Below are 56,378 nucleotides of genomic sequence, written 5' to 3' on the forward strand. Positions count from 1 at the left end.
GGGCGGAACATCCGCGCGGCAGTTACGGGGCTCGCTCACCGTGGCGCGCCGATTTTGCGCCTGATTAAACTAGGTGCAGAACGAAAGGTTTTGAAAAATGTTTGAGTCCGTACAGGGCCTGTTGGATGAGCATGATTCTATCCAGGCGCAGTTGGGGGATCCGGCTGTTTATGCTGACCAGAAGCTGGCGCGGAAGCTGGGGCGGCGGTCTGCTCAGCTGAACGGCATTGTGGAGGCCTACCACAAGTGGCATGCGCTGCACGATGACCTTTCGGCGGCCAAGGAGATGGCTGCCGAGGACACTGATTTTGCTGCCGAGGTGCCTGAACTGGAGGCGGCTGTCGAGGTTGCGGCGGCGCGGTTGACGCGCCTGCTCATTCCGCGGGATCCGGACGATGCCCGCAACGTGATCCTCGAGGTCAAGGGCGGCGAAGGCGGCGACGAGGCGGCACTGTTCGCCGGCGACCTGCTGCGCATGTACACCCGGTACGCGGAATCCCGCGGCTGGAAGACCGAACTCATTTCCGCCACTGAATCGGACCTCGGCGGGTACAAGGACGTCCAGATGGCCGTCAAGGGCAGTTCCAACGATCCTGCCGAGGGCGTGTACGCGCGGCTGAAGTTCGAGGGCGGCGTGCACCGTGTGCAGCGCGTCCCCGTGACGGAATCCCAGGGACGCATCCACACCTCGGCTGCCGGCGTGCTGGTGCTTCCCGAGGTGGACGAGCCCGAGGAACTCGAGATCAACCAGAACGATCTCAAGATCGACGTCTACCGGTCTTCGGGACCCGGCGGACAGTCGGTTAACACCACAGATTCCGCGGTCCGTATTACCCACCTTCCCACCGGGATCGTGGTGGCCATGCAGAACGAGAAGTCCCAGCTGCAGAACCGTGAAGCCGGCATGCGCGTCCTGCGTGCCCGCATCCTGGCGCACCAGCAGGAGCAGATCGACGCCGAGAACTCCGCACAGCGGAAGTCCCAGATCCGCACGATGGACCGCTCGGAGCGGATCCGTACGTACAACTACCCGGAAAACCGGATCGCGGACCACCGCACAGGCTACAAGGCCTATAACCTTGACCAGGTCATGAACGGTGACCTCGAGCCGGTCATCCAGTCCGCCATCGAGATGGACGAGCAGGCGCGGCTGGACGCCATCGGCGACTAGGAGCCCCGGGATTCCATGACGTCCGAGCACACTCCGGAGCCGCCTGGCCACTCCCTGCCCGCCCAGTCCCTGGCTGCCGCGGTCCGGGAGGCAACGGAGCTCCTCACCGAGGCCGGCGTTCCTAGCCCCCGGGTAGACGCCGAACTCCTGGCCGACCATTTGCTGGGCGTGGGCCTGGGGCGGCTGCGGGCCATGATGCTCGGCGATGCCCCGGCCCCTGCCGGCTACGCCGAACTCGTTGCCGAGCGCGCCACCCGGATTCCGCTCCAGCACATCACCGGCGTGGCGCACTTCCGCTACCTCCAGCTCGCAGTGGGACCCGGCGTGTTCATTCCGCGGCCGGAGACCGAGTCCGTGGTGCAGCTGGTCATCGACCGGCTGCGCGCACTGGAACGTGCCGGCGTGGTCCGCCCCAAGGTGGTGGACCTGGGCACCGGCTCGGGGGCCATCGCCGGATCAATCGCGCACGAGGTGCCCGAGGCCGAGGTTTTTGCGGTGGAATTCAGCGAGTTCGCGCACGCCTGGGCGGCCAAGAATCTCCGGCCGCTAGGGGTCACCCTGCTGCTGGGGGACCTGCGGGACGCCCTGCCGGAACTCAACGGTACGTTCGACGTCGTCGTCTCCAACCCGCCGTACATCCCCGCCGAAGCCGTCCCCAACGAACCGGAAGTGGCGCTTCACGACCCGCCGGAAGCGCTCTACGGCGGTGGAGCGGACGGCATGGAACTGCCGACGGCGGCCGCCGCCTCGGCGGCGCGGCTCCTGGTTCCCGGCGGCTACTTCGTGATGGAACACGCCGAAATCCAGGCAGGCTGGATATCGACGATGCTGAACCGGACCGGGAACTGGACCGACGTCACCACGCATTTCGACCTTAACGGCAAGGAACGCGCCACCAGCGCCGTCCTTGCCTCGCCGCCCGCGGAGTAATGAAAGAATGAGGCAGTGACCACTACGTACAACTGCACGGCCGACGACGAGCGGACAGAAGGGATAGCCCACGCACGCCGGGCGATCCTGGAGAAGAAGTGCGTCGTCCTTCCCACGGACACCGTCTACGGAATCGCGGCCGATGCCTTTTCCCCGCAGGCCGTCACCATGCTGCTGGTCTCCAAGGGCCGTGGCCGGAACATGCCGCCGCCCGTCCTGATTCCCCGCCTGAATGCGCTCGACGGGCTGGCCACTGATGTGTACCCGGATGCCCGCCAGTTGGCCGAGGCCTTCTGGCCCGGCGGACTGACCCTGATCTTCCACGCGCAGCCCTCACTGGACTGGGACCTGGGCGAGACCAAGGGCACCGTCGCCCTTCGCATTCCGGACGATGAGGTGGCGATCGACCTGCTGACCGTTACCGGACCCCTCGCGGTGTCCTCAGCAAACCGGACCGGCCAGGCTCCGGCGCAGACAGCCTTTGAAGCACGGTCCCAGCTCGCGGAATCCGTGGAGGTCTACCTTGAAGGCGGTTTCCGCCCGATCGAGGGAACCGACGCCCGGCCGTCCACCATTGTGGATGCCACCTCGTTGCCGCTGCGCGTGGTCCGGGAGGGGGCCATCAGCCTGGAGCGGCTGCGCGAGGTGGTTCCCGGAGTTCTCGACATCAACGGCAATGCCGCGGACGAGGCTGAGGTCACCGCTGGCCCGGAGGATGCTGCCTCCGAGGACGCTTCGCCCGAGAGTGCTGCGGACGCTCCTCTGCAGTCCGACGCCGGCGAAAAGCCCGCAAGCGCCGAATGACACTGCAGAGGCAACCTATACCGGTCCTCGGAGTGGACGCCACGCCCTTGGACGTCGACGGACTCACCGCAGTCCTCAACGGGTTCGTGGCTGACGGCACCACCAGGACCGTCGTCGGGCACAATCTCCACAGCGTGACGCTTTTCCACTCCGAACCGGAGTTCAGGAAGTTCTACGAGAACAGCGACGTTGTCCTTCTCGACGGCGCGCCCGTCCTCTGGCTGTGGGGGAGGAGCCGGGAAAAGACGGCCCGGGACACGAGGCCCGTCATGGACTACCGGCTTGGTTCAACAGACTGGATTCCCGCGCTGGGCCGGCTGGACGGCCTCCACCGCATCGCCGTCCTTGGAGCCGGGGCGACTGCCAACGCCAAGGCCGTGGCGAAGCTGCAGGGCATGGTGCCGGGCGCCAATGTCGCCGGAATGCCGGGGGAGGACTGGGACCCCGAACTGGAAGAGAAAGCTGCGGCGTGGTTGGCAGAATTCCAGCCGCAGCTGGTGCTGATCGGCCTTGGCATGCCGCTGCAAGAAGAAGTGCTGTGGCGCCGCCTTCCGTCGCTGCCGCCCGCGGTCTACTGCGCCGTAGGTGGAGCCATCGAGCAGATCGCCGGCATCCAGAAGCTGGCGCCGCGCTGGCTTGGCCGGCTCGGGCTCGAATGGGCGTGGCGGCTGCTGCTGCATCCGCGCCGTGTGGCGTATCGGGTGTTTGGCGAGCCGTGGGTTCTGCTGGCACTCCTGCTGCGGCGCCGGCTGAGCGGTTAGGGCTGACAGAACAGGGCTGCGGGCCGCGCAAAACAGGTTGCGCGGCAGGCCTGCGTTAGAACTTCTGGTCCTTCAGCGGGCCAAATCCCTTGCCGCGGAGCCCCGTGGAGAACGCCCGGAACCAGTCCGCCAGCCCGCGGAGATCGCCCCGGCGGAGGAAATAGCCAAGGTAGCCGCCAACATCGGCCACCAAGGACTTCACGCGGAAGTGGCGGCGAATAAGGTAGCCGCGGTTGCGGTAGTAGTAGTAGCGCTTGAACGCGCCCTCCGGGACGATGACGTGCCAGCGGGCACCAAACACGTGCTTCGTTTCGGAAAAAGCGTGCGGGTGCATGATCGCAGCCGTGGTGACGGTGCCGAAACGGATGCCTGCCTTGCGCAGCCGGATGGTGAAGTCCACCTCGTCGCCGCGGATGAAGAGGCGCATGTCCGGCAGGCCCACCTTGAAGAAGACATCGGAGCGGATGAGGGCGCCGTTGAAGAAGTGGCCGTCGTTCGGCAGGAACCCCACCTTCTCCAGCGCGGCCCGGTCGTGGGAGACCTTGCCGTCCAGCCGGAAGAAGAAGGAGAGCTGGTCGGGATGCCCCGGAGCTACCACCAGGGGCACAACAGCCTCCAGGTCCCGCGCCTCCGCTTCCCGGATCAGCGTGGCCAGGCACTCGGCGTCCGCCGGCTCGGCGTCGTCGTCCATCATCCAGACCCAATCGGCGCCGCTGGCCACGGCCTTGAGCGCCGCAAGGGAGAAGCCGCCGGCACCACCAAGGTTGGCTTCCGAGCGGATGTAGTCCACATTTGCATGCTGCGCGGCTACGTCCTTCGCGGGGACCGTGCCACTGTCAACGAGGCAGATTGTCGACACGCGGGCCGTCTGCCCGTTGATGGCACTCAGCAGGACGGCGAGCTCATGGGGACGGTCAAACGTCACGGCGGCAACTGCGACCGACACTGGCATTGCGGGGATCCTTTCAGCACAGCCGTCGGCAAGTTTCCCGCCGGCGTAAGGCCGTGTGACGCGAAGCGATGTACCCGTTGGCGTTAGTATCTTGACTAGAGTCCACTGTAATACAGCCCCGTCAGGCACTATGCACTGCCTGTCTGTGCGCGCATGGCGACGGAGAAGTTTCATTTATTGCACGTCAGATTCACACGTATCGAGTCCGCATGGTCCGCCTGGACTGACCCCGAATCCGCATCCGCATAGCCTGCAGCATGGCCACTGCGCCAGCACTATGCACGGCACCAGCACTATGCGCTCCGCCAGCGTCATGCACTGCGCCCGCAGCGTGGACGGCGCTCTGGGAATGGTGGCCGCGCCGTGATCATGTACCTGTCCATGATGGTGACGGCGGCGCTCGTGTCCTATGGGGCCACGTGGGGTGCACGGCTGATCGGTAACCGGCTTGAGCTGTTCGCCCCGATCCGCAGCCGGGACATGCATTCAAGCCCGGTCTCGCGGCTCGGCGGGCTGGGGATCTTCGCCGGCGTGCTGGTGGCGCTGGCCGTGGCAAGCCAATCCTTCTTCGTCAAAGACATCTTCCGGAACAACGGTGCTCCGTGGGGTGTGCTGGCGGGCGCCGCCGTCATCGTGCTGGTCGGAGTGGCGGACGACCTGCTGGACCTTCGCTGGTGGGTCAAGCTGATCGGGCAGGCTGTCGCCGCGCTCGTGGTAGCCGTCTGGGGTGTGCGGATGACCATCATCCCGTTCATTCCGGAACCGATCCGCTTCGACTCGGACCCGATCAACATCGTCCTCACCACCGGCCTCATCGTCGTCACGATGAATGCGTTCAACTTCATCGACGGGCTCGACGGGCTGGCCGCCGGGGTGGCCATCATCGGCGGATCCGCGTTCTTCCTCACCGCCTACTGGGTCCACCGGAACGCGCCGATCCTGGACCGTTCCGACCTCGCCACGCTGCTGACGGCGGTCCTTGTGGGCAGTTGCCTGGGCTTCCTGCCACACAACTGGTTTCCCTCGAAGATTTTCATGGGCGATTCCGGCGCGATGTTGATAGGCCTGCTCATGGCGTCGGCCGGTGTGGTCTCGACCGGGCAGATCACCTCGGGCCTTTATGATCGCGTCAACGGTATCCCCACGATCATCCCCATCCTTCTGCCGTTTGCCGTGCTGTTCCTGCCGCTCCTGGACCTGTGCCTTGCGGTGGTGCGGCGCACCGCAGTCGGGCGTTCACCGTGGTCCGCCGACCGCGGGCACCTGCACCACAAGCTCATGGACATCGGGTACTCCCACCGCACCGCGGTCATGCTGCTGTATTTGTGGGCGGCGGTGCTGTCTTTCGGTGGTCTGGCCTTTGCCGTCTACCCCTGGCAGGTGGTGCTGGCCGTAATGGTTGCCGCCACCCTGATCATGGGCCTGGTCACGGCCTGGCCGTACCTGAGCCGCCGCGGTGATGACACCGGAGTAGGGCCAACACCGCAGTAATACGCGCTTTTCTGAAAATTTCTATCTCGTGTAGAATTCAGGTGCAGGTCTTTCCTGCACCACTCCACCCTGCTCCGAAGATTGGTTCGCATGACCTCCAACGCCGAGCCCGGACCTGCGTCCGGCAAGGAATCCGTTGGCGTCTCCGGGCCCACGCGGTCGCTCTGGCTTGGTCTGCTCGGACTCAGTTCGGCAGTCTCCTGCGGCGCCCTGCTCCTTACCGGTGTGGTGGCTGTGCTGCTGAACGGCTGGACCGGTGTTGTGTCCAGCAGCCTCGGCGGCCTGTTGGTGGTCGTGTTCTTCGCGATCAGCCTGCTGATCGGACACTTTGTGGGGCGCAATAACCCTTCGGGTGCCGTCGGTCTGTTCGTGGCGACTTACTTCGTCAAGGTCATCGGTTTCGCCGTGGTGCTGTTCGCCGTGGGTGCTCCCGACTGGCTGCACGGCCGCTGGTTCGTCATAGGTGCCGTCGTGGCCGTGGTCACGTGGCAGGCTGCCGAGATCTACGGTTTCAGCAAAGCCCGGCTGCAGATCTTCAACGACCCCGAACCGGACAGCGACCCCAAGTCGAACGGTGAGCAACACTGATGACCAAGCACAACAACCCCGGAAAAAACGAGCCTGGAACACCCGAACCGACGCCCGGACATGGCGCTGTACCCGGCGTAAATTCCGACGGCGGTTACAACGCTGGAATGGCCGTCTTTAGCTACATAATTGGCGGAATCATCGTCTGGAGTTTGATAGGGTGGGGACTGGATTATCTGTGGGGAACCCGCTGGATTGTGCTCGTAGGCGCTCTGCTTGGAGCTGCGGGAGGGTTCTATCTGTCCCATATGCACGGCCTCACCAGTTCAAGGAAACCAACTGGCGGGAGCGGTGCAGCCAGCGGCCCGTCCGAGGACGGGAACAGTAATGCCAAATAATTTCACGAGGGGGAGGGCAAGCATGACGCGCGCCGGAACCTTACCAACGCCCAACGATGGACACTGCAGAGAGGAAACGCGTTGATCGCGCTTGCGCTCCCGGCCCAAAATTCAGGAGAGTTCACACCTCCTGGAATTGAAGAAATGCACCTGCCGGCAATCCTGCCGTGGGGTGCGGCAGACGGATTCTCCAAGCAGATGCTGCTGGTTATCCTGTCCGTCGTCATTATCGCCACATTCTTTGTGCTCGCTGCGCGGAAGCAGCAGCTCGTTCCCGGCAAGCTGCAGTTCGCAGGTGAGGCCGCCTACGGCTTCGTCCGCAACAGCATCGCCAAGGACATCATCGGCGGCAGGGACTTCATCAAGTATGTCCCGCTGCTGTTCAGCCTGTTCTTCTTCATCCTGGTGAACAACATCTACGGCGCAATCCCGGTGATCCAGCTCCCGAGCTTCTCGCACGTCGGCGGCGCCTACGTGCTGGCAGCCATCGTGTACGTCACCTGGATCGGCATCGGCATCAAGAAGAACGGCCTGCGCTACTTCAAGCTCGCCACCGTTCCCTCCGGTGTCCCGGTCTACATCCTCCCGATCGTCATTCCGATCGAGATCATCTCCAACTTCCTGGTCCGTCCGGTCACGCACAGCCTGCGTCTCTTCGCCACCATGCTGGCCGGTCACCTGATCGTCATGATTGCCGGTTCGGGCATCGAATACCTCGTCATGCAGGAGAACGTCCTTCTCAAGGGCACCTCTGTGCTGGTTCTCGCCGGCGCGATTGCCATGTACATGCTGGAAGCGCTGATCATGGCGCTGCAGGCGTACGTGTTCACACTGCTGACTGCGATTTACATTGAAGGCGCACTCCACGCCGACAGCCACTAGGCACCCCAAACTTCCCCTCGTGGGGATGAAGCAACCCAAACAACCTGCCATATACATGGCATCTTGAAAGGAAGAAAAATGGAAGGCTCCATCAACGGCTCCCTCAACCTCATCGGCTACGGTCTCTCGGCCATCGGCGGTGGTATCGGTGTGGGTCTCGTGTTCGCTGCCTACATCAACGGTGTGGCGCGTCAGCCGGAAGCCCAGCGCGTTCTGCAGCCGATCGCATTCCTCGGCCTTGCGCTGACTGAAGCCCTCGCCATCCTGGGCCTGGTCTTCGCTTTCGTTCTCAAGTAAACCTTCAGAACCAAGCGAACATTCAGAACCGAGTAGATAAGGACGGGTGAAATATGAATCAGCTGATCATCTCAGCCGCCACTGAAGGCGCCGAGGCGGCTAACCCGCTCGTTCCCAATGTTTGGGAAATGGGCGTCGTCCTCGCCGGCTTTGCTGTCCTCTTTTTCATCGTGGTCAAGTTCGTTGTCCCGATGTTCGAGAAGACGTTTGCAGAGCGTGCCGAGGCCATCGAGGGCGGCATCGCCAAGGCTGAGAAGGCTCAGGCTGAGGCTTCTGCTGCGCTCGAAGAGTACAAGCAGCAGCTCACTGATGCCCGTGCTGAGGCAAACCGTATCCGTGAGGAAGCACGTGCCGAAGGCGCCCAGATCCTGGCGGAACTGAAGGAGAAGGCTGCAGCAGAGTCTGCACGCATCACCGCTCAGGCACACGCGCAGATCGAATCCGAGCGGCAGGCGGCCGTTGTGTCGCTGCGTTCAGAGGTGGGCACCCTTGCCACCACGCTTGCGGGCCGCATCGTTGGGGAAACCCTCGAGGACGACGCACGTGCAGCACGCGTCGTCGACCGCTTCCTTGCTGATCTGGAGACCCAGAACGCAGGTGTAGCTAAGTAATGGCAGGTGTATCGAGCGAATCGCTGACCAAGGCGCTGACCGAGCTGGAGCCAAAGCTTCCGTTTGCATCGCTGCAGTTGGCCAAGGAACTTTTCGGGATCCTGGGAGCGGTAGACAGCTCGGCTGGTTTGCGCCGCGCCCTGACTGACCCCTCCCGCAGCGGTGAGGAAAAGTCGGCGTTGATCAAGCAGCTCTTCGGCGGAAAAGCTTCCGCCGAAGCCGTGGACATCGCAGCCGGTCTGGCCAGCTCACGCTGGGCATCGGCGCGAGACATCGGCGATGCACTCGAGACGCTTGCCGCAACGGTGGTCATCGCCGTTGCTGAAAACAAGTCGGCCGTTTCTGCCTCCGGTATCACCGGTCTGGAAGAGCTGGAGAACGATCTTTTCTCCTTCAACCAGGCCGTGGCTGCCAACCACGATGTGCAGCGCGCCCTGTCTGAACCGCAGGCCAGCGCTGCTGCAAAGATCGCCCTGGCCGAAAGGCTCGTTCCTTCCGCAAGTGAGGAAGCCAAGGTCCTCATCGGTCAGGCGGTCGCGCAGCCCCGTGGCATCAAGGCAACCAAACTCGTGAGCCGTTTCGCCGAGCTCGCCGCCAAGCGCCAGCAGCGCTGGATTGCGACGGTCAGCGTCACGCGTCCCCTCACGGGGACGCAGGAGAACCGTCTGCAGCAGGGAATGAACTCCCTTTACGGACGCGAGCTGAAGGTCAACTTCAACGTTGATCCCAGGCTGATCGGCGGCATCCGCGTTCAGGTGGGGGACGAAGTGCTCGACGCTTCGGTCCTCACCCGCCTGAACGACCTTCAGCGCCAGCTGGCCGGCTAGCCGGACAAGCACAACACAACTGATAGAAACCCCGGTCATCGTGAGCAACGATGATCACGAATACAGGAGAGCAGGGACTGCAGATGGCCGAATTGACCATCAACGCCGACGACGTCCGTAATGCGTTGAACGAATTCGCGGCGTCCTACGAACCCGGAAACGCAGAGCGCGTAGAGGTCGGCCGTGTGACCGCCGCAAGTGACGGCATCGCCCGTGTTGAGGGCCTTCCCTCGGTCATGGCGAACGAGCTGCTTCGCTTCGAAGACGGCACCCTGGGCCTCGCCCAGAACCTTGACGTGCGCGAGATCGGTGTCATCGTCCTCGGTGACTTCACCGGTATCGAAGAGGGCCAGGAAGTTCACCGCACCGGACAGGTTCTGTCCGTGCCGGTGGGCGACGCCTTCCTCGGCCGCGTGGTTGACCCCCTGGGTGTGCCCATCGACGACCTCGGCGAGATCAAGGCCGAGACCACCCGTGCCCTGGAACTGCAGGCACCGGGCGTTACCCAGCGCAAGTCTGTGCACGAGCCGATGCAGACCGGCCTTAAGGCCATCGACGCCATGATTCCGATCGGCCGCGGCCAGCGCCAGCTGATCATTGGTGACCGCCAGACGGGCAAGTCCGCCATTGCCATCGACACCATCATCAACCAGAAGGACAACTGGGCTTCCGGTGACGTAACTAAGCAGGTTCGCTGCGTTTACGTCGCGATCGGCCAGAAGGCTTCGACGATTGCCGCAATCCGCCAGACCCTGGAGGACAACGGAGCGCTCGAGTACACCACGATCGTTGCCTCCCCGGCGTCCGACCCGGCCGGCTTCAAGTACCTTGCACCGTACGCCGGTTCGGCCATCGGCCAGCACTGGATGTACGGCGGCAAGCACGTCCTCATCGTGTTCGATGACCTGTCCAAGCAGGCCGAAGCCTACCGCGCGGTGTCGCTGCTGCTCCGCCGCCCGCCGGGACGCGAAGCCTACCCGGGCGACGTCTTCTACCTGCACTCCCGCCTGCTGGAGCGTTGTGCCAAGCTCTCCGACGAGCTCGGCGCAGGCTCGATGACCGGTCTGCCGCTCATCGAAACCAAGGCAAACGACGTTTCCGCCTACATCCCGACCAACGTGATCTCCATCACCGATGGCCAGATCTTCCTGCAGTCGGACCTCTTCAACGCCAACCAGCGCCCCGCTGTTGACGTTGGTGTCTCGGTGTCCCGCGTTGGCGGTGCCGCCCAGGTCAAGTCCATGAAGAAGGTCTCCGGTACCTTGAAGCTGGATCTTGCCCAGTACCGCGACATGCAGGCCTTCGCGATGTTCGCATCGGACCTCGATGCCGCATCCCGCCAGCAGCTGACGCGCGGTGCACGCCTGATGGAACTGCTCAAGCAGGGCCAGTACTCGCCGTTCCCGATCGAGAACCAGGTTGTGTCCATTTGGGCCGGTACCCAGGGCTACCTGGACGACGTTCCGGTTGAGGACATCAGCCGCTTCGAGTCCGAATTCCTGGACCACCTCAAGCACAAGTCCTCCATCCTCACGACGCTGGCTCAGACCAACGTTCTGGGCGATGACACCGTCGAAGCACTGAAGACCGCCATCGTGGACTTCAAGAAGGGCTTCTTCGGCCAGGGGGACAGCCAGCTGGTGGGCGCCGGCCACGAGGAGCATGAAGCTATCTCGGAGGGTCAGGTCGACCAGGAAAAAATCGTCAGGCAGAAGCGCTAGTTTCGCTGGCAGGGACTGCCGGAACCCTTTGGGGGTCCGGCAGTCCCGGCCATCGGGATCTTAGGAAAGGATAAGTATGGGAGCCCAGATCCGGGTCTACCGTCAGAAGATCAGCTCGACGACGTCGATGCGCAAGATCTTCAAGGCGATGGAACTGATCGCTACCTCGCGCATTGGCAAGGCCCGTGCCCGGGTGGCAGCTTCACTGCCTTACGCGAACGCGATCACGCGCGCTGTTTCTGCTGTCGCAAGCCAGAGCGAAATCGACCACCCACTGACTACCGAGCCGGAGAAGATCCGCCGGGCCGCCGTCCTGGTCATCACCTCAGACCGCGGCCTTGCAGGTTCGTATTCCGCCGGCGTGCTCAAGCAGGCCGAAGGCCTGAATGAATTGCTCCGTGCCGAAGGCAAGGAAGTCAAGACGTTCCTGCTGGGCCGCAAGGCGCAGGCTTACTTTGAGTTCCGGAACCGTCCCTATGGGCGCGTCTGGACCGGCAACACCGATGCCCCTGAGTTCGCCACGGCGCGGGAAATCGGCGCGGCCCTGCTCGAAGACTTCGCCACAGACTTCGAAGAGGGCGGCGTGGACGAGATCCACGTTGTGTACACCCGCTTTAAGTCCATGGTGACGCAGGAGCCGACCGTCATCCGCCTTCTTCCCCTCGAAGTTGTGGAAGAGCAGGCGTCCTCCGAATCGGAACTGCTGCCGCTTTACGAGTTCGAACCGGAGCCGGAACAGGTGCTCAACGCACTGCTGCCGCGCTACATCGAATCCCGCATTTTCGCGGCCATGCTGCAGGCAGCGGCTTCTGAGCTTGCTGCACGGCAGCGGGCGATGAAATCCGCCGGCGACAACGCCACGGACCTCATCAAGAAGTACACGCGTCTGCGCAACACCGCCCGCCAGGCAGAGATTACGCAGGAGCTTTCCGAAATCGTGGCCGGCGCCGACGCACTCGCGTCGTAGCCGGACCGGTCCCGGACCCCTGCAACAAAAGATAAACTTAACCCCACGCCATCTACGAGTGAAGTGAGAGAGATGACTGCCACCGCTACCGAACACGTAGCAGCAACGGCCGGTGCCACCGGCCGTATCGCACGTGTCATTGGCCCGGTTGTCGACGTCGAATTCCCGGCTGACGCAATCCCCTCGATTTACAACGCACTCACCACCGAGATCACTCTCAACGGTGAGACCAAGACCATCACGTTCGAGACCTCCCAGCACCTGGGTGACAACCTCGTCCGCGCTATCTCCCTGCAGGCAACCGACGGCCTGGTCCGCGGCACGTCCGTAGTCGACAGCGGTTCCCCGATCACCGTGCCGGTTGGCGACGGCGTCAAGGGCCACATCTTCAACGTCCTCGGCAAGCCGCTGGACGTCGACGAGTCCGAGATCCAGGCTTCGGACTACTGGCCGATCCACCGCAAGGCCCCGTCCTTCGCGTCCCTCGAGGGTTCCACCGAAATGCTCGAAACGGGCATCAAGGTCATCGACCTCCTCACCCCGTACATCAAGGGTGGAAAGATCGGCCTGTTCGGCGGTGCCGGCGTGGGCAAGACCGTTCTGATCCAGGAAATGATCACCCGTGTTGCCCGCAACTTCGGTGGTACTTCCGTGTTCGCCGGTGTCGGCGAGCGTACCCGTGAAGGTAACGACCTCTGGGTTGAAATGGAAGAGGCAGGCGTCCTCAAGGACACCGCCCTTGTGTTCGGCCAGATGGACGAGCCGCCGGGAACGCGTCTGCGCGTGGCCCTGTCCGCCCTGACCATGGCGGAGTACTTCCGCGATGTCCAGAACCAGGACGTGCTGCTCTTCATCGACAACATCTTCCGCTTCACGCAGGCAGGTTCCGAGGTTTCCACGCTGCTGGGCCGCATGCCCTCCGCCGTGGGTTACCAGCCGAACCTTGCTGACGAGATGGGCCTCCTCCAGGAGCGCATCACGTCCACGAAGGGCCACTCCATCACCTCGATGCAGGCCATCTACGTCCCCGCAGATGACTACACCGACCCGGCACCGGCCACGACGTTCGCACACTTGGACGCCACCACGGAACTTTCCCGTGAAATCGCCTCCCGTGGTCTGTATCCTGCAGTGGACCCGCTGACTTCGACGTCCCGAATCCTGGACCCGCAGTACATCGGCAAGGACCACTACAACACGGCCGTCCGTGTGAAGCAGATCCTGCAGAAGAACAAGGAACTCCAGGACATCATCGCCATCCTCGGTGTTGACGAACTGTCCGAAGAGGACAAGATCGTCGTGTCGCGTGCGCGCCGTATCCAGCAGTTCCTGTCGCAGAACACCTACACCGCCAAGCAGTTCACCGGCGTTGAGGGCTCCACGGTTTCCATCAAGGACACTGTTGAAGGCTTCTCCGCGATCTGCGACGGCGAACTCGACCACATTGCAGAGCAGGCGTTCTTCAACGTCGGCGGCCTGGATGACGTTGAGCGCCAGTGGGCCAAGATTCAGGAACAGACCAAGTAATATGGCTGAGCTTGAGGTTGAGATTGTCGCAGCGGACCACTTCGTGTGGTCCGGGGCGGCCAAGATGGTCAAGGCCCGCACCAGCGATGGTGAGATCGGAATCCTGCCCGGCCACTCGCCCGTGCTGGCGATTTTGGCCGAGGGTCAGCTGGCAATCGAGCCGGTTTCCGGCGACCGCATTGCCGTCGATGTTGACGGCGGGTTCTTCTCCGTCGACAACGACCGGGTGGTAATTGTTGCTGACAACGCCCAACTGGGTGACGCGGCCACTGCGGGGATCCGATAGCACAACCCTGATGGACGTTACTTCCTTTCCGTTCATCGCCATAGCAACCGTGTTTGCGGTGCTGATTTTTACGCTGTGCCTTTTTGGGGTGCGCCGCTTCAACCTGCGGCGCGCCCTGGGCACGGTGGACGCCTCCATTCGTACGGCTGGAAAGAGCTGGCGGATGGGGGTTTGTCGTTATCAGGACAATGAGCTTGAGTGGTTCAAACTGCTGTCACTGAGCGTCCGGCCCCGCCACCGCTTCAAACGGAGCTCCCTTGAGCTGCTGGGCCGGCGCCAGCCCACGGAGGCGGAGCTGGTCAAGGTGCAACCCGATGTGGTGATCGTGGAACTTCGGTACGAGGGGGAGGATGTCTTTCTGGCCATGAAGTTCGACGCATATACAGGTTTGTCCTCGTGGCTTGAAGCCGGGCCGGTCATCGGCGTGGGGACCTGGCGCTGAGGCTCCCGGCATTGGCCTTACCCGGCAGGGCGCGGCGCCAGTACGACCCTGACAATGTTTCAAGATCTGAAAATATTAGTGACACAAAAAATGATCCCCGGCACGAATGCCGAGGATCATTTATTTTGAGACAAATTAGACGACGGTTACGCCCGTGGCCTGGGGGCCCTTGGCGCCCTGGCCGATTTCGAACTGAACGCGCTGGTTCTCGTCGAGGGTCTTGAAGCCACCGGTCTGGATCTCGGAGTAGTGAACGAAGACATCGCCATCGGAGTCATCCGGGGTGATGAAGCCGAAGCCCTTTTCAGCGTTGAACCACTTCACGGTTCCCTGTGCCATTTATTTCTCCTCAGTATGGAACTTCTTAAGGCCAGCACACCTCGTACTGGTCTTGGTTACTCCGCGAGAAGAATCCTGGCCTGCACCCCCGTTGACCGGAATTGCGTTGCAGGAGCTTCGCGCTCGCAACATGTCTTGCGAGCATGAAAAACACCTACACAAAGACTGCTATAAGAATTTCATGGGCAAACCGTCTGGTCAACGGTCAAAACGCGAATTGCGGCAAATTTTGGGCAAATCCGGAGTAAACGCGTGATCACCGTTTGGCTACGGACCCGCGCGGTCAGAAAAGCCGGGACTCCACGTCGTCAACGCCCCGCATCGCGTCGTAATCCAGGGTCACGCAGTCAATGCCTCGGTCCGTGGCGAGCACCCTGGCCTGCGGCTTGATTTGCTGGGCGGCGAAGATGCCGCGCACCGGTGCCAGCAGAGGATCCCGGTTGAGCAGTTCAAGGTACCGCGTCAGTTGCTCCACGCCGTCGATGTCCCCGCGGCGCTTCAGTTCAATGGCCACCGTGGCGCCGCCGGCATCCCGGGCGAGGATGTCCACTGGCCCGATGGCGGTGAAGTACTCCCGCCGGATCAGGGAAAACCCCTCCCCGAGGGTTTCGATCTGGTCGGCGAGGAGCCGCTGCAGATCGGCCTCGACGCCGTCCTTGATCAGGCCGGGGTCCTGTCCCAGTTCGTGGGAGCTGTCGTGGAGCTGTTCATGGATGTTGATGATGAGCCTGTCGTCCGTCTTGGCGGACTGGACGGTCCACTGCTCGACGACGCCAACTTCGACGTCGGCGTCCTCCGGGGATGTGACGCGGAGAACGGCGGGCGGGCTCATCCAGTTAAGCGGCTTGTAGGAGCCGCCGTCGGAGTGCACCAGGACGGAACCGTCGGCCTTCACCAGCAGCAGCCGGGTGGCGAGGGGGAGATGGGCTTTGAGCCGGCCAACATAATCAACGGAGCAACGGGCTATGACGAGACGCACGCCCTACACCATACCTTCTCTGCGGTGCCTTCCCTGCAGCGCCTTCTCTGCAGTGGCCGCCAGGCAGAGACGGAACCCCGGACTGCAGTAGCGCGGTGTCATGCAGGGCCGGGCAGGGGCATCCGCTAGGGCAGAATGGAGGCATGCCCCGCTCCAACCGTCCCCGCCGCCCCAAAGCCGGGCGCGGTCCGGCCGGAAACGCCCCGGGCGGAGGAAAGCACGGCGCAGGTCCCGCCCCGGAACTTGACCTGGAGCGGGCACGCGCGGGAATCGCCCGCCGGGAAAGCGCGCCGGACGGCGACTGGATGGTGCGCACCATGACGGCGCGCAACGCCGAAAAGACATACATCTGCCCGGGCTGCTCCACGGCGGTGCTGCCCGGGATCGCCCACCTTGTGGTCTGGGCGGATGACCACCTGTTCGGAGCTGGCGCGGGACTGGCCGAGCGGCGCCACTGGCACACCAACTGCTGGACCTCCCGTAACTTCCGGTACAGGTAACGCGCCGGGTGACCCGTGTCGGGAGCAACCCGGCCGGAAGATAAGCTGGTGCGCATGACTTTTGACCCGGCGTCGTACGTTTTCAGCCAGCCATCAGCAGCCACCGCGATCCGCGCCTCCACGGTGCTTCCCGCCCGGCGCGAAAACATCGAAATCCGCACGGAGGACGGCCGCACGCTGGTGGGCGAACTGGCCCTGCCGGAATCGGGTCCCGTCAATGCCACGCTGATCACGCTCCACCCGCTGCCCACGCACGGCGGCTTCATGGATTCGCACGTGTACCGCAAGGCCTCCTACCGGCTGCCGGCGCTGGCCGGGGTGGCCGTACTGCGCTTCAACACCCGGGGTACGTCCTCGCCGCGCGGAACCAGCGACGGAACGTTTGAAGAGGGCATCGGCGAGCGGTACGACGTGGAGGCGGCGGTGCGTTTCGCCGTCGAGCGGGGGCTGCCCAACCGCTGGCTCGTGGGCTGGTCCTTCGGGACCGAACTCGCCCTCATGTACGGCGCCGTGGAACCGGTGGCCTCCCAGGTGGAGGGCGCAGTGCTGCTGTCCCCGCCGCTGCACCGCGCCACCGACGAGCACCTGCTGCTCTGGGCGGCCGCCGGCAAGCCGCTGACCGTCCTGGTGCCCGAGCACGACGATTACCTCCGGCCCGCCGCCGCAGAGGCCCGGTTTGGGCTTGTGCCCCAGGCCAGGGTGGTGGGGGTCGACGGCGCCAAGCACCTGTGGGTAGGGGAGAAGCAGGCCGCCCGGGTGCTGAATGAGATCGTGGACGACGTTACGCGCGACGGCGGGGGAGCCGAGGGCCTGCCGCAGGAATGGGAAGGGCCCGTGGCCACCGCCGCCGTCTAGTGCTGCTTGCGTCTAGTGCTGCCTGCGCCTAGTGCTTGTCCTGGCGGACGATGTAGATCTCCTTGATGAGCAGCAGGGTGGCGGCCGCCGTCGGGATGGCAATGAGTGCCCCCAGAACGCCGAGCAGGCTGCCTCCCGCGATCACCGAGATGACGGCGACGGCGCCGGGAACGGCCACGGCTTTCTGCATGATGCGCGGCGAGATGAAGTATGCCTCGAACTGCAGGTAGGCGAAGTAGCAGATGGCGTAGGCCACGGCGGACTGCCAGCCCAATGTTAGCGTGATGAGGATGACAACCACGCCGGCGATCAGCCCGCCCACCAGGGGGATGAAGGCCAGCAGCGCCACGACGAACGTCAGCAGCACGGCGAACGGCACGCCGATGATGGACATGACGATGAAGGCGAAGGTGGCGTTCAGTAGAGCGACGACAGCCTGGCCAATGACGTAGTTGCCCACCGAGCGGCTGATTTCCTCGGACAGCGCCTCGACCCGTGCCCGCCGGGACCGCGGTGCCAGACGATAGCCCCACTTTTTCATCGCGGGCAGGGCGGCGAGGAAGTAAAGGCTGAGCACCAGCACGATCAGGGTACCGAAGAGGCCGTTGGCCACCGTTGAACCGAAGCCGACGACGCCGCCGAAGATGCCGCTCATGGCCTCCGGGTTCTTGACAAACTTGTCCAGCTCCTCCGTGATGCGGTCGCGCACGCCGAACTGGTTGTCCACCGTCCGGAAGAAATCCGAGTTGATGAAGTCGCGCACCCACACCGGGGCCTGCTGCACGAGCTCGGTTACCTGCTCCACGATCGTGGGGATGAGGGTGGCAAAGAAGCCGACGACAGCGAGCATCAGCACGGACACCGACACGAGGATGCCGGCGGGCCGGGGAATCTTCCGGCCCTCCAGCCAGCGCACCACCGGGTCCAGGCCGAGGGCGATGAACAGGGCAGCCACGATCCAGAGCAGGAGCTGGGTGGTGTGTGAGCCGATCCAGTAAACCAGGAGGGCCAGGCCCACGCCCACGGTGCCCATGAACCCCAGGTACAGCGGGTGCTGGGCCGAGATGCGGGGCCCGGGGGAACCGAAACGCTCGGTGTCCCCGGGTTCGCCGGCATCTTCTGTCTGAAGGTTGTCGGGATGCTCCGGCGGGAACTCAAACCGGAGCCGCGGCTGGGCGCCGGGGATCGGCTGGCGCAGGCGCCTCAGCACGGCGCCCAGGGCTGCGGGACGGCCCTTCGTCTTGACCGGTTTCTGCGGCGGCGTGGGCTGTGGCGCTGTGCTGCGTTCTGCCGCACGGTGTGCAGCAGTGTCCTGTGATGCCGGCAGGCCCTGTGGGGAGTCGGCGTCGGGCAGATCTTCGGGGCCGCGCATGGACGGATCCGTGTGTTCAGTCACTGCTTTTTGATGCCTTTACCGTGCGTGGCGCCGCGGCTGCGGGCCGGATGTGATGATCATCGCAAACACTATCAGCAGCCTTGTGAATAGCCGGGCGGGCGGCGTTTCGCTGGGCCGGCAACCGGCGCCCTGAAGTCCCCGATCCGGCCTATTGGTAACAAAACGGTTACTATTGGAGGTAAACCCCCGCTGATGATAGGTATTCCTTTGCGTTTCAAGACTGCAGTTGCACTTGTGCTGCTCGGCCTCCTGACACTGCTGGCCGGCATCGGGCAGAAGACCTTCTGGGCCCCCGCCGAGACGGTCACGGCAACGGCTTCCGCCGGCGAAGCCGCGCCCCTGACCGTTATCGACCAGAAGCTCCGCACCCTCGAGGGCGGAACGGTCACCATCAAGGTCAAGGGTGAGGGCAGCTTCCTGCTCGCGGCCGGACGCCCGGATGACGTCGACGCCTGGGTGGGCAAGACCGCCCACAACACCGTCACCGGACTCTCCGACGACAAGAAGACGCTGCAGGTCAAGCACACCGACGGTGAAGCCAGCGCGCCGACGCCAGCCGGCTCCGACCTCTGGGTCAGTACCGAGAACGCCAGCGGCGAGATGGACTACACGTGGTCCGCCCCGGCCGACGGCGATTGGTCCCTGCTGCTCGCAGCAGACGGAAAGAAGCCCGCGCCGTCGTCCGTTTCCATGACGTTCCCCAATGACACCTCCATGCCGTGGGCCGTGCCGCTCATGGTCCTCGGCGTACTCCTGATTCTTGCCGGCGGGGCACTGCTGGTCCTCAAGCCCAAGGGCGGTGCGCCCCGCGACGGCGGGTCCTCCGACAACGGGTCCGCTGGCAAGGCCAGCGACAAGCAGGGCAGCCTGTTTGCCCGGCGTGCCCGCGCCAAGGCGGCGGCCAAGGCCGGTGAACGGTCCTCTTCCGCGCGGCTCAGCGTGGTGGTCGCGGCCACCACCGCCGTTGTCCTCGCCGGCGGAGCAGCTGCCGCGCAGGCCAGCACCTCGTCGGCCCCGGCCTCTACTTCAAGCGAATCCGCAGCACCCACGACGAGCGCGTCCGCAGCCCCTGCAGCGAGCGGCACGCCGGTGGTTTTGGACGCCCAGTTCCGCCGCATCCTGGAGCAGGTGGCCAGCGCCACCGCCGCCGGCGACGCCGCCAAGGACGCCAAGAAGCTTGCCGCCCGCGTTGCCGGAACGGAACTCGAGGTCCGCACCCAGAACTACAAGATCAGGTCGCGTGTGGCCTCCTATGACGCGCGCATGCCCGTGCGTTCCACCAAGCTCCTGACGACGGTGGTCACGGACAAGCGCGAATGGCCGCGCTCCGTCATGGCCGTCACGCAGGGTGAAGGCAACGTAGTGCCGCAGTTGCTGACGGTCGTGCAGAACTCCCCGCGGGAAAACTACAAGCTCGTGGGCACGTCACCGCTGCAGCCCGGCACCACCTTCCCCGCGATCGTGCGCGGCGGCACCGAGTCGCTTGCCGCGGGCGACAAGTCCGGCCTGCTCTACAGCGGGCAGGAAGCGCTCGCCGGCCTGGCCGACCGGCTGACCAAGTCCAACTCCACGTTCAAGAGCAAGCTGGTCGAAGGGGAATCCTCCCCGTATATCGCGGACACGCTGTCCTACCAGGCTGACATCGTGAAGGACGGCGTCGACGGCAAGTTCGCGTTCACGCACAAGGTTGTTCCGGAGAGCACTGTCGTGTTCCGGACGGAGGACGGCGGGGCCCTGGTCCTTGGCCGCCTGACCTTCAACTTCGACGGTACCCCCAAGGCGGAAGGCGACAAGCTGTCCATCGGCAACGACGCGGCCGTCCTCGCCGGCGGCAAGGAGACCACCACCGGCATGGTGCTGAAGTTCGCCGAATCCGTGGCCGTGTACGTGCCGCCGGCCGCCTCGAAGGATCCGATGAAGCTCGTCGCTGCCACGCGCGGACTGGTCGGCGCCAGCTTCAAGTAGGGAACGGCTCTCCGTAAACCTGCCGTCACTGGAGCGGCCGCGGTGCTTACCGCGGCCGCTCTTGTGGCTAGAGTGGGAGCTATGAGTTCGCCAGCTTCCCGCCCTGTCCCTTCAGCCGCGAGCCAGCTTAACCTTCGCGGCGCCGTCGATCTCTCCTCCCTCAAGCAGCGCCCGGCGCCGCCCGCGCCGCCCGCGCCTCCGAGCGACACTGGCGCCGCTGATTCCCAGCAGGCCGACGGCGGACCCGCCCTCCGGGTGGAGGTCACCGAGGCGAACTTCCAGAGCCTTGTGGAGCTGTCCGCCCAGGTGCCCGTGGTATTTGCCCTCTGGGCCGCCTATTCGCCCGAATCCACCGGTGTGCTGGATGCGCTTGACCGGATTATCCAGAGCTATGGCGGCCGGCTGGTCCTCGCCGCTGCGGACATCGAAGCATTCCCGCAACTGGCCCAGGCGTTCCAAGTGCAGGCCGTTCCCACCGCCGTCGCCGTGCTCAAAGGCCAGCCGGTTCCGCTCTTCCAAGGTGGCGCAGACGAGGATCAGATCCGCCCACTGCTGGACGAGCTTCTCACGGTTGCCGCCGCCAACGGGGTGGCCGGCAACGTTGGAGGCGGCGCAGGTACATCCGAAGAACCCGCCCCTGCCCCTCTGCCGCCGCTTCACCAGAAGGCCTTCGACGCCATCGAAGAGGGTGACTATGCCGCCGCGGCCGCTGCCTACCGGCAGGCGCTCGCCGAGATGCCGGCTGATGCGGAGGCCAAGGCTGGCCTGGCGCAGGTGGAACTCATGGAACGCCTGCAGAGCCTTTCCGGACCCGAGGGCGAGGCACTGCGCCAGCTCGCCGCGGATGAACCCGACAACCTCACGGCCCAGCTGGGCATTGCTGACCTTGATCTCGCCGGCGGCCACGTGGAAGATGCCTTGAACCGCGTGGTCGCGTTCATCGGCAGGAACTTCGGCCCGGAACGCGAGTCCGCCCGCGTGCGCCTGCTCGAGCTGTTCGAAGTTGTTGGAACCACGGACGAACGGGTGGGCAAGGCCCGCCAGGCCCTGGCACGGGTGCTGTTTTAGTGGCCGTGCCCGCGCTGTTCCAGCCCCTGACGCTACGCTCCCTGGAACTGCAGCACCGCGGATGGGTTTCGCCGATGTGCCAGTACAGCTGCGAACCTGACGAGGCCCCCGGAGTGCCCAATGACTGGCACCTCATGCACCTCGGATCGTTCGCCGCCGGGGGAGCGGCCCTCATCCTGACCGAGGCTGCGGCAGTCAACGCCGAAGGGCGCATCAGCCCGCGCGACGCGGGGCTGTACAACGACGAGCAGGCGGAGGGCTGGGAGCGGATCGTCCACTTCGTGCACCGCCACGGAGTCGCCGGCACGAAGATCGGTGCCCAGCTCGCCCATGCCGGACGCAAAGCCTCCACGTACTGGCCGTTTTCCGGCCGGAGCGGATCGGTTCCGGCGTCCGACGGCGGCTGGGAGACAGTGGGACCGGGAGCCCAGGCGTTCGACGGCTACGCGCCGCCCGCGGCCATGACGGAGGATGACATCAAGCGCGTCATCGCGGACTTTGCCGCCGCAGCGACCCGCGCCGTCGCCATCGGCTTCGACACCATCGAGCTGCACGGCGCCCACGGCTATCTCCTGCACCAGTTCCAAAGCCCGTTGATCAACGACCGCGCTGACTCCTGGGGCGGCAATGCTGAGGGGCGGAACCGGCTGACGCTGGCAGTCATCGACGCTGTCCGTAATGTCATCCCGGAGTCCATGCCGCTGCTGCTGCGCATTTCGGCAACCGACTGGGCGGAGGGCGGAATCGGAGTCGAGGACTCGGTCCGGCTGGCCGCGCAGGCCGCCGAGCGGGGCGTGGACCTCATCGACGTGTCCAGCGGCGGGGCCGTGGGGCACCAGCAGATCCACCCGGGACCGGGCTACCAGACCGAATTTGCAGCGCGGATCCGCCGCGAAACAGGAGTCGCCACCGGCACCGTAGGGCTGCTGACGTCCCCCGGGCAGGCCGAACATGTGGTGGCCACCGGACAGGCCGACGGCGTCTTCATCGCCCGGGCGGCACTGCGGGATCCGCACTGGTGGCTGCGGGCCGCCTTTGAACTCGGCCACGACCTGCGCTGGGCGCCGCAGTACGAACGGGCCGTGCCGCGCCGCACGTTCTGACAGCTTTTGGGCGTGCCGCGCCGGTTGGTTTCTACTCCTTCCGGAGGATCCCCCTGGCTGCAGGCCGCGGCTAGGGTAAGTGCATGAGCACTCCCTTAACAGCCCTCTCGATCAGGGGGCTTGCCAAGCGCTTCGGCACCAAGATCGCGGTGGACGGCATCAGCCTTGACGTTCCCGCCGGTTCGTTCTTCGGCATTGTCGGGCCCAACGGTGCCGGCAAGACCACTACCCTGTCCATGGCCACGGGCCTTCTCCGCCCGGACTTCGGAACGGCGGTGGTCCACGGGGTGGACGTCTGGGCGCAGCCGCTGCAAGCCAAAAAGCTGATGGGCATCCTGCCCGACGGGGTGCGGCTCTTTGACCGGCTCAGCGGGGAGCAGCTGGTCACCTACGCCGGGCTGCTCCGTGGCATGGAACGGGAGGTGGTGGCTGCCCGGGTGGGGGAGTTGCTCGCAGCCATGGACCTCAGCCAGGACGCGGGCACGCTCGTGGTGGATTACTCCGCCGGCATGACCAAGAAGATCGCGCTGGCCTCCGCGCTGATCCATGCGCCGAGGGTCCTCGTGCTGGATGAGCCCTTCGAATCCGTGGATCCCGTCTCCGCCGCCAACATCAGGGACATCCTGGACAGGTACGTGGCCACGGGCGGCACCGTGATCGTGTCCAGCCACGTGATGGACCTCGTGCAGCGGATGTGCGACCACGTCGCCGTGATCGCCGGCGGCCGGATCCTGGCCGCCGGAACGGTTGACCAGGTGCGTGCCGGAGCAAGCCTGGAGGAGCGGTTCGTGCAGCTCGTGGGCGGCAGGAGCCGGACGGAGGGGCTCGAATGGTTGCGCACCTTCTGAGGCTGAAGCTTACGCTGCTGCGAAACGGTCTGAAGCGCAGCCCGTGGCAGCTGGTGGGGCTGGCCTTCGGCGGACTGTATGCGCTGGGCCTCGTGGGCATGTGTGTGGTGCTGCTGGTCCTCCTCCGGCAGGAGGATCCGGGCCTGGCCCAGACCGTGGTGGTGCTCGGCGGCTCGGCCGCCCTGCTGGGCTGGGGGATTGTGCCCGTCGTTGCCTCGGCCGTGGACATGACGCTGGACCCGGCCCGGTTCACGACGTCGGCCGTGCCCATGCCGCAGCTGTTGGCCGGCCTCGCACTCGGCGGCCTCATCGGGCTCCCGGGGCTGGCCACTTTGCTCGTCGCCCTGGGCACCGTGGTCACCTGGTCCCGCGGTGTGCTGCCAGCCGTGGGCGCGCTGGTCGGAGCCCTCCTGGCCGTGTTCACCTGTGTGGTGTTCTCCCGCGTCGTCACAACGGCCACAGCAAGCCTGGCTGCCTCACGGCGCTTCAAGGACGTCAGCGGGATTGCCTTCATGGTTCCGTTGGTCCTCCTCGGCCCCATCACCGCCGGCATTTTCCAGGGGATGGCGGGTTCAGGAGCCTTCCTGTCCGAGCTGGCCGGCAGGATTTCCTGGACGCCGCTGGGGGCCGCCTGGTCACTTGGCGGCGACGTCGAAAGGGGCCAGGCGGGCCCGGCAGGACTCAAGCTGCTCATCGCCGTGGCCACGCTCGCCGCGCTTTCCTGGTGCTGGAAGCTGCTGCTCGAACGCGCGCTGGTCACGCCACCCTATGCCGGGAGCAGCCGCCGGAAGGGCGGGCGCCTGGGGCTCTTCGCGCTCCTGCCCGGGACGCCGGCCGGTGCCATCACCGCACGGGCGCTGACCTACTGGTTCCGTGATCCCCGGTATTCAGGCTCGCTGGTGGTCATTCCGCTGCTGCCGGTCGTCCTGGCATTCCAGGGCAGCCAGACCAACGACTACGGCGTCCTGATGATTACCGGGCCGCTTACCGCGTTCCTCCTGGCGTGGTCCATCTCGGGGGATGTGTCGTACGACAACACCGCATTTGCCCTGCACCTGGCCGCCGGCGTGCGGGGTGTCCACGACCGGCTCGGGCGCGCGCTGGCCTGTTTGGCGTTCGCGCTGCCAACAGTGCTGGTCCTCGCCATTGTGCCGTTCTTCATCATGCGGGACTGGGCGTGGTGGCCCTCCATCCTGGGGCTATCCGTGGGGGTGCTGCTGACCGGGCTGGGCCTGTCCTCCGTGGTGTCCGCCCGCTACACGATTGCCGTGCCTCTTCCGGGCGACAGCCCGTTCAAGAAGCCGCCGGGCAACGTGGGGCAGACCCTTGCCGTCCAGTTTGGCGGGATGGGTGTCCTCCTGGTGCTGGTCCTCCCGGAGGCCGGCCTGGTCCTGGCGCAGGTGCTCACCGGTGCCCCGCTGTTCGGCTGGATCAACCTGGCGCTTGGTCCCGTCCTCGGCGCGGCCCTGTTCATTGTGGGGGTCCGGGTGGGCGGACGCTGGCTCGATGCCCGCGGCCCGGAGCTCCTGGCCCAGGTCACGGTCAACCGCTGAAAACACCCAACCGCTGAGCGCCCTGACCGGCGAATACATCTGCCGGGCGGGGAGCCGCCGTGGTTGACTAGCAGGACAGCTGAGAGAAAGGCCGGAAATGGAAGTCGTCATACTTCCGGGCGGCAAGCAGATTGCCTCCCTCGTGGCGGACGCGGTGGAAAGCCTGCTGCAGAGCAAGCCCGACGCCGTGCTGGGGCTTGCCACGGGATCATCGCCGCTGCCGGTCTACGATGAACTCGCCCGGCGCCACGAACAGGCCGGCCTGGACTTCAGCCGCGCCTCCGGGTTCACCCTGGATGAGTACGTGGGGCTGGAACCCGGACACCCCGAGTCCTACCGGGAGGTGATCCGCCGCGACTTCGCGAACCGGGTCAACATCGACCCCGAGAACGTCCTCGGACCGGACGGAAGTGCCGCGGACATCCCGGCGGCCTGCCGTGGTTACGAGGACCGGATCAGGGAGCGCGGCGGCATCGACCTGCAGCTTCTGGGCCTGGGCACCGATGGGCACATCGGCTTCAACGAGCCGGGTTCGTCGCTGGCATCCCGCACCCGGATCAAGTCGCTCATCGAGCAGACCCGGCGCGACAACGCCCGCTTCTTCCACAGCTTTGAAGAGGTTCCGCACCACGTGGTGACCCAGGGGCTGGGCACCATCCTTGAGTCGCGGCACGCGATCCTGCTGGCCACCGGAGCCCAGAAGGCGCAGGCCGTCCACGACCTCGTGGAGGGGCCACTTGCCGCGATCTGTCCTGCCTCTGTGCTGCAGTTGCACCCCCATGCCTCCATCGTGGTGGACGAGGCCGCCGCGTCGTCACTGAAGCTCGCCGACTACTACCGGCACACCTTTGACCACAAACCGGCGTGGCAGGGGCTCTGACAGGAACCTGCGCCCGGGTCCTCCCGCGGCCGCACGTCCGGAACGGCTAAGATGGATGCCATGAGTAGCATGACGGATTCTCTCGACAACGACCCCATGCGTGAGCTTTCCGGAGCCGGATCGTCCACCGCAACCATTGAGCGCGAGGAACTGCGCCAGGAAGTGGAGCCCGGCGACCGTGAGCGCTTCTCGCACTACGTGCGCAAGGAAAAGATCATGGAGTCCGCTTTGACGGGCGAACCGGTCATCGCGCTGTGCGGCAAGGTCTGGACGCCTGGACGGGATCCGCAGAAGTTCCCGGTCTGCCCGGAGTGCAAAGAGGTCTATGACGGCCTCCGCCCGGGCAACGACGGCGGCAAGGGGTCCGGCGGAGACTCAGGCAACAACAAGTAGTGACGGAGACACTCTTCGGCGGACCCACCCTGCCTCCGGCTTATCCGGAACGTGCAGCCTGGGGAACCGCCCAGAAGCTCCGTGCCTGGCAGCAGGAAGCGCTGGACCTTTACTTCAGCAGGTCTCCGCGCGACTTCATGGCCGTGGCAACCCCCGGCGCCGGCAAGACCACCTTTGCACTCAGGGTGGCCTCCATGCTCATCGAGGCCGGCACGGTGAACCGCGTGACCATCGTCGCGCCCACCGACCACCTGAAGCGGCAGTGGGCTGACGCCGCCGCGCGCGTCGGCATCGCCATTGACCCTAACTTCAAGAATGCGGACGGCCAGCACGGCCGCGGGTTCGTCGGCGTGGCCGTGACTTATGCGCAGGTGGCCAGCAAGCCCATGCTGCACCGGGCCAAGACCGAGGCGGCCCGCACTCTAGTGATCCTTGATGAAATCCACCACGGCGGCGAGGCGCTGTCCTGGGGCGACGGTCTCCGCGAGGCCTTCGACCCCGCTGCCCGGCGGCTGTCCCTGACCGGTACGCCATTCCGGTCGGACACCTCGCCCATTCCATTCGTGGAGTACACCGAGGACCGCGAGGGCATCCGGCGCTCCAAGTCGGACTACACCTACGGCTACGGCAATGCGCTGCGTGACCACGTGGTGCGGCCGGTCATCTTCATGGCCTATTCCGGGCAGATGCGCTGGCGTACCAGCGCCGGCGACGAGATGGCCGCCTCCCTCGGCGAGGCCGCGGTCACCAAGGACATCACCTCGCAGGCCTGGCGGACGGCCCTGAACCCTGCGGGGGAATGGATTCCCGCCGTCTTGGCCGGAGCAGACAAGCGGCTCAGCGAGGTCCGGCGGTCAGTTCCCGACGCCGGCGGCCTGGTGATCGCGACCGACCACGACGACGCCCGCGCCTACGCCGGCCAGCTCAAGAAAATCACGGGCGAGTCGCCCACCGTGATTCTGTCCGATGATGCGAAGGCCTCCAACAAGATCGAGGAGTTCACCGCCAGCGACAAGCGCTGGATGGTTGCCGTGCGCATGGTGTCCGAAGGCGTGGACGTGCCGCGCCTTTCGGTGGGCGTCTACGCCACGTCAACGTCCACGCCGCTGTTCTTCGCCCAGGCAGTGGGCCGCTTCGTGCGTTCCCGGAAGCGGGGCGAGACGGCCTCGGTCTTCCTGCCGTCTGTTCCCCAGCTGATGGCGCTGGCCAACAGCATGGAAGCCGAACGTGACCATGCCCTGGACCGGCCGCAGAATGATGACGCGGACGGCCTGATGGACCTCGAAGAGTCGCTGATGGACGAGGCGAACCGCGAGGAGAAGGCGTCGGACAGCCTGACCAAGGGCAAGTTTGAGGCGCTGGACTCGCAGGCGTCGTTCGACCGCGTGCTGTTCGACGGCGGCGAGTTCGGCACTGGAGGCGACATCGGCTCCGAGGATGAACTCGACTTCCTTGGCATCCCGGGCCTGCTGGACGCCGAGCAGGTGGGCATGCTGTTGCGCCAGCGCCAGCACGAGCAGCAGGGCCGCAAGAAACGCCAGGGCCCTGCGGCAGCGCCCGCCGCCCCCGCGGTACCCGACCACCGGATGCTGATGGACCTGCGGAACGAGCTGGCGAAGAACGTGGCGGCCTGGTCTGCGCGGACGGGCACCCCGCATGGCGTGGTGCACACGAAGCTGCGGACCGTCTGCGGCGGCCCTCCGGTGGCACAGGCGAACGAGGAGCAGCTCCAGTCCAGGCTGAAGAAGCTCCAGGACTGGTTCATCGGCAGGACATAGCCCGGCAGGAAGCAGGCGGGAACCTACTCGAGGTCCACGCCGCCCAGCTCCATTTCGGCGTAGGTGTCGTCGAGGTCATCGGCGATGCCCGCCGTCAGCCGTTTAATTACGGTGACGGCGTAGCCGGCCTGGACGGCATCCAGTGACGTCGCCATGACGCAGTGGTCGGTGGCGAGGCCCACCACCACGACGTCCTCCACGTCGTGGCTCTGGAGCCAGTCGTCGAGGCCGATTGCGTCTTCCTCAGGGGCGTAGCCGGGGTCGGCTGCTGCGGGCAGGGAACCGGGCTGCCGTTCTCCTGTGGGGACGGCGTCCTCCGGTGCCAGCAGGCCTTCGAAGCCGGAGTAGGCCGCGGTATACAGGCCCTTGTGGAAGTAGGCCTGGATGTGCTCGGTGTCGAGTTCCGGGTGAAGCTCGGCACCCTGGGTCCCCGCCACGCAGTGCGGCGGCCAGGTGTCCTTGAAGTCCGGGGCTTCCGAGAAATGGGCGCCCGGATCGATGTGCCAGTCCTGCGTGGCCACGATGTGGTCGAACTGGCCGTGGTGGTTCTCGACGTACTCGCTGATGGCCCCGGCCACGGAGGCCCCGCCCTCTACCGGTAGCTTGCCGCCCTCGCAGAAGTCGTTCTGGACGTCGACGATGATGAGTGCCCGTGCCATCAGTTCTCCTCAGTTCCCATCAGTTGTCCTCATAGAGAGTCGGGATGGCCGGCTCGCCGCGGTGCAGGCGGTGGACTACCGAGGGCAGTTCGGCCATCGAATCGGCGTGGCGCTGCCGGGCGCGCAGGACGCCTTCGTGGCCGGTCCAGCCGGGCAGGAGCTCGCCGTTCTTGATGAACTGCTGCAGCAGCGCACGGTCATTGCCGTCGTCCGCCGGCCGGTGGCCCACTCCGATGAGCTCCTGCGTGGCCGTGCCGTTGTCGTTGAGCCGGCGGAGGGCGTACTTGCGCCCGCCCTTGCTCGTCTTGTTCTTGGCGGCCTTGGCCACCGAAACAAACTCCCCGGCGTCGTTGGTCCGGCTGACCAGCTTGTAGACCATGCTGGCGGTGGGTGCCCCGGAGCCGGTCACGAGGGAGGTGCCCACCCCGTAGGAGTCGACGGGGGCGGACTGCAGTGCTGCAATCGCGTACTCGTCCAAGTCCGATGTTACGGTGATGCGGGTGCGCTCGTTGCCCAGCTCGTCCAGCAGCTGCCGGACCCACTGCGCCTGCTCCACCAGGTCGCCGGAGTCCAGCCGCACGGCGCCCAACTTGTCCCCGGCGATGTCAACGGCCGTACGGACGGCGGTCTCGACGTCGTACGTGTCCACCAGCAGCGAGGTGCCGGCCCCCAGGGAGGCGACCTGCGCCTCAAAGGCGTCCCGCTCAGTGTCATGGAGAAGCGTGAAGGAGTGGGCGGCGGTGCCCACCGTCTTGAGTCCGTACCGGAGCCCGGCCTCGAGGTTCGAGGTGCTGTCGAACCCGGCGATGACGGCGGCACGGGCGGCAGCCGTGGCTGATTCCTCCTGGGTCCGCCGGGACCCCATCTCGATGCAGGGCCGCTGGCCGGCCGCCATGACCATGCGCGCCGCCGCCGAGGCGATGGCGCTGTCGTGGTTGAGGACCGACAGGACGTACGTCTCCAGAATGCACGCCTCGGCGAACGTCGATTCGACGATCAGGATGGGGGAGTTGGGGAAGTACGCCTCGCCCTCGGCATAACCCCAGATGTCGCCGGTGAAGCTGAAGTCGGCCAGGTAGTCGAGCGTCTCCTTGTTAACCACGCCGGTGCGCGCCAGGAATTCGAGTTCCGCGTCGCCGAACCGGAACGCCATGATGCCTTCCAACAGCCTGCCCGTACCGCCCACAATTCCGTAGCGGCGCCCGTCCGGGAGCCGGCGCGCAAACGCCTCGAACACGGCCTTGCGGTGCGCGGCGCCGGAATGGAGGGCCCCCTGCAGCATGGTTAGCTCGTAATGGTCGGTGAACAGGGACGTGCGGGGCTGCTCCCAGCCGGCGGAGTTACTCACAAAAATCACTCTAGTGCGCATCGCCATAGAATGGACAGATGACCTTAAGCGTTGCGCTCGGCCCTGACACCCAGGAGAGCATCCAGACCGGAACGGCGGTGTCCACCGACACCCTGACCGCCCCGGACGTCCCTTGGAACCTCGTCATCTGGAATGACCCCGTAAATCTCATGAGCTACGTCAGCTACGTGTTCCAGAGCTATTTTGGTTACTCGGAAACCAAAGCCAACAAGCTGATGCTTGAGGTCCACAGGAAGGGCCGGTCCATCGTTGCCCACGGCAGCAAGGAACAGGTGGAGCAGCACGCGGTCGCGATGCACGGGTTCGGCCTGTGGGCCACCGTGGAGAAGGCCACCGGCGGAGACAGCGGGGGCGGCAAACGCGGCGGCCCGGGCAAGGGCAAGGGAAAACGTGGCTAAGGCTTTCAAAAACGGACTCAAAGGCATCACCGGTTTCCTGGAACCGGCCGAGAGGGAACTGCTGCGCAGCCTGTTCGCCGACGTCATCTCCATGCTGGAGCCGACGGACCGCGGCTCCGAGGACCCGCTGGCCGCGATGATCGGACTGGACATGGAGGTCCGGGAACCGTCGGACCGTGCCCTCCGCCGGCTGCTGCCCAACGCAGTGAAGGACGACGCCGGGGCCTCGCTTGAGTTCCGCCAGCTCACCGAACGCTCACTGCGGGAAAGCAAGATCGGCGCGCTGCGCGCCGCCGCGCTGGGCCTGGACAAGGATGAGCTCGTCCTGACCCCGTCTGATGCCCGGCACTGGTCCACGGCGCTGAACGACGTGCGGCTTGTGCTCGCCGAGCGGCTCGACATCCGGGACGAGGCTGATGCGGACCACGTCCACCAGATGCAGGACTGGTCCCAGGCCGAGGACGTGGAAAGCTACCTCGCCCTGGTCTACAACTTCACCACGTGGCTGCAGGAGTCCCTCGTGCAGGCGATGCTGCAGTCACTGGACACGCGGCCCTGAGCCGTTCGGGCGGTGACCGGTGCCGCCACAGGTCGGTTCCAGTAGCGAGCCGTTTCGGCCGCCGGATGTGACAAATTCGACATGAGTCGCCGGCCACAAGTGATGGCCGCACCTCACGGGAAGACCTATCCTCAAATAATCATGACTTCAGCATCGAGCATGGATCCGGCAGCGGGAGCTGCAGCGGAGTCCGCAACGGCCGACGGCGTAAATGTGGGATCGCTGCCGATCGGCGTCTTCGACTCCGGGGTCGGCGGCCTCACGGTGGCACGGTCGATCATCGACCAGCTGCCGAACGAATCCATCCTCTACGTCGGCGACACCGCCCACGGCCCGTACGGGCCGCTGCCCATCGCGGAGGTGCGCGCCAACGCCCTCGGAGTCATGGACGAACTCGTGGACTCCGGTGTCAAGCTGCTCACCATCGCCTGCAACTCGGCGTCGGCAGCGGTGCTCCGCGACGCCCGTGAGCGCTACACGGCGCGTTACGGAATTCCCGTCATCGAGGTGATCCAGCCGGCCGTGCGCCGCGCCGTTGCGGCCACCCGCACCGGCCGGGTGGGCGTGATCGGCACCTCCGCCACCGTGGGATCCCGGGCCTACGAGGACACCTTCGCCGCGGCGCCTGACCTGCAGATCACCTCTGTGGCCTGCCCGGCGTTCGTGCCGTACGTGGAGGCCGGCATCACCACGGGGCCGGAACTGCTCGACATCGCCCGCGAGTACCTTGAGCCGCTGAAAGCCGCGGGCGTGGACACCGTGGTGCTGGGCTGCACGCACTATCCGCTCCTGACCGGCGTGATCTCCTACGTCATGGGCGAGGACGTCACGCTGGTCTCCAGCGCCGAGGAAACCGCCAAGGACGTCTACCGGGCGCTGGCCAGCAACGGCCTCGAACGGACGGACCCGGCGCCGCCGGAACACAACTTCATTGCCACCGGCGACCCCGGTCAGTTCGAAGCGCTGGCCCGCAGGTTCCTGGGGCCGGAGGTGCTCAGCGTCAAGCACGTGGACCATGTCGCGGCACAGTACCCCACGGGCAGCCTGGCACGGATCACCCCCGAAATGATCGCCGCCGCGCGGAACGCGGCCGCCCGCCCGCGCATCTCCAACTTCGTCGGGCAGGCCGCGGGCGGCGGAGCAGCCCCCGGGGGGTCGTTCCTGTGAAGCTCACCATCGTCGGCTGCACGGGCTCATTTCCCGGACCCGGATCGCCCGCCTCCTGCTACCTGCTGACCGCCAATGACGGCGACCGGGTGTGGAAGGTGGTCATGGACCTCGGCAGCGGGGCCCTGGGCGCCATCCAGCGGTACACCGACCTCGAGGACATCGACGCGATTTTCCTCACTCACCTGCACCCCGATCACTGCATGGACCTCTGCGGCCTGCACGTGGCGGTGCGCTGGAAGCCCGGCGGCTGGGACCGGGGAAGGATCCCCGTCTGGGGCCCCGCCGCCACCGCCGACAGGATGGCAACTGCCTACGGGCTGGACCTGGATCCGGGGATGCACGAAGAGTTCGACTTCACGAACTGGACCGAGCGCCAGTCCGTCACCGTCGGCCCCTTCACTGTCACGCCGTTCGCAGTGAACCACCCGGTGGAGGAGGCCTATGCGCTGCGCGTGGAGGTGACTGAGCCGGACGCCGCCGGGAATGGCGTGACCCGCGTGCTGACCTATTCAGGCGACACGGATTCGTGCCGGGGCCTGGAGGAGTCGGCCAAGGACGCCGACCTCTTCCTTTGCGAGGCGGCCTTCGAGGAGGGCCGTGACGACGGCATCAAAGACGTCCATCTCACCGGCAAACGGGCCGCTGAAGCCGCCACTGCCGCAGGCGCCCGCCGCCTTCTCCTTACGCACATTCCGGTGTGGACGTCGCAGACCAAGGTCATGGCCGAGGCGCGTCCCGCCTTCGCCGGTGACGTGGCCGTGGCCGTGGCGGGCGTGCACTACACGGTCTGAGCAGCTTCCTGGGCCGGCCGGGTGCAGCCCGATAAATCGATAAGCTAAAGGCATGACTTCCGAAGCAACCACTGCCCCCGTCATCCGTGCCGACGGCCGCACCCCGGACCAGCTCCGGCCCATCAGCATCACCCGCGGCTGGTCCAAGCAGGCCGAGGGATCGGCCCTTATCGAGTTCGGCAACACCCGGGTCCTGTGCACCGCTTCCCTCACCGAAGGTGTTCCGCGCTGGCTCAAGGGCGAAGGCCGCGGCTGGGTGACCGCCGAGTACGCCATGCTCCCGCGTGCCACGAACACCCGCTCGGACCGCGAGTCCGTCAAAGGCAAGATCGGCGGCCGCACCCACGAGATCTCCCGCCTGATCGGGCGCTCGCTGCGGTCGATCATCGACACCAAGGCCCTGGGGGAGAACACCATCGTCCTGGACTGCGATGTCCTGCAGGCCGACGGCGGTACGCGGACGGCGGCGATCACCGGCGCCTACGTGGCGCTCGCCGAGGCCATCCGCTTTGCCCGCGAGAACAAGATGATCGCCCGCAACGCCCAGCCGCTGGTCGATACCATCGCCGCCGTGTCCGTGGGGATCATCGACGGTATTCCCATGCTGGACCTGCCGTACATCGAGGATGTACGGGCCGAAACCGACATGAACGTCGTGGTGACCGGCTCCGGCAAGTTCGTGGAGGTCCAGGGCACGGCCGAGGGCGCCCCCTTTGACCGGGACGAGCTCAATAAGCTGCTGGACCTGGCACTGCTGGGGACGGAACAGCTGGCCGCGATCCAGCGCGAAACCCTGGCCGAGGCGCCGTGAGTGGCGCCGGCGGCGAGCCCGCAACTGAGGCGGCACCCCGGCTGGTGCTGGCCACGCGCAACGCCGGGAAACTGCGGGAGCTGCGGGAGCTGCTGCGCGGGCAGATCCCAGGGCTCGACGTCGACACGCAGGTGGTGGACGCGGCCGCCGTCGGAGCCCCCGACGTCGCGGAAACCGGGGTGACCTTTGCGGAAAACTCGCTGCTGAAGGCGCGGGCGGTGGCAGAGGCGACGGGACTGGTGGCCATCGCCGACGACTCCGGGCTCTCAGTGGATGTCCTCGGCGGCGCGCCGGGAATCTTCTCCGCGCGCTGGGCCGGCCGCCACGGTGACGACGACGCCAACCTGCACCTGCTGCTGGCCCAGCTGGCGGACGTGCCGGACGGCCACCGCGGTGCCGCCTTTGTGTGCGCTGCGGCGCTCGCCGTGCCGGCGTCGGCATCCGCGGACGGGGCCCGCGAAGTGGTGGAGTATGGCCAGCTGGCCGGCACGCTGCTGCGTGAACCGCGCGGCGAAGGCGGGTTCGGCTACGACCCCGTCCTGGAACCCATGGGCCTGGACCGGAGCTGCGCCGAGCTCAGCCCGGAGGAGAAAAACGCCATCAGCCATCGTGGCCTGGCGTTCCGTGCGCTCCTTCCCTCGATCGTCGAGGCACTCCGGTAACTCCGCGAACAGTTGGTTTCTGAAAACAGGAAGGGCACCTCAGTTCTGAGGTGCCCTTCCGCGTTTCAGGGTCCGGCTCGTTAGGAAAGCATGCCGGAACGCCGGTCAGTCCAGATTCGTTTTGCGCTCGGCCTCGGGCTCGTGCTCCTCGATGAACTCCTCCACCGGGTCCGTCCCGAAGGCCGCGGCCTCGCGCTTGGAGGTCATGCCGCGCGCAACTTCAATGCCGACAGGAATTACCGAGAGCAGGACAATGACGATGAAGATGATGTCCAGGTTTTCCCGCACCCATGGAATCTTGTCGCCCAGCACGTAGCCGAGAAGCGTCACGCCGCCGCCCCAGAGGAAGGCGCCGATGACGTTAAAGAGGAAGAACTTCCGCTTGTCCATCTGGGCAACGCCCACGATGACCGGGACAAAGGTGCGGATGATGGGCACAAAGCGTGCCAGGATCAGGGCCTTGCCGCCGTGCTTTTCGAAGAACTTGTGCGCACTGTCAACGTTCTCATGCTTGAAAAGCCTCGAGTCCGGCTTGTTGAAGATGGCAGGGCCCGCCTTGGACCCGATGAGGTAGCCCGTCTGGTTGCCGATGATGGCGGACACAATGATCAGCGCGGTGAAGAGCCAGATGTTGAATTTGATGGTGTCCGTGGCCACGAGCAGGCCCGCCGTAAACAGCATGGAATCCCCGGGCAGGAAGAATCCGATCAGCAGCCCGGTTTCGGCGAAGATAATCCCGCACACCAGCAGAACAACCCACGGGGCAAGGGCCGGGTCGGCGAGGAAGACCTGGGGGTTGAGCCAATCGGGCAGGAATGATGCCAGCTGCGGCTGGACGGGGCCGGCGCCACCCAGCGCGGGCACGGCAAAGTCGCTCAATGCATTAAAGTTCACGTTTCAAGGGTACTTGACGGGCTCCGCGCCCCCGCCGGGCTACAGTTGTCCCCGTGGGTTTGGACTTTACGGCGATCGACTTCGAGACCGCCAATGGCTTCCGCGGTTCGCCGTGCGCCGTTGGCCTCACCAAGGTCCGCGGCGGCGTCATCGTCGAGGAGGCCTCGTGGCTGATGCGGCCTCCGGAAAACCACGACTCGTTCGACTACCACAACGTCCGCGTCCACGGCATCAGGCCCGAACAGGTGGCCGGCCGGCCCCGTTTCGGGGAGCTGTTCCCGGAGATCGGCGCGTTCATCGGCGGCGACATCCTTGCGGCCCACAATGCCGCCTTCGACCTCGGCGTGATCCGCTCCGGGCTTGAAGTCTCGGGGCTTCCCGGTCCCGCCTACGACTACGTGTGCACCGTGATGCTGTCCCGGCGCTGCTACTCCCTGGTGTCCAATTCCCTGCCTTTTGCGGCAGAGGAAGCAGGCGTGCCGCTCGTGAACCACCACGACGCCGCCGAGGACGCCCGGGCGTGCGCCGGCATCCTCATCGACATCGCGGGGCGCAACCGGGCCAACAGTATTGCCGAGCTCTACCTTTCGCTGGGGCTGTCCATCCCGCAACAGGCCGCGTTCGACCCGGTCACTGGCGAGCTTTCCAAGGCGACCGTCTCAGCCCTCGCCGCCGCGGGCGGCGCCAGTGCTGCCCGGGCGGTCCGGCCATTCCGCAGCGGGTGGCCCGAGGAAGGGCCCAATCCCGAGCCCAGTCCCGACGCCGAACCCGGGAACCCGTTGTTCGGCCAGACCGTCGTGTTCACAGGCCAGCTCGCGATGCCGCGGCCCGAGGCGAAGACGCGGTCCGCGGAACTGGGGGCGCGCCCGGAAAGCCGGGTCACGGCGCGGACCAGCGTCCTGGTGGTGGGCGACGGCTTCGTGGCCGGCGACCTGCGCTCCGGCCGGCTCACCGGCAAGGCCAAACGAGTGCTGGAGCTGCACGACCGCGGCCAGGCCATCGAGGTGATCTCCGAAGGGGAGTTCCTGCAGATGGTGGGCGGGGCGCCCGTACACATGGCGCAATAAAGCTTTGCCCGCCACGGACCCTCTCCTAGCCTTGCCGCATGGGCAAACTGAGAATTCTGGGCAGACGGGGCACACAGGACACCGCGGGCAGCTTGAGTGCTGCATTCGCCTTCCCCAACCCGGTCAACGAATACGCGGCCCGCATCACCGCCGGGCTGGTGGTCCTGCTGGCTGCCGCGACGCTGCTCACCGGCTTCGGCTGGGGACTGGCGGTCATTGCCGCCGGTTTTTGGCTCCGCGTGCTGTTCGGGCCGAGGATCTCCCCGCTCGCCCTGCTTTCTGTCAGGATCCTCGCTCCGCGGCTGGGACGGGTCAAGCTGGTGCCCGGGCCGCCCAAGCGTTTCGCCCAGGGCATCGGCGCCGCCATGTCCACGGCGGCCGCCGTCCTGCTGGCCGCCGGCTTGGCGCCCGCCGCGTGGATTTTGCTCGCTGTGCTGATTGTTGCCGCCTCGCTGGAGGCCTTCGCCGGGTTCTGCCTCGGCTGTGCGATCTTCGGCCTGCTGCAGCGCCGCGGCCTCATCCCGGAGGACGTCTGCGAGGCCTGCAACAACATTTCGCTCAGGCAGACGTGACGGCAACCAGCTGCCCGGCCATGCCGCGGATCACCTCGGGGGCCTCGAGCGCTTCGAGCCAGTCCGCGGGCAGGCAGTCCGTGCCGTAGTACGCGCCCAGGATGTTGCCGGCAATGGAGCCGGTGGAATCGCTGTCGCCGCTGTGGTTGATGGCCAGCGCGATGGCGGCCTTGAAGTGGGCCACCGGGTCGGGCTCGCCATTTACCTCTGATGCGGTGGCAGTCGCCAGGACCGCATACAGTCCGACGGCGAGGGCCTCCTCCGCCACCCAGCCCTCACCGAGTGCACGGACCAATTCCTCCGGGCTGAGCACCGAACCGGGCACCGAACTGGATACCGGGTCCGCGCCGGCCTGGCCGGCGAGGCGGATTGCGGCGTCCAGCCGCTCGCGGAGTTCGGGCGCCGCCCCGTCATCGGCGAGCACACGGGCGAGTGCGGCCTGTGATGCCTCGGCCAGGCTGCTGCCCTGCACCAGGTAATGGATGAGCAGGCTGAAAGCGCCGGCGCTCTGCCGGGCGGAGGGATGCCCATGGGTGAGCGATGCTGCGTCCGAGCTCAACTTGTACACGGCCTCCGCCGGAATGTGCGGCACCAGGCCGAAGGGCGCGGACCGCATGACGGTTCCGCAGCCCTTCGAATCGGGATTGACCGGCCGGACGATGGTCCCCATTTGGCCGGTGGCCAGCCCGCTCAGGCAGGCGTTGCCGGGTGCCCGCCGGTGCCGCAGCACGTCCTGGCCGTCAATCCAACGCGACTGCGGCCGCGGCGCGGATTCGGGAACGGGCACTCCCTGCGTGTCCAGCCAGCGCAGGTACGCAAGCCACACGCAGGCATTGGCGTCAGCACCAACCCCCGAGTTGGCCCACTCCAGGGCCTCGACGATCCCGTCGACTGTGTACAGCGTCATCTGGGTGTCGTCCGAGAAGTGGGTCCCGCCGTCGAGCGCGGAAAAATCACGGAGTCCGGCGGCGCCGAAACGGCGCCGGATCTCGTCAATGGGATCGAACTCGACGGCGTAGCCGAGCGAGTCGCCCAGGGCGCCGCCGAGCAGGCAGCCATGGATGCGGGACTCGGGGGACGGAACGGTGCCGGGAACATTGCTCATGCAGGCAAATTTACCTGCCCGCCGGAGCTGTCCCGACTCTGTGATTCTGGATGCTGCGGTGTTGACCGCTGTGCCCCCGGACCGTGCTGTGATGTCGCACTCGCAATGCCGGGGGTCCGGGCGCCGGAGGATAAGCTCGGATTCAGCAACCGTCCAGACTTTGCTGCCAGACTGCTGGGGCCGGCTCCCGAAGCGAGCGGCATTCCCCGCTGACAGAAACAAAAGGATTCCCCCATGAGCACCCCTGTGTCCGTCCCCCCGACCGATGACCGGCATTCCGCCGGTGACAACGGATTCCGGCCCGGGCTCCTGTCCAGGCTCGGAGCGGAGGCGTTCGGAACGCTCTTTCTGGTGGTCGCCGGGCTGGGTGTGCCGCTCTTCACCCTGCCGCAGTCCAATCCGCTGCCCGGAGCCCTCGCCGGAGGCCTTGCCGTGACGGCGGCGATGCTGGCCTTCGCGTACATCTCTGGCGGGCATTTCAACCCGGCGATCACCCTGGGCAACCTGGTGGCGGGCAGGATCGGCATCGCCGCTGCAGCAGCGTACATCGGCGCGCAGCTGGTCGGCGCGGCGGCGGGCGCGCTCGCCTTGTTCGGCATCCTCCGCACCGTGCCCAACATCTCCGACGCCCGCACGGCGTTTGATACCGTCACCGCCGGCTTCGGTGAGCACTCCGTGATCCAGACGTCGATGGCCGGCGTGCTGCTCGTGGAGGTGCTGGGAGCAGCCCTCCTGGTCGCCGTGTTCCTCGGCATGACAGCCCGCCGCAACAACCACGCGGCCGCTGCCCCCTTCGCCGTCGGGCTGGCATTTGCCGTGCTGCTGCAGCTGGGCCAGGCCCTTGGCAATGCACCCTTCAACCCGGCCCGGGCCACCGCCTCGGCGCTGTTCAGCAGCAGCTGGGCGCTGGAGCAGCTGTGGCTGTTCTGGGTGGCCCCGGTCGTCGGTGCCGGTATCGCTGGCCTTGTTTTCCGTGGGTTCGCCGACGCCCAGGGCCGCAGCGCAGCCGCCGCGGGCGGGGCGGACCACGCCGACGCCGAGGCGGATGACGGGTCTGAGCTCGGGGACGACTTCGACGGCGCCTCAGGCTACGAAACAGTCGAAAAAACCGCGACGGCCGCAGAAACCCGGGCGGCAGAGCGGCAAGTGGTTGACGGTCAGGGGACCGATGCGGGCGGCACGGCCGCAGCGCCTGATGCAGGCGGCGACGAGGCGCGCGACTTCTTCGACGGGCCGCGCAGCAAGGAGTCCTGACGCGCCGAGGCGCGGGGTCAGCTATTTTGTCGGTGCCCGCGTCTAGCTTATGAATATGCGGTTATTGCACACTTCCGACTGGCATCTGGGCCGGTCTTTCCACGGCGTCGGCATGCTGGACGCCCAGCGCGCCTTCGTCGACCAACTGGTTGCCCGGGTCAGGGAACTCTCCGTCGACGTCGTGCTGATCGCCGGCGACGTCTACGACAGGGCACTGCCCGGCGTCGATGTCGTCAACCTCCTGGACGATGCCCTGGTCCGGCTGACCGGGGCAGGCGCACAGGTGGTGCTGACCAGCGGAAACCACGACTCCGCCATCCGGCTCGGCTTCGCCTCCCGGCTTCTGGAGAAGGGCGGCGTTCATCTGCGCACCCGCCTGCAGGAGCTGGACGTCCCCGTCCTGCTGCCACTCGGCGGCACGGGGACTGATTCTGTGCTGGCCATTTACGGCATCCCTTGGCTCGAACCCCGGCTGGTCGCCGAGCAACTTGGAGTGGACACCGCCAGCCACTTCGAAGCCACCCGCGCCGCCACGGAACGCATCAGGGCCGACGTCGCCACGCGCAGCGCGTCCCGGACGGTCCATTCCGTTGTGCTGGCACACACCTTCGCCAGCGGGGGCATCAGCTCGGACAGCGAACGCGACCTGAGCATCGGGGGAGTGGGCGCCGTGCCCCTGGACCTGTTTGACGGCTTCAGCTACACGGCACTTGGCCATTTGCACGGCCGGCAGTCCCTCTCTGCCGAGGTGCGGTATTCGGGCTCTCCGCTGGCGTACTCGTTCTCCGAAGCGAAGCACCAAAAGGGCGGCTGGCTCGTTGACGTTGACGAGTCCGGGGTCACCGCCGTGGAGGAGATCCTCTGGGACGCGCCCCGGAAACTTGCCGTCCTCCGGGGGACACTCGACGGGCTGCTGGAGTCCCCTGGGCACGCCTGGGCCGAGCAAGCCTACTGCCAGGTGACCCTGACGGACGCCCAGCGGCCGGCCCAGGCCATGGAGCGGCTGCGCGCCAGGTTCCCGGACACGCTCGTCCTCGGTTTCGAGCCGGAGGGGGCATCCGCCGCCTCCCAGGCGAGCTACAGCAGCCGGCTGGCGGAGGCGGAGGATGACCTCGCCGTCTGCTGCGGATTCCTGGAACACGTCCGCGGCCGGGAGCCGGACACGGCGGAACAGGCCGCTCTCACCGAAGCTTTGGAGAACGTGCGTCTTCAGGAGGCATCACTGTGAGGATCCACCGTCTGGAAATCTCTGCGTTCGGGCCGTTTGCCGGAACCGAGGAAATCGATTTTGACCGGCTGAGCGCCCACGGGCTGTTCCTGCTTAATGGGCCTACCGGCGCCGGCAAGACCAGCGTGCTGGATGCCATTTGCTACGCCCTCTACGGATCGGTGCCGGGCGCGCGGCAGGACGGCAAGAGACTGCGCAGCGACCACGCGGACTCGGCTGCCGAACCCCGCGTGACCTGCGAATTCACCGCCCGGGGCAGGCGTTTTGAGGTTTCCCGGTCGCCGGCCTGGGACAAGCCCAGCGCCCGCGGACGGAACGGGTTCACCACCCAGCAGGCCAAGACGCTGTTGCGCGAACGGGTGGCAGGTGCGTGGGTGGAAAAGTCCGGCCGGAACGACGAAGCCGGGGCGGAGATCACAGCGCTCCTCGGCATGGACCGGGAGCAGTTCACCCGCGTGGTTCTGCTCCCCCAGGGGGACTTCGCCGCGTTCCTCCGGTCCAAGGCTTCTGACCGCCTCGACCTGCTGCAGAAGCTCTTCGGGACCGAACGGTTCGAGGCAGCGGAGCGGGAGCTTGCGTTACAGGCCGCCGGGGCCGTAAGTGAAGTAGCCGATCTTGAGGGCAGGCTGGGCCTGCTGGTGGCGAGGGCCAGGGCGGAGGCCACGGCTCTCGAAGTCGACCCCGATGGGGCGCCGGAATCTGCCGGCGGTCGCGAACTTCTGTCATGGCTGGAGTCTGCAGCCTCGGAGCGTGCCTCGGCCCTGGCCGGGGAGGCGGAATCCGCCGAGGAGCAGCGCCGCGGGTGCACGGAGCGGCTCGAAGCGGAGCTGGCAAGGGAGGGAAGGCGCCTGAAGCTTGCTGCTGCCCTGCGCCGGAGGGCAGATGCAGAGGCCGCCGCCCCTGGACTCACCAGCGCGGGAGCCGCGCTTGACCTGCACCGGAAGGCCGAGCTCCTAGGCGGCCAGCTGAAGGCCGTGACCGCCGCCGAGGCCTTGTTTGCCCGGGCGGAAAGAGCCTTGGACCTCGCCTCTGCCGGCGTGCGGGAGGCAGCCAGCTCCAGCTCAGAACTGGCAGTTACGGAATACAGCACTGCGGAACACAGCGCTCCGGGACACGGCGCCGTCACCCAACACGCCGCCGTCGACGTGGTCACGGAGCTTTCGCGGCTGCGGGCCCTGGCCGCTGTGATCGGCGAACGCCTTGCCGATGAGGACCGGCTGGGTGGCCTGCATGCACGGGCCGCCGGGCTTGCGAAGCGGCGGCAGGAACTCACGCGTGCCGGAGATGACCACGCCCTCCGGCTGCTTTCCCTCCGCACCGAGATGGAGGCCCTGCGTGCAGCCCTTCAGCCGCTTGAACAGCTGGCAGGGGAATCCGTGCTGCGCACCAAGGAAGCGGCCGCCGCCGACGAGCTGGTGGACGTTGTCAGGCGCTACGGAATTGCTGCGGCCGGGTGCGCTGCCGTCACCGAGCGGCACCTCAAAGGCCGGGAACACCACCAGGAACTGCGCCGGCAATGGCTGGACGTCCGCGAGGAACGCCTGTCCAATGCGGCGGCTGAATTGGCTTCGCACCTGGAACGCGGGGCGCCCTGTCCCGTCTGCGGCAGCCCGGAGCACCCCGAGCCGGTTCCCGCCGGGGACTCCGTCCTGGGGCTTGCCGAGAAAGAGGAACGAGCCAAGGAGCGCAGCGAGGCGGCCGAGAAGGCGCTGTCTGCACTGGAAGCGGAGCTCTCCGAGGCCAGGCAGCTGGTCGCAGTTCTCGCCGGCCAAGGCGGCGACACCGATCCCACCGAAGCGGAGGAAGCCGCCCAGGCCGCCCGGGAAGCTGCTGCCGGGGCGGCCGCGGCCGTTGCGGAACTGGCAGCGAGCAGGAGCCGGCAGGAGGAACTTGCTGAGCGCATCGACGCCACGGAGCAGGTGCGGGTGGACATGCTGTCGCAGTTGGCGCAAACAGAATCCGCCCTGACCGAAATAGAAGGGCAGTCCGCGGCCCTTGAATCGTCGCTCGAAGCGCTTCGTGCCGGCCACGCCAGCCTCAGTGTCCGCAGAGACGCCATCGGCCAGGTTATCGACATTCTCGAACAGGCTGACGCTGCCCAGTCGCAGCTGGGCCAGGCTGCGGCCCGCCTGGCTGAGGCACGGACCGGGCTTGACCGCGCTCTTCCCGAGGCCGGATTCGCATCGGCCGCTGAGGCCCGCCAGGCCCTGCTGCCAAGGACGGAGGCGGCGAGGCTGGAGTCTGCAGTCCAGGCCGGGCGCGACGAGGAGGTACGGCTGGAGGAGCTGTTCGCCAGCGAAGAGCTCGTTGTCGCAGCAAAGGAACAGACAGCCAGGGAACACGAAAGCGGCTCCGCGACCACCCCAGCGGACCTGGACCTGCTGCGCACGGAAGCCGAACAGGCCACCCAGGCAGCAAAGGACATCGAATTGGCGGCGGGCATGGCGCGGCAGGGCGCCAAGACCCTGGGACGGCTCCGTGCAGAGTATGGGGAACTCGCTGAATCCGGCCGGGAGCCCCGGGAACGCGCTGAGGTCCTGAGAGGCCTCGCCGAAACGGCCCGCGGCTCCGGCGACAACAGCTACCGCATGAGCCTGAACGCGTATGTCCTGGCGGCACGGCTGGAGCAGGTTGCCATTGCCGCATCGGAAAGGCTCGTCGCCATGAGCGACGGCCGCTACACACTGCAGCACTCGGACGCGAGGGCGGCCCGGAACGCCAAATCCGGGCTGGGGCTGGAAGTCATAGACGAATGGACCGGCCGCCGCCGCGACACCTCGACGCTCTCCGGCGGGGAATCCTTCATGGCCTCGCTGTCGCTGGCCCTGGGCCTCGCGGACGTGGTGCAGCAGGAAGCAGGCGGTGTTGACATTGAAACGCTGTTCGTCGACGAGGGCTTCGGCAGCCTCGACGAGCAGGCACTGGAGCAGGTCATGGATGCACTGGAGGGCCTCCGCGACGGCGGCCGCGTGGTCGGCCTGGTGAGCCACGTGGGGGAGATGAAGCAGCGCATCGGCAGCCAGCTCCAGGTGGTGAAGCAGCGCAACGGCTCCACGGTGCACATCGTCGATGCGCTCGTAACGGTCTGAACCCGGTGATGCCCGCCGCCAGGCGGCATCACCGGGTTCACGTCGGGCTGGGTTTCCGCCCACCGGGCGTCCCGCCGCCAGGACCTCCGCGTCCCGCATTTACGTGTCCAGTACTATGGGACTGTTACCGGGTTCAGCGCATCGGGAGGAGGGACGATGTGCACGACTGAACGAGCCCGCATACATGAGCACTTCAACGGCGCCCCAACCACCCGCCGCCCCCCGTCCCGCCCCTTCCGCCAACACCAAGGCGCCCACCCCGCAGTTCGGCGGCCGTTTCGCGCGCCTGCCGGCTCTGGCGGGCAGGGGATTCCTGCCCGTGGGCCTGTTTGCCCGCCTGCCCCTCGCGATGCTGACCCTGGGAACCCTCACCCTTGCCACATCGGTCACCGGCTCGTACGCCGTGGGCGGAGCCGCCGCCGGCGCCGTCGGTATCGGCTCGGCCGTCGGTGCGCCGATCCTCGGCTGGTTGGCCGACCGGCTCGGCCAGCGCCCGGTACTGCTGATCTCGGCCATCCTGAACGTCGTGGCCGTACTTGCCGTCATTGCCACCGCGTATCTGATTCCCGGGGTGCACGACGTCGGCGCCGCGCTGGGCGTCATCGCGGCCGCGTTGGCGGCAGGCCTCAGCTGCCCCCAGGTCGGCCCGCTGGCCCGCGTCCGGTGGATGGCGCTCACAGCCGAAAGCCGGCGCGCCGGGGACAGCACCGATCTGGACGTCGCGCTGTCCTATGAGAGCACGGCCGACGAACTGACGTTCGTGCTCGGTCCGGCCCTCGTGGGCGTCCTCGCCAGCCTGGTAGCACCATGGCTGCCGCTGGCCCTGGCCGCCGCGCTCACCCTCACGCTCGTTCCGGCCTTCGCCGTCCACCGTACCCATGCGGCTGTTCCGCGGCGGGCTGCCGCCGGCACCCGCGCCGGCAGCCGCGCAGTTAGAGGAAATGCCGCCGGAGGAAATGCCGAAACCCGGGCCGGCAGCCGTCTTGCCGGTCTGAGCGCCGTGGCACTTCCGGTCCTGGCCATGGTCTGCATGGGCACGTTTTTCGGCTCCACGCAGGCAGCCTTGAGCGCGTTTGCCGCCGGTTTCGCAACGTCAGAGGCGGCCGGACTCCTGTACGCCGTCATGGGGATCAGCTCGGCCGCGGCCGCGATCTCGGTGGCCTACTGGCCGGCCGGCTTCCCCGTGACTGCCCGGTGGGTGACCGGGGCGGCAGCCATGGCCGGGCTGTCTGCCCTGCTGTTCCTTCCAACCGACGGCTGGGGCATGGTGCTGGTACTGCTTGCGCTGGGCCTGCCGGTGGGCCCGGTCATGGTCACGGTGTTTGCCATCGGCGGGCTGGTGGCGCCGGCCGGCCGGCTGGCCACTGTGATGACGGCGCTCGCCAGCGGCATCGTCGCGGGCACCGCCCTAGGTTCGTCCATCGGCGGCCAACTGGCACAGGAAGGGGGCCACCACGCCGCCTTCCTCGTCTCGGCAGCCGCCGCGGCGGCACTGTTCGCTCTCGGGGCGGCGGCGGCCGCCGTCGTCGTCCGTTCCCGGAGGCGGTCGGCTCAGGCGAGCTGACCTTCGATCCGGGCCGCGCTGGCGGTCAGGGCGGCGGCCACCTCGGCCGGATCCTGCGATGAGCGGATGTAGACGACGGCGATAGCCGCCGGGCGTCCGCCGGGCACACGGACCGGCGCAGCAAGCGAGGAAACCCCGGCGATGACTTCGTCATGGCTGGCCGAGTAACCGCGGCGGCGCGCTTCGGCAGCCTCGGGGCGGTAGGGCGTCCCGGGAGCGAGTTGGTTCCACTCGTGTTCGGACAGTGCAGACTGGATGGCGATGCCGGGCGCGCCCGTACTTATTGGATGGCGCGATCCCGGGAGGAGCACCGTAGCCGCTGAATGCCGGGGTTCCACTGTCACAAGCGTCACACAGTCCTGGTGGTCCCACACCGCCACGAAGGCCGTCATGTTGAGCGTGTTGGCCAGCTGGGTCAGTTCCGGCAGGGCGGCGGTCTGGAGGTTCCGCGAAACGCCGCGGGCCAGCACCGCGAGGCCGGGGCCGGGCTGGACCCGGCCGGCGTCGTCGCGCACCAGCAGGGAGTGGTCCTCAAGGGTCCGCAGAATCCGGTAGGCCACGGAGCGGTGTACGCCCATGGCCTCCGCAAGCTCGGCGATAGTCAGCGGGCGGTCGGCTTCGGCAAGGATTTCCAAAGCGCGGATGCCCCGGGAGAGGGTCTGCGATGGGGAGGTCTGGGCGGGCGCAACCTCTGCTGCGGCACCGGCGTTGGGAGTCATGCTGTCCATCCTAGGCATGTAAGCGGGGCGGCTAGCCAAAGGGGCTACTGGAGCCTGTCACCTCGGCAACCGTTCTATATAGGAATTGCCGGTTCAACTATAGAACAGCTTTGATGGAGACAGTTTAGGGTGACTGCGGCACGATGCGCCAGAGACAAGGGGATGCGCCGCTAGGGATCGAGGATGATGGTCAATTCAGCAGCGGGCCCCGCCGACGAACTGCTGGCGAATCAGCCATGGCGCGCCTGCGCTAGTTCTGCGCCAGACCAGCTGAGGGGTGCGCCAGATCACACTTCGTAGTATCCTCACACTAACTGACCGTTCGATCAGTAAATCGAGCAGCTTCACATCAACTTTGGCAGTAGCACTGCCCCCGGCCACGGAGTTTCAATGACCGCAACTTCACCCGTAGATTCAGAGGTTGGCCCCAGCAGCAAGCGTGAGGAACGCAAAGTCCTCGCCGGCACGCTGGTGGGCACCACTATCGAGTGGTACGACTTCTTCATCTTCGCCCAGCTGACGGCAACGCTGCTGTCCCCGCTGTTCCTCGCCCCGCTCAACGAATCCAACCCGGGACTGGCGCAGATCCTTTCCTTCGCCCTGATTGGCATCAGCTTCCTGTTCCGCCCCCTCGGCGCTATCGTTGCCGGACACCTTGGCGACCGCCTGGGCCGCAAGGCGATGCTGGTGTTCACCCTCATTATGATGGGTGCCGCAACGGCCCTGATTGGCATGCTGCCGACGTACGCCCAAATCGGCGCGTGGGCTCCGATCCTGCTGATCTTCCTCCGTGTGCTGCAGGGCTTCTCCGCCGGCGGAGAATGGGGCGGGGCTGCCCTCATGGCTGTGGAGCACGCGCCGCTGCACAAGAGGGGGCTGTTCGGCGCCTACCCGCAGATCGGTGTTCCCGTCGGCATGATTCTGGCCACGGGGCTGCTGTTTTTCCTGAACACCGGAATGTCGAAGGAAGACTTCGCCTCCTGGGGCTGGCGCGTTCCCTTCCTGCTCTCCATCGTGCTGATCGTGGTGGGCTACCTGATCCGCCGTGCAGTAGGCGAAAGCCCGGTCTTCAAGGAAATGGCCGCGCGCAAGGCCGAAAGCAAGGCGCCCCTCGGTGAGCTCATCCGCCATCACAAGAAGGCGGTACTGCACTCCACGCTGATCTTCATCGCCAACAACGCGGCAGGCTACCTCCTGATTGCATTCTTTATCTCCTACGCCACCAGGACACTGAAGATGCCCACGCCGCAGATTCTGCTGGCCACCACACTGGCATCCTTCGGTTGGCTGATCTTCACCCTGGTGGGCGGCTGGCTCTCGGACAGGATCGGCCGGGTCAAGACCTTCTTGACCGGCTACGCGATCATCTTCGCCTGGATGATCCCGATGTTCGCCCTCATCGACACAAAGGACATAGTGCTCTACGGTGTGGCGCTGTTTGTCCTAACAGTGGGCCTTGGTCTGTCCTATGGCCCCATGTCGGCCATGTACGCGGAGATGTTCCCCGCCAATGTGCGGTACTCGGGGATCTCGATCGGCTACGCGTTCGGCGCCATCCTGGGCGGTGCCTTTGCAGCCACCATTGCCGAGACACTCCTGCAGAGCACCAAGTGGACCGGCTCCATCGGCATCTACATCATGATTCTGTGCGTCATCTCAGCCATCGGCGTGATACTCGCGAAGGAAACGAGGGGCCGGCCCCTCGGCGTGGGCCGGCACTAGATGCGGGCGCCGTGCAGTAGGGCAATGGCGTCCTCGTCCCTCAGTTGCTCAAAGTGCCGGTAAAAGGCTCCCACCGCCCGGAATCTTCCGGGCAGGTGGAGACACAGGACATTGCAGACCCGGGACAACGACTTCTCCGCCTCGATTGAACCCACGGGCACCGCGGCCACTACCGCTGCAGCGCCAGCCATCCGTACGGCCTCAACGGCCGCCCGCATGGTGGCCCCTGTCGCCAGGCCGTCGTCCACCAGCAGGGCCGTCTTGCCGTTCACATCGGGGTGCACGGCCGGATAACTGTCGGCGCGGCGCATCAGTTCGGTCCGCTCCCGGTGCTCCACCTGGTCGAGCCACTCCTGCCGGACGCCGTCGTCCAAAATCCGCTCCACGAGGGGCCTGTTGAGAAGGCGGACGATCCTTTCGCCTGAGTATGCGAGCGCGCCGTATGCAGTCTCGTCATGGCCCGGGATGCCAAGCTTGCGGACCAGCAGGGCACCGAACGGCAGATGCAGGACCTCGGCCGCGGCGGCGGCCACCGGGATGCCGCCCCGGGCCAGGCCAAGCACCAGGGTGTCAGGGCGCTCGCGGAATTGCGGCAGGGCGGCCGCAAGCTGCCGTCCTGCGTCTTCCCGGTCCTCAAAAACCATGCCCATGGGTTCCTCTTCCGGTGTCTCCGCCCCCAAAGTCCAGCCTACGCCCGTCGGCTCCGGCGGGCGCCGGGGTATTCGACGGCGTTCCGGCGGGGGGATTCAGGGCAGGGGAAACCCCCGGCCGATCCGCGGGCTGACGGGCGCGCCAGCTGACGGCGCGGCAGCTGACGGACGCGCCAGCTGCTGGGTCCCCTAGCTGCCGGGTCCCCTAACTGCCGAGGAACGCGATGGCCGCCTGCTTGAAGGCGCGGCTGGTGATGGCGTTGGTGTGGGTGCGGCCGGGCAGCACCAGCTGCTCGGCCGTGGAACCGGCCTTCAGCGCCAGTTCGGCAAGCTGCGGCATGGACGTGGCGCGTTCATCGTTTTCGCCGGCCACCAACAGCACGGGCATGTGCGGCACGGCCTCGGCCGGGTCGTACGGTTCACCCTTGATGGCCTCCACCAGGGACAGCAGGGCGAAGATGTTGTTGCTCGGCAGCGCCTGCGCCATGCTGAGGAGCCCGGCCGTGGACGCGTCCGCAATGGGCGTGCCGTCGGCCAGGTAGCGCTGGGCGGCCACGAGGTCGAAGGCCGCCAGCGGGTCGGCCATGTTCGGGCCGCCCAGGACCAGCCGGTGGACCAGCTCCGGCTGGGTGGCGCCGAACTCCCAGGCGAGCCGGGAACCGAGGGAATATCCAATCACGTCCAGCCCGCTCGCGGGGTCACTGTCGCGCAAAGGCCGGGCGCCAGCGTCGAACGCGATCTGCAGCAGGTCCGCCCTGATCCGGCTGGGCGAGTAGGAGTCCATGTCCTCCGGCGCGCCGCTCCGGCCGTGGCCCGGAAGATCGACGGCGATGACGCGGCGGCCGGCCTCCAAGAGAGCCGGGATCCAGCCGGTGTCCTCCCAGTTCAGCTTGCTGGAAGCGGAGAAGCCGTGGATGAGGAGGATGGGGCGGAGTCCGGCGTCGTTCTTGGGGTCGTGCATCCCGACGTATAGCTGCGGGTCGGTGCCCTCGACCGTGTGGGAGTGCTGTTCACCGGTGTGTCTGCCGCTCATCGCCTCAGTCCTCGTCAAGTCTCAGTCCTCTTCATGTACAGGGCTCGCCTGGACTGCTTCATCGCCGGTCCGCCGTGGATGGGCACCACTCTACCTGCCGGCGGACCGGGGAAATCCACGGCTTCCCAACTGGGTGGCAGCATAGGGGGTTCCCAGCCTTGGGAACCCCCTGTCCTGCTACCTGGTTGGGCGGTGGGGCCGCAATCCCGGGCCTGGCAGGTGCGGCTACCTGTGTGACCGGGTGCGCCGGGATGCCGCGATCCGGGCCCCTGCCCAGCAGGCGGCGGCGATGCCGGCAATCAGCAGCAGCGTGCTGATCAGCTGGATGCGGCTGCTCTCGGCGCTGAAGCCCACGGCAAACACCAGACCCAGCAGAACGAGGCCGAACACAGTAAGCCCGGGGAAACCCTTCATCCGCAGCGGCAGGGGAGTGCCGTCGCGGTCTGCGCGCCGGCGAAGGATGAGCTGGGAGACCAGTGCCGAACCCCAGACCACGAGGCACGTGGAACCGACCAGTTGGAACAGGGCTGGCAGGATGCGCTCGGGGAACAGCAGTTCCAGGACCGTGGCGATGAAGCCGAACGCGACCGAGACGCCGACGGCGACCATCGGCACGCCCGCGCCGCTGAGCCGGGACAGGAAGCCGGGAGCCTCGCCGCGCTCTGCCAGCGAGAACACCATGCGCGACGCCCCGTACAGGTTCGCGTTCAGGGCGGACAGCAGGGCGACGACGGCTACCAGGGTGATGGCGGTGGCGGCACCCGGGATGCGGGCGGCATCCAGGACGCCCGCGAACGGCGAGGACAGGGCCTCCGAGGTGGCGGGAAGGGCGGCCGCGATTACGAAGACGGAGCCGATGTAGAAGACGAGGATCCGCCACACGACCGTCCGGATGGCCTTGGTGACGCTGTGCTCGGGGTTTTCGGTCTCAGCGGCTGCGACGCTGACGATCTCCGTGCCGCCGAACGCGAAGATCACCACGAACAGTGCGGTGGCAATGCCGGCCAGGCCCGAGGGCGCGAAGTCGCCGGTGATGTTGGCCAGACCCGGGGACGCCGCGTCCGGAAGGAGCCCCAGGAGCAACGCGGCGCCGATGGCGAGGAACAGGACGATGGCCGTTACCTTGAGGATGGCAAACCAGAACTCGAACTCGCCGAAGTTCTTCACGCCGGCCAGATTGATGCCGGTGAACACCACCATGAACACCAGGGAGAGCGCCCACACTGGAACCACCGGCCAGACCGAAAACAGCAGCCCTGCGGCGCCGAGCGCCTCGGCGGCGATGACCACCACCAGCTGCAGCCACCAGAGCCAGCCCACGGTTGCCCCCGCGGTCCTGCCCATGGCGCGTTCGGCGTAAACGGAGAAGGCGCCGCTGTTGGGGTTGGCTGCCGCCATTTCACCCAGCGCCCACATGACCAGGATGATGAGCGTGCCAGCCACAAGGTAGGAAACCAAAACTGCCGGGCCGGCCGCCTGGACACCGGCGCCGGAGCCCAGAAAGAGCCCGGCGCCTATGGCGCTGCCCAGGCCCATCATGGTGAGTTGGCGGGGTTTCATACTGTGGCGGAGCTGTACTGCGGGTCGCTCTGCCGTGGACTTCATCGTCATGCTGCGTACCTTCTTGGGGTTGGGAAACTGGTCCTTTTGGGACCTTTCGAATTTACACCCAACTTTCGGCGAAACATTTTGCATCCCGGGCAACCGGCCGTAGAATCAGTTTGAGTCAAATTGACTATAACTAACCGAGGCCGCCCCCAAACGGGCCGGCCGATCGCAGCGAAGCGGGTGATTACCGTGTACACCACCTCAGCCAACGTGGCCGAGCGGCAGTCCGCGCCGCCGTCGCTCGCCATTTCCACGGTGATTTTCGCGCTCCGCCCCAGCGAGTCCTCCGGCCGGCCCACGCTGTGGCTGCCGTTGGTCCGCCGGATCCGGGAGCCGTTCAAAGGGCTCTGGGCCCTGCCCGGCGGTCCGCTGACCCACGCTGAATCCCTGCAGGACGCTGCCTCGCGGAACCTGAGGGACACAACCGGGCTGGCACCCAGCTACCTTGAGCAGCTCTACGCCTTCGGCGGCATGCACCGCTCGCCCACGCAGCGCGTGGTGTCCATCGTCTACTGGGCGCTGGTCCAGCCCACCGAAGCTGCCCTCGCGGACGAATCCGAGAACGTCCGGTGGTTCCGCGCCGACAAGCTCGGCAGCCTGGCCTTCGACCACAACGGCATTGTGGACTACGCCCTCTGGCGCCTGCGGAACAAGCTGGCCTACGGCTCCATCGCCTACCACTTCCTGGGGGAATACTTCACCCTCGCCCAGGTCCGCGAGGTCTACGAAGCTGTTTTGGACACGCAGCTGGACCCCGCCAACTTCCGCCGGCAGATCAAGTCGACGCCGGAAATCGAAGAAACCGGTGAATACCTCCAGGGCGGCAAGCACCGCCCGCCGCGTCTTTACCGATTTACCGGCCGCCCCGGCCTCGACCCAGATAACAGGAGCACCTCATGAGCAGCGTCAATACTGCCATCCAGCTGATCACGCGTGAACAGGCCGAGCTGGCCACTGCAGCCGGCACCGGCGGCACCTGCAGCCCGGCGCTTGCCAAGGGCCCCTGGGAATACGACCTCGCGGAAACGCTCGCCGGCGTTCCCGCATACGGTCCCGGGGCCTCCAGCGCGGACGTCGCGCCTGCCTCCACGCCGCGTCAGGGCCAGCTTCCCGAGGAGTACAAGCTTGCCGGCGAAGCTGAACTCGATGCCCGGATCCGTGCTGCCAAGACGGCACTGGGCGACCGCGCCGTCATCCTGGGCCACTTCTACCAGCGCGACGAGGTTGTCCAGTACGCCGACTTTGTTGGCGATTCATTCCAGCTGGCCAACGCCGCCCTGACCCGGCCCGACGCCGAAGCGATCGTGTTCTGCGGCGTCCACTTCATGGCCGAAACCGCGGACACCCTCTCCACGCCGGAGCAGGCTGTCATCCTGCCCAACCTCGCTGCCGGATGCTCGATGGCGGACATGGCCGACGCCGATTCTGTGGAGGACTGCTGGGAGCAGCTTGAGGAGATTTTCGGCACCGAGCCCGATGCCGAGGGCCGCGTTCCGGTCATCCCGGTCACCTACATGAATTCCTCCGCGGCGCTGAAAGCGTTCTGCGGCCGGAACGGCGGCATCGTCTGCACGTCCTCCAACGCCAAGACGGTCCTTGAATGGGCCTTCGAGCGCGGCCAGCGCGTGCTGTTCTTCCCGGACCAGCACCTCGGCCGGAACACGGCCAAGGCACTGGGTGTCCCGCTCGAGCAGATGCCCATGTGGAACCCGAGCAAGGAACTTGGCGGCAACGAGGAACAGGCCCTGCTGGACTCCCGCGTGATCCTCTGGCACGGATTCTGCTCGGTCCACAAGCGCTTCAGCGTGGCCCAGATCGAGAAGGCACGCGCAGACTTCCCGGGCGTCAACGTCATTGTGCACCCCGAATGCCCCATGGAAGTGGTGGACGCAGCCGACTCCGCCGGGTCCACGGACTTCATCCAGAAAGCCATCGCCGCAGCCACCGAGCCCACAGTCTTCGCGATCGGCACCGAGATCAACATGGTGAACCGGCTGGCGGCCCAGTACCCGCAGCACACCATCTTCTGCCTGGACCCGGTCATCTGCCCCTGCAGCACCATGTACCGGATCCACCCCGGCTACCTGGCCTGGGTCCTCGAAGAACTCGTCGCCGGCCGGGTGGTCAACCGCATCACCGTGGACGACGACGTGCAGCAGGACGCCAGGACGGCACTCGAGCGCATGCTCGCCGCCAAGCCCCAATAGAGAGCCCACAATGACCAGCGAAAACGGAACTGCCGGCCACCGGCGGCTCGCCGTCGTCGGCAGCGGCATCGCCGGCCTCTACGCCGCGCTGCTCGCGGCGGAATCAGGCGCCGACGTTGTGCTGCTGACCAAGGGCGCGCTCGCGGACAGCAATACGTACTTCGCCCAGGGCGGCATTTCCGCCGTCCTGGATGAGCCGTCGCCCGGAGACACCGTGGCCGCCCACATCGCCGACACCCTGAAGGCCGGAGCCGGGCACTGCAACCCGGCGGCTGTCCGGGTGCTCTGCACCGAGGCGCGGCGGGACATCGCCGGGCTCGGCCGCTTTGGCGTCCGTTTTGATTTGGACGACGACGGCGACCCCGCCTTGGGTCTCGAAGCCGCCCACTCCGCGCCGCGGATCCTGCACGCCGGCGGCGACGCCACCGGCGCCGGCATCGCCAACGCCCTGATCTGCGCGGTGCTGGCCGCGCAGGCCACGGGCAGGATCCGGCTGGTGGGCCATGCCAGTGTCACCGCACTCCTCCAGCAGGGCCGGCGGGTCACGGGCGTTGAGTTTCTGCAGGACGGCCGGCCAGGAAGCATCCAGACCGACGCTGTGCTGCTGGCCACCGGCGGGGCAGGGCAGCTGTTCGCACAGACCACCAACCCTTCCGTTGCCACCGCGGACGGCCTGGCCCTCGCCTGGCGAGCCGGTGCTGCCGTCGCGGACCTGGAGTTCTTCCAGTTCCACCCCACCTGCCTGGTCAGGCCGGACGGGGGAGCGGTCAGGCCGGACAGGGGAGCGAAGTCCGACGACGGCCAGAACCCGCTGCTGATCTCCGAGGCAGTGCGCGGCGAGGGGGCCATCCTCGTTGATGCCCAGGGCCGCCGCTTCCTGCACGGATACCACCCCGACGCCGAACTCGCCCCGCGCGACGTCGTTTCCCGCAGCATTGCCCTGCACCTGGCCGCGCTCGGCGACCCCAACGGCCACGTCTATCTCGACGCCCGGGTCATCGAGGATGCCAGGGGCGCGGGGTTCCTGGCGAAACGCTTCCCCACCATCACGCGGCGTACACGCGAAGCCGGCATTGACTGGACCCGGGAACTCGTCCCCGTCGCGCCGGCCGCGCACTACTGGATGGGCGGCGTCTCCACAGACCTGCACGGCCGCACCACCGTCCCCGGACTCTTCGCGGCCGGTGAAGTCGCCTGCACCGGAGTACAGGGCGCCAACCGGCTTGCAAGCAATTCCCTCCTCGAAGGGTTGGTTTTCGGGCGGCGGGCTGTTGAAGCGTTCCTTGATGATTCCTCGTCTGGGACGTCGCAAGACAGCACTACTCCGCTGGGGGCGTCGACTAACGGCACCCCTCCGCGTGCTAGCTCGGCCGCTAGCGGCCTCCCTTTGACGCACGCTTCCGGGGCACCGTCAGCCGACGCTTCCGTGGCCCTGTCTCGCGACTTGGGGACGGATGCCCAAGCCGCTGTGACCTACCCCGAGGAGATATTGGGCGCTGTTCCTGAACTCACGGCACGCGAGCTCGACCGGTTGCCCCGAACCGAACCTATCGATGAGGTGTCCGCCGGAGCCGGGGAGTTTTCTCGGGGGGCTTTGCGGCGGCTGATGACTGCTAATGCCGGGGTGTTGCGCAGTGGGGGGCTGCTGCGGGAGGCGGGGGCTGCGCTGGCCGAGTGGGCCGCCGTCGTCCGTCCTGAAGCCGTGCCGCAGTCAGCGGACCCGCGGACCCACGAGGACGCCAACCTGCTGCTCGCCGCGCAGCTGCTGGTCCACGCGGCGAGGGAGCGGCGGGTGTCGCTCGGCGCGCACTACCGCGACGACGGCCCGCCGGAGCCGGTCATCAGCCTGCAAGACCAGGCGCACGACCTAGACGAAGAATTCAGAATGAGCCCGAAAGCGAGCCTTGTCCATGACTAACCTGACCCTGCCTGCAGCACCAGTCCGCGAGATTCTGGAACGGGCCTTCGCGGAGGATGCGCCCAGCGGCGACATCACCTCGCAGCTGCTGATCCCGGCCGAGGCCAGCGCCACCGCGGTGCTCAACGCCCGCGTCCCGGGCGTCTTCAGCGGCGGCAGCGTGTTCCGGGACGCCATGCTGATGGTGGATCCGGACACGCAGGTGGAGCTGCTCGTGGCCGACGGCGAGGCCTTCGCCGCCGGAACAAAGCTCGCCCGGGTCACCGGCCGGGCGCGCAGCGTGCTGCTGGCCGAGCGGGTCGGCCTGAACCTGGCACAGCGGATGAGCGCCATCGCCACCAAGACGGCCGAATTCGTGGCACTGGCTGCCGGCACTAAGGCCCGCATCACGGACACCCGCAAGACCACGCCCGGCCTGCGCATCCTGGAACGGTACGCCGTCCGCTGCGGCGGCGGCGCCAACCACCGCTACAGCCTTTCCGACGCCGTGCTGGCCAAGGACAACCACCTGGCCGTCATGACCGGGGGAGACCCGGCACGGCTGACCGCCCTCCTCGCCGACGCCAAAGCCCAGCTGGGCCACACAACGCATTTCGAGGTGGAGGTGGACAGCGCCGACCAGATCGAACCCGTCCTGGCCGCGGGGGTGGACACCATCATGCTGGATAACTTCAGCCTTGAGGAACTCCGTGCCGGTGTCCGCCAGGTCGCCGGGCGGGCCGTGGTGGAGGCCAGCGGCAACGTGAACCTCCGCACCGTGGCGGACATCGCCGCCGCCGGCGTGGACGTCATCTCCGTTGGCGCCCTGACGCACAGCGTCACGGCACTGGACCTCGGCCTGGACGTCGAACTGACAGTGGGATGAGCACATCATGATCTTCCTGGACGCAGCAGCCACAACACCCGTCCGCCGGGAGGTGCTGGAGGCCATGTGGCCCTACCTCACCGGCGAATTCGGCAACCCGTCAAGCCACCACTCGCTCGGCGACGCCGCCGCACGGGCGCTCGCGGACGCCCGCAAGACCGTGGCCGCGGTGCTGGGCTGCAGGCCGGGGGAGATCACCTTCACCTCGGGCG

At 66.6% G+C, this 56,378-nt stretch carries 56 protein-coding genes (1 of these 56 running past the window's edge); 44 read left to right on the forward strand and 12 right to left on the reverse strand.

Annotated elements, in window-relative coordinates; all coding sequences use genetic code 11:
- Positions 1–97: 97 nt before the first annotated feature.
- Genes prfA through J7I85_RS05990 form a run of 4 tightly spaced genes read left to right on the forward strand, consistent with a single transcriptional unit; the run spans position 98 to position 3,666 of the window.
- Positions 98–1,171: a peptide chain release factor 1 gene (prfA, locus tag J7I85_RS05975; protein ID WP_214847964.1), complete on the forward strand. Its 1,074-nt coding sequence runs from the start codon at positions 98–100 to the stop codon at positions 1,169–1,171.
- 15 nt (positions 1,172–1,186) lie between these two features.
- Complete coding sequence (gene prmC / locus J7I85_RS05980) at positions 1,187–2,101, forward strand: peptide chain release factor N(5)-glutamine methyltransferase (protein ID WP_214847972.1); 915 nt, start codon at positions 1,187–1,189, stop codon at positions 2,099–2,101.
- 15 nt (positions 2,102–2,116) lie between these two features.
- Positions 2,117–2,905: an L-threonylcarbamoyladenylate synthase gene (locus J7I85_RS05985; RefSeq protein WP_214847982.1), complete on the forward strand. Its 789-nt coding sequence runs from the start codon at positions 2,117–2,119 to the stop codon at positions 2,903–2,905.
- Entirely contained in the window at positions 2,902–3,666 is a 765-nt protein-coding gene (locus J7I85_RS05990; protein WP_214847984.1) for a WecB/TagA/CpsF family glycosyltransferase, read from the forward strand. Before J7I85_RS05985 ends, J7I85_RS05990 begins: the two co-directional genes overlap by 4 nt.
- Before the next feature lie 55 nt (positions 3,667–3,721).
- Here J7I85_RS05990 and J7I85_RS05995 read toward each other — a convergent pair whose 3' ends face one another.
- Complete coding sequence (locus J7I85_RS05995) at positions 3,722–4,618, reverse strand: glycosyltransferase (RefSeq protein ID WP_214847986.1); 897 nt, start codon at positions 4,616–4,618, stop codon at positions 3,722–3,724.
- Positions 4,619–4,981: 363 nt separating this feature from the next.
- Between J7I85_RS05995 and J7I85_RS06000 the strand changes: the two genes are divergently transcribed.
- The 12 genes from J7I85_RS06000 (at position 4,982) to J7I85_RS06055 (ending at position 14,595) form a co-directional block, all read left to right on the forward strand.
- Complete coding sequence (locus J7I85_RS06000; RefSeq protein ID WP_214847988.1) at positions 4,982–6,109, forward strand: MraY family glycosyltransferase; 1,128 nt, start codon at positions 4,982–4,984, stop codon at positions 6,107–6,109.
- A 90-nt stretch (positions 6,110–6,199) separates the two neighbouring features.
- The gene (locus tag J7I85_RS06005; RefSeq protein ID WP_214847990.1) at positions 6,200–6,697 is read left to right on the forward strand and encodes a hypothetical protein; all 498 of its coding nucleotides are present in this window, start codon (positions 6,200–6,202) and stop codon (positions 6,695–6,697) included.
- On the forward strand, positions 6,697–7,035 hold the full coding sequence (locus J7I85_RS06010) for an AtpZ/AtpI family protein (protein WP_214847992.1): 339 nt from the start codon (positions 6,697–6,699) through the stop codon (positions 7,033–7,035). The genes J7I85_RS06005 and J7I85_RS06010 overlap by 1 nt, the downstream gene beginning before the upstream one ends.
- Before the next feature lie 81 nt (positions 7,036–7,116).
- Positions 7,117–7,917 carry a F0F1 ATP synthase subunit A gene (gene atpB / locus J7I85_RS06015; RefSeq protein ID WP_102972065.1) on the forward strand — a complete coding sequence of 267 codons (801 nt, stop codon included), beginning with the start codon at positions 7,117–7,119 and terminating at the stop codon, positions 7,915–7,917.
- Between the two features lie 78 nt (positions 7,918–7,995).
- Complete coding sequence (gene atpE, locus J7I85_RS06020) at positions 7,996–8,214, forward strand: ATP synthase F0 subunit C (protein WP_003804776.1); 219 nt, start codon at positions 7,996–7,998, stop codon at positions 8,212–8,214.
- Between the two features lie 53 nt (positions 8,215–8,267).
- On the forward strand, positions 8,268–8,825 hold the full coding sequence (locus J7I85_RS06025; RefSeq protein ID WP_214847994.1) for a F0F1 ATP synthase subunit B: 558 nt from the start codon (positions 8,268–8,270) through the stop codon (positions 8,823–8,825).
- Positions 8,825–9,652 (forward strand): F0F1 ATP synthase subunit delta, encoded by an 828-nt coding sequence (locus J7I85_RS06030; protein WP_214847996.1) that lies wholly within the window; start codon positions 8,825–8,827, stop codon positions 9,650–9,652. The genes J7I85_RS06025 and J7I85_RS06030 overlap by 1 nt, the downstream gene beginning before the upstream one ends.
- Positions 9,653–9,735: 83 nt before the next feature.
- Positions 9,736–11,373: a F0F1 ATP synthase subunit alpha gene (gene atpA, locus J7I85_RS06035; protein WP_214848477.1), complete on the forward strand. Its 1,638-nt coding sequence runs from the start codon at positions 9,736–9,738 to the stop codon at positions 11,371–11,373.
- Positions 11,374–11,449: 76 nt separating this feature from the next.
- A complete protein-coding gene (locus tag J7I85_RS06040) occupies positions 11,450–12,340 on the forward strand; it encodes a F0F1 ATP synthase subunit gamma (RefSeq protein ID WP_214847998.1) in 891 nt (296 codons plus the stop codon).
- A gap of 72 nt (positions 12,341–12,412) precedes the next feature.
- Positions 12,413–13,867, forward strand: coding sequence for a F0F1 ATP synthase subunit beta (gene atpD / locus J7I85_RS06045; RefSeq protein WP_111905896.1), 1,455 nt, complete (start codon positions 12,413–12,415; stop codon positions 13,865–13,867).
- A 1-nt stretch (position 13,868) separates the two neighbouring features.
- Positions 13,869–14,153, forward strand: a complete 285-nt coding sequence (locus J7I85_RS06050; RefSeq protein ID WP_111905897.1) for a F0F1 ATP synthase subunit epsilon — start codon at positions 13,869–13,871, stop codon at positions 14,151–14,153.
- Between the two features lie 10 nt (positions 14,154–14,163).
- Positions 14,164–14,595: a DUF2550 domain-containing protein gene (locus J7I85_RS06055; RefSeq protein WP_076801988.1), complete on the forward strand. Its 432-nt coding sequence runs from the start codon at positions 14,164–14,166 to the stop codon at positions 14,593–14,595.
- 135 nt (positions 14,596–14,730) lie between these two features.
- Here the strand turns inward: J7I85_RS06055 and J7I85_RS06060 are convergent, their stop codons facing one another.
- Entirely contained in the window at positions 14,731–14,934 is a 204-nt protein-coding gene (locus J7I85_RS06060; RefSeq protein WP_003804766.1) for a cold-shock protein, read from the reverse strand.
- Between the two features lie 283 nt (positions 14,935–15,217).
- Positions 15,218–15,913, reverse strand: a complete 696-nt coding sequence (gene nucS, locus J7I85_RS06065; protein WP_190602108.1) for an endonuclease NucS — start codon at positions 15,911–15,913, stop codon at positions 15,218–15,220.
- 143 nt (positions 15,914–16,056) lie between these two features.
- On the opposite strand from nucS, the gene J7I85_RS06070 reads away from it, so the two are divergent.
- On the forward strand, positions 16,057–16,413 hold the full coding sequence (locus tag J7I85_RS06070; protein ID WP_214848001.1) for an ATP/GTP-binding protein: 357 nt from the start codon (positions 16,057–16,059) through the stop codon (positions 16,411–16,413).
- A gap of 54 nt (positions 16,414–16,467) precedes the next feature.
- The gene (locus J7I85_RS06075) at positions 16,468–17,268 is read left to right on the forward strand and encodes an alpha/beta hydrolase (protein WP_214848003.1); all 801 of its coding nucleotides are present in this window, start codon (positions 16,468–16,470) and stop codon (positions 17,266–17,268) included.
- A 28-nt stretch (positions 17,269–17,296) separates the two neighbouring features.
- On the opposite strand, the gene J7I85_RS06080 is transcribed toward J7I85_RS06075, so the two are convergent.
- Positions 17,297–18,664, reverse strand: a complete 1,368-nt coding sequence (locus J7I85_RS06080; RefSeq protein ID WP_214848005.1) for an AI-2E family transporter — start codon at positions 18,662–18,664, stop codon at positions 17,297–17,299.
- Positions 18,665–18,856: 192 nt separating this feature from the next.
- On the opposite strand from J7I85_RS06080, the gene J7I85_RS06085 reads away from it, so the two are divergent.
- The 8 genes from J7I85_RS06085 to J7I85_RS06120 all read left to right on the forward strand — a co-directional run bounded on the left by J7I85_RS06085 (position 18,857) and on the right by J7I85_RS06120 (position 28,252).
- Positions 18,857–20,629: a hypothetical protein gene (locus J7I85_RS06085; protein ID WP_214848006.1), complete on the forward strand. Its 1,773-nt coding sequence runs from the start codon at positions 18,857–18,859 to the stop codon at positions 20,627–20,629.
- An 81-nt stretch (positions 20,630–20,710) separates the two neighbouring features.
- Positions 20,711–21,697, forward strand: a complete 987-nt coding sequence (locus tag J7I85_RS06090; protein WP_214848008.1) for a tetratricopeptide repeat protein — start codon at positions 20,711–20,713, stop codon at positions 21,695–21,697.
- Positions 21,698–21,702: 5 nt separating this feature from the next.
- Positions 21,703–22,800 (forward strand): NADH:flavin oxidoreductase/NADH oxidase, encoded by a 1,098-nt coding sequence (locus J7I85_RS06095; protein WP_214848480.1) that lies wholly within the window; start codon positions 21,703–21,705, stop codon positions 22,798–22,800.
- Positions 22,801–22,883: 83 nt separating this feature from the next.
- Positions 22,884–23,648, forward strand: a complete 765-nt coding sequence (locus J7I85_RS06100) for an ABC transporter ATP-binding protein (RefSeq protein ID WP_214848010.1) — start codon at positions 22,884–22,886, stop codon at positions 23,646–23,648.
- Complete coding sequence (locus tag J7I85_RS06105; protein WP_214848012.1) at positions 23,630–25,201, forward strand: transporter; 1,572 nt, start codon at positions 23,630–23,632, stop codon at positions 25,199–25,201. The genes J7I85_RS06100 and J7I85_RS06105 overlap by 19 nt, the downstream gene beginning before the upstream one ends.
- 97 nt (positions 25,202–25,298) lie before the next feature.
- The gene (nagB, locus tag J7I85_RS06110) at positions 25,299–26,081 is read left to right on the forward strand and encodes a glucosamine-6-phosphate deaminase (RefSeq protein ID WP_214848019.1); all 783 of its coding nucleotides are present in this window, start codon (positions 25,299–25,301) and stop codon (positions 26,079–26,081) included.
- Positions 26,082–26,132: 51 nt separating this feature from the next.
- Positions 26,133–26,474, forward strand: a complete 342-nt coding sequence (locus tag J7I85_RS06115) for a DUF3039 domain-containing protein (protein WP_214848021.1) — start codon at positions 26,133–26,135, stop codon at positions 26,472–26,474.
- Positions 26,474–28,252: a DEAD/DEAH box helicase gene (locus tag J7I85_RS06120; protein ID WP_214848023.1), complete on the forward strand. Its 1,779-nt coding sequence runs from the start codon at positions 26,474–26,476 to the stop codon at positions 28,250–28,252. Before J7I85_RS06115 ends, J7I85_RS06120 begins: the two co-directional genes overlap by 1 nt.
- Positions 28,253–28,275: 23 nt before the next feature.
- Here the strand turns inward: J7I85_RS06120 and J7I85_RS06125 are convergent, their stop codons facing one another.
- Positions 28,276–28,911: an isochorismatase family protein gene (locus J7I85_RS06125; protein ID WP_214848025.1), complete on the reverse strand. Its 636-nt coding sequence runs from the start codon at positions 28,909–28,911 to the stop codon at positions 28,276–28,278.
- 19 nt (positions 28,912–28,930) lie between these two features.
- Entirely contained in the window at positions 28,931–30,280 is a 1,350-nt protein-coding gene (locus J7I85_RS06130) for a nicotinate phosphoribosyltransferase (RefSeq protein WP_214848027.1), read from the reverse strand.
- A gap of 17 nt (positions 30,281–30,297) precedes the next feature.
- Here J7I85_RS06130 and clpS point away from each other — a divergent pair, with 17 nt between their 5' ends.
- From clpS to rdgB, 6 genes are all read left to right on the forward strand, one after another.
- Entirely contained in the window at positions 30,298–30,678 is a 381-nt protein-coding gene (gene clpS / locus J7I85_RS06135) for an ATP-dependent Clp protease adapter ClpS (protein WP_214848029.1), read from the forward strand.
- Positions 30,671–31,237, forward strand: a complete 567-nt coding sequence (locus J7I85_RS06140; RefSeq protein ID WP_214848031.1) for a DUF2017 domain-containing protein — start codon at positions 30,671–30,673, stop codon at positions 31,235–31,237. The genes clpS and J7I85_RS06140 overlap by 8 nt, the downstream gene beginning before the upstream one ends.
- 141 nt (positions 31,238–31,378) lie before the next feature.
- Complete coding sequence (murI, locus tag J7I85_RS06145) at positions 31,379–32,404, forward strand: glutamate racemase (RefSeq protein WP_374102445.1); 1,026 nt, start codon at positions 31,379–31,381, stop codon at positions 32,402–32,404.
- The gene (locus J7I85_RS06150) at positions 32,401–33,198 is read left to right on the forward strand and encodes an MBL fold metallo-hydrolase (protein ID WP_214848041.1); all 798 of its coding nucleotides are present in this window, start codon (positions 32,401–32,403) and stop codon (positions 33,196–33,198) included. Before murI ends, J7I85_RS06150 begins: the two co-directional genes overlap by 4 nt.
- A gap of 52 nt (positions 33,199–33,250) precedes the next feature.
- The gene (gene rph, locus J7I85_RS06155; protein WP_078026682.1) at positions 33,251–34,009 is read left to right on the forward strand and encodes a ribonuclease PH; all 759 of its coding nucleotides are present in this window, start codon (positions 33,251–33,253) and stop codon (positions 34,007–34,009) included.
- Complete coding sequence (gene rdgB / locus J7I85_RS06160) at positions 34,006–34,671, forward strand: RdgB/HAM1 family non-canonical purine NTP pyrophosphatase (RefSeq protein ID WP_214848049.1); 666 nt, start codon at positions 34,006–34,008, stop codon at positions 34,669–34,671. The genes rph and rdgB overlap by 4 nt, the downstream gene beginning before the upstream one ends.
- A 105-nt stretch (positions 34,672–34,776) precedes the next feature.
- Here the strand turns inward: rdgB and J7I85_RS06165 are convergent, their stop codons facing one another.
- Positions 34,777–35,550 (reverse strand): DedA family protein, encoded by a 774-nt coding sequence (locus J7I85_RS06165; protein WP_214848486.1) that lies wholly within the window; start codon positions 35,548–35,550, stop codon positions 34,777–34,779.
- Positions 35,551–35,618: 68 nt separating this feature from the next.
- Here J7I85_RS06165 and J7I85_RS06170 point away from each other — a divergent pair, with 68 nt between their 5' ends.
- Entirely contained in the window at positions 35,619–36,632 is a 1,014-nt protein-coding gene (locus J7I85_RS06170) for an exonuclease domain-containing protein (RefSeq protein ID WP_214848051.1), read from the forward strand.
- 38 nt (positions 36,633–36,670) lie between these two features.
- Positions 36,671–37,204, forward strand: a complete 534-nt coding sequence (locus tag J7I85_RS06175) for a DUF4395 domain-containing protein (RefSeq protein WP_251023994.1) — start codon at positions 36,671–36,673, stop codon at positions 37,202–37,204.
- Here J7I85_RS06175 and J7I85_RS06180 read toward each other — a convergent pair.
- Complete coding sequence (locus tag J7I85_RS06180; protein ID WP_214848052.1) at positions 37,191–38,309, reverse strand: ADP-ribosylglycohydrolase family protein; 1,119 nt, start codon at positions 38,307–38,309, stop codon at positions 37,191–37,193. The two genes, J7I85_RS06175 and J7I85_RS06180, sit on opposite strands and share 14 nt — an antisense overlap.
- Before the next feature lie 234 nt (positions 38,310–38,543).
- Here J7I85_RS06180 and J7I85_RS06185 point away from each other — a divergent pair, with 234 nt between their 5' ends.
- From J7I85_RS06185 to J7I85_RS06200, 4 genes are all read left to right on the forward strand, one after another.
- Positions 38,544–39,563 (forward strand): MIP/aquaporin family protein, encoded by a 1,020-nt coding sequence (locus J7I85_RS06185; protein ID WP_214848053.1) that lies wholly within the window; start codon positions 38,544–38,546, stop codon positions 39,561–39,563.
- A 55-nt stretch (positions 39,564–39,618) separates the two neighbouring features.
- On the forward strand, positions 39,619–40,791 hold the full coding sequence (locus J7I85_RS06190; RefSeq protein ID WP_214848055.1) for an exonuclease SbcCD subunit D: 1,173 nt from the start codon (positions 39,619–39,621) through the stop codon (positions 40,789–40,791).
- Positions 40,788–43,880, forward strand: a complete 3,093-nt coding sequence (locus J7I85_RS06195; RefSeq protein WP_214848057.1) for an AAA family ATPase — start codon at positions 40,788–40,790, stop codon at positions 43,878–43,880. The genes J7I85_RS06190 and J7I85_RS06195 overlap by 4 nt, the downstream gene beginning before the upstream one ends.
- A gap of 184 nt (positions 43,881–44,064) precedes the next feature.
- On the forward strand, positions 44,065–45,444 hold the full coding sequence (locus tag J7I85_RS06200) for an MFS transporter (protein ID WP_214848059.1): 1,380 nt from the start codon (positions 44,065–44,067) through the stop codon (positions 45,442–45,444).
- Here the strand turns inward: J7I85_RS06200 and J7I85_RS06205 are convergent.
- Positions 45,432–46,163 (reverse strand): IclR family transcriptional regulator, encoded by a 732-nt coding sequence (locus tag J7I85_RS06205; RefSeq protein ID WP_214848067.1) that lies wholly within the window; start codon positions 46,161–46,163, stop codon positions 45,432–45,434. The two genes, J7I85_RS06200 and J7I85_RS06205, sit on opposite strands and share 13 nt — an antisense overlap.
- Before the next feature lie 390 nt (positions 46,164–46,553).
- Between J7I85_RS06205 and J7I85_RS06210 the strand changes: the two genes are divergently transcribed.
- Positions 46,554–47,885 carry an MFS transporter gene (locus J7I85_RS06210; RefSeq protein WP_214848069.1) on the forward strand — a complete coding sequence of 444 codons (1,332 nt, stop codon included), beginning with the start codon at positions 46,554–46,556 and terminating at the stop codon, positions 47,883–47,885.
- Here the strand turns inward: J7I85_RS06210 and J7I85_RS06215 are convergent.
- The 3 genes from J7I85_RS06215 to J7I85_RS06225 form a co-directional block, all read right to left on the reverse strand.
- Complete coding sequence (locus J7I85_RS06215) at positions 47,882–48,535, reverse strand: phosphoribosyltransferase (protein WP_214848071.1); 654 nt, start codon at positions 48,533–48,535, stop codon at positions 47,882–47,884. The genes J7I85_RS06210 and J7I85_RS06215 overlap by 4 nt on opposite strands.
- A 205-nt stretch (positions 48,536–48,740) precedes the next feature.
- Positions 48,741–49,568, reverse strand: coding sequence for an alpha/beta fold hydrolase (locus J7I85_RS06220; RefSeq protein WP_214848074.1), 828 nt, complete (start codon positions 49,566–49,568; stop codon positions 48,741–48,743).
- Positions 49,569–49,793: 225 nt separating this feature from the next.
- On the reverse strand, positions 49,794–51,179 hold the full coding sequence (locus tag J7I85_RS06225) for an amino acid permease (RefSeq protein ID WP_214848076.1): 1,386 nt from the start codon (positions 51,177–51,179) through the stop codon (positions 49,794–49,796).
- A gap of 186 nt (positions 51,180–51,365) precedes the next feature.
- Here J7I85_RS06225 and J7I85_RS06230 point away from each other — a divergent pair, with 186 nt between their 5' ends.
- The 5 genes in view from J7I85_RS06230 to J7I85_RS06250 are tightly spaced (at most 10 nt apart) and all read left to right on the forward strand, a layout consistent with a single transcriptional unit that may run on beyond the window.
- A complete protein-coding gene (locus tag J7I85_RS06230; protein WP_214848081.1) occupies positions 51,366–52,076 on the forward strand; it encodes an NUDIX domain-containing protein in 711 nt (236 codons plus the stop codon).
- Positions 52,073–53,383, forward strand: a complete 1,311-nt coding sequence (nadA, locus tag J7I85_RS06235) for a quinolinate synthase NadA (protein WP_214848083.1) — start codon at positions 52,073–52,075, stop codon at positions 53,381–53,383. Before J7I85_RS06230 ends, nadA begins: the two co-directional genes overlap by 4 nt.
- A 10-nt stretch (positions 53,384–53,393) precedes the next feature.
- Complete coding sequence (gene nadB, locus J7I85_RS06240) at positions 53,394–55,301, forward strand: L-aspartate oxidase (protein ID WP_214848085.1); 1,908 nt, start codon at positions 53,394–53,396, stop codon at positions 55,299–55,301.
- On the forward strand, positions 55,294–56,166 hold the full coding sequence (gene nadC / locus J7I85_RS06245; RefSeq protein ID WP_214848094.1) for a carboxylating nicotinate-nucleotide diphosphorylase: 873 nt from the start codon (positions 55,294–55,296) through the stop codon (positions 56,164–56,166). The genes nadB and nadC overlap by 8 nt, the downstream gene beginning before the upstream one ends.
- A gap of 7 nt (positions 56,167–56,173) precedes the next feature.
- A protein-coding gene (locus tag J7I85_RS06250; RefSeq protein WP_214848108.1) for a cysteine desulfurase family protein crosses the window boundary here: on the forward strand, positions 56,174–56,378 show its 5' end (the start). The gene runs 962 nt beyond the window's last position; the window shows 205 of its 1,167 coding nt (coding positions 1–205); the start codon lies at positions 56,174–56,176; its stop codon lies off the right edge, out of view.

It is taken from the genome of Arthrobacter sp. ISL-65, assembly GCF_018613795.1.
In the GTDB taxonomy this organism is placed as follows: domain Bacteria; phylum Actinomycetota; class Actinomycetes; order Actinomycetales; family Micrococcaceae; genus Arthrobacter.

Coding starts and splice junctions, on each gene's coding strand:
- J7I85_RS06220 (WP_214848074.1), bottom strand. CDS start 49,568: ATGAGCGGCAGACACACCGGTGAACAGCACTCCCACACGGTCGAGGGC.
- nadB (WP_214848085.1), top strand. CDS start 53,394: ATGACCAGCGAAAACGGAACTGCCGGCCACCGGCGGCTCGCCGTCGTC.
- J7I85_RS06225 (WP_214848076.1), bottom strand. CDS start 51,179: ATGACGATGAAGTCCACGGCAGAGCGACCCGCAGTACAGCTCCGCCAC.
- J7I85_RS06070 (WP_214848001.1), top strand. CDS start 16,057: ATGCCCCGCTCCAACCGTCCCCGCCGCCCCAAAGCCGGGCGCGGTCCG.
- J7I85_RS06090 (WP_214848008.1), top strand. CDS start 20,711: ATGAGTTCGCCAGCTTCCCGCCCTGTCCCTTCAGCCGCGAGCCAGCTT.
- J7I85_RS06055 (WP_076801988.1), top strand. CDS start 14,164: ATGGACGTTACTTCCTTTCCGTTCATCGCCATAGCAACCGTGTTTGCG.
- J7I85_RS06125 (WP_214848025.1), bottom strand. CDS start 28,911: ATGGCACGGGCACTCATCATCGTCGACGTCCAGAACGACTTCTGCGAG.
- clpS (WP_214848029.1), top strand. CDS start 30,298: ATGACCTTAAGCGTTGCGCTCGGCCCTGACACCCAGGAGAGCATCCAG.
- J7I85_RS06040 (WP_214847998.1), top strand. CDS start 11,450: ATGGGAGCCCAGATCCGGGTCTACCGTCAGAAGATCAGCTCGACGACG.
- J7I85_RS06060 (WP_003804766.1), bottom strand. CDS start 14,934: ATGGCACAGGGAACCGTGAAGTGGTTCAACGCTGAAAAGGGCTTCGGC.
- nadA (WP_214848083.1), top strand. CDS start 52,073: ATGAGCAGCGTCAATACTGCCATCCAGCTGATCACGCGTGAACAGGCC.
- J7I85_RS06105 (WP_214848012.1), top strand. CDS start 23,630: ATGGTTGCGCACCTTCTGAGGCTGAAGCTTACGCTGCTGCGAAACGGT.
- J7I85_RS06175 (WP_251023994.1), top strand. CDS start 36,671: ATGGGCAAACTGAGAATTCTGGGCAGACGGGGCACACAGGACACCGCG.
- nagB (WP_214848019.1), top strand. CDS start 25,299: ATGGAAGTCGTCATACTTCCGGGCGGCAAGCAGATTGCCTCCCTCGTG.
- murI (WP_374102445.1), top strand. CDS start 31,379: ATGACTTCAGCATCGAGCATGGATCCGGCAGCGGGAGCTGCAGCGGAG.
- J7I85_RS06130 (WP_214848027.1), bottom strand. CDS start 30,280: ATGCGCACTAGAGTGATTTTTGTGAGTAACTCCGCCGGCTGGGAGCAG.
- rph (WP_078026682.1), top strand. CDS start 33,251: ATGACTTCCGAAGCAACCACTGCCCCCGTCATCCGTGCCGACGGCCGC.
- J7I85_RS06085 (WP_214848006.1), top strand. CDS start 18,857: ATGATAGGTATTCCTTTGCGTTTCAAGACTGCAGTTGCACTTGTGCTG.
- J7I85_RS06030 (WP_214847996.1), top strand. CDS start 8,825: ATGGCAGGTGTATCGAGCGAATCGCTGACCAAGGCGCTGACCGAGCTG.
- J7I85_RS06005 (WP_214847990.1), top strand. CDS start 6,200: ATGACCTCCAACGCCGAGCCCGGACCTGCGTCCGGCAAGGAATCCGTT.
- J7I85_RS06100 (WP_214848010.1), top strand. CDS start 22,884: ATGAGCACTCCCTTAACAGCCCTCTCGATCAGGGGGCTTGCCAAGCGC.
- J7I85_RS06010 (WP_214847992.1), top strand. CDS start 6,697: ATGACCAAGCACAACAACCCCGGAAAAAACGAGCCTGGAACACCCGAA.
- J7I85_RS06025 (WP_214847994.1), top strand. CDS start 8,268: ATGAATCAGCTGATCATCTCAGCCGCCACTGAAGGCGCCGAGGCGGCT.
- atpE (WP_003804776.1), top strand. CDS start 7,996: ATGGAAGGCTCCATCAACGGCTCCCTCAACCTCATCGGCTACGGTCTC.
- atpD (WP_111905896.1), top strand. CDS start 12,413: ATGACTGCCACCGCTACCGAACACGTAGCAGCAACGGCCGGTGCCACC.
- J7I85_RS06050 (WP_111905897.1), top strand. CDS start 13,869: ATGGCTGAGCTTGAGGTTGAGATTGTCGCAGCGGACCACTTCGTGTGG.
- J7I85_RS06205 (WP_214848067.1), bottom strand. CDS start 46,163: ATGACTCCCAACGCCGGTGCCGCAGCAGAGGTTGCGCCCGCCCAGACC.
- J7I85_RS06115 (WP_214848021.1), top strand. CDS start 26,133: ATGGATGCCATGAGTAGCATGACGGATTCTCTCGACAACGACCCCATG.
- J7I85_RS06200 (WP_214848059.1), top strand. CDS start 44,065: ATGAGCACTTCAACGGCGCCCCAACCACCCGCCGCCCCCCGTCCCGCC.
- J7I85_RS06210 (WP_214848069.1), top strand. CDS start 46,554: ATGACCGCAACTTCACCCGTAGATTCAGAGGTTGGCCCCAGCAGCAAG.
- prfA (WP_214847964.1), top strand. CDS start 98: ATGTTTGAGTCCGTACAGGGCCTGTTGGATGAGCATGATTCTATCCAG.
- prmC (WP_214847972.1), top strand. CDS start 1,187: ATGACGTCCGAGCACACTCCGGAGCCGCCTGGCCACTCCCTGCCCGCC.
- J7I85_RS06075 (WP_214848003.1), top strand. CDS start 16,468: ATGACTTTTGACCCGGCGTCGTACGTTTTCAGCCAGCCATCAGCAGCC.
- J7I85_RS06215 (WP_214848071.1), bottom strand. CDS start 48,535: ATGGGCATGGTTTTTGAGGACCGGGAAGACGCAGGACGGCAGCTTGCG.
- atpA (WP_214848477.1), top strand. CDS start 9,736: ATGGCCGAATTGACCATCAACGCCGACGACGTCCGTAATGCGTTGAAC.
- J7I85_RS06185 (WP_214848053.1), top strand. CDS start 38,544: ATGAGCACCCCTGTGTCCGTCCCCCCGACCGATGACCGGCATTCCGCC.
- J7I85_RS06190 (WP_214848055.1), top strand. CDS start 39,619: ATGCGGTTATTGCACACTTCCGACTGGCATCTGGGCCGGTCTTTCCAC.
- nadC (WP_214848094.1), top strand. CDS start 55,294: ATGACTAACCTGACCCTGCCTGCAGCACCAGTCCGCGAGATTCTGGAA.
- J7I85_RS05995 (WP_214847986.1), bottom strand. CDS start 4,618: ATGCCAGTGTCGGTCGCAGTTGCCGCCGTGACGTTTGACCGTCCCCAT.
- J7I85_RS05990 (WP_214847984.1), top strand. CDS start 2,902: ATGACACTGCAGAGGCAACCTATACCGGTCCTCGGAGTGGACGCCACG.
- J7I85_RS06180 (WP_214848052.1), bottom strand. CDS start 38,309: ATGAGCAATGTTCCCGGCACCGTTCCGTCCCCCGAGTCCCGCATCCAT.